A 55561-nucleotide genomic window follows, 5' to 3' on the forward strand; every position below is an offset into this window, starting at 1 on the left:
GTCGCGGAGGTTTTGGGGCGCTCGGCGCGCTTGGGGGGAGAAGGCGTCCCAAAAGTTCCTTGGGGGCCCGTTTGGGAAAACACCGGGGAGATCACCGCGGTCAGGGTGGAAATTCATAAAGGCCGTCGCCATCAGATTCGGGCGCACCTGGCCTCCATCGGCCTTCCGGTGTTATTCGACCCACTGTATGGTTCGGGGCCGGACGTGGGGTGGATCGGTCTGCATCATCGCGAGATACTCCTTCCGAAATTTCGAGCCGATTCAGGTAAGGAATTCAAGTTGATCCAGGGGAAACGATGATACCGACGGCTTTGATTCGAAAAAATGTCGCCCGAGAGCTTGCATTTTTTTTCAGCCCCATGTAAATGCCTCTCTCTTTGTGGCTGGCGTAGCTCAACGGTAGAGCAGCTGACTTGTAATCAGCAGGTTGCGGGTTCAAATCCCATCGCCAGCTCCATGAAGTCGACCAGATGGTTGATCGGAGGGGTTCCCGAGTGGCCAAAGGGAACAGACTGTAAATCTGTCAGCGTAAGCTTTCGGAGGTTCAAATCCTCCCCCCTCCACCATATTTGAAATTGCTGTAGGAGACAGGACGTTTCGAGGGCCTGTTGCTGGACTACACGAACATAAATGTGTCAGCGTCCGTGCGGGAATAGCTCAATTGGCTAGAGCATCAGCCTTCCAAGCTGAGGGTTGCGGGTTCAAGTCCCGTTTCCCGCTCCACATCGGCCTCCCTATTTGCTCCACGCAGCATACGAGCCCACATAGCTCAGTCGGTAGAGCACTTCCTTGGTAAGGAAGAGGTCACCGGTTCAAATCCGGTTGTGGGCTCCATCTCTTTTGACGACTCAGTCGGGAGCGCTTTTTGTTGCATTTTTGCGCCGTCGTTGTTCATCGGCAACATTTTCACTCAAAATTCACGTTAGGGGGATCGTATGGCCAAGGCAAAATTTGAGCGGACCAAACCGCACGTAAATGTTGGCACCATCGGCCACATTGACCACGGCAAGACGACGTTGACCGCCGCGATCACCAAGATGCTGAGCATCAAGGGCGGCGCGAACTTCGTCCCGTTCGACCAGATCGACAAGGCGCCCGAGGAAAAGGAGCGCGGAATCACCATCGCCACGGCGCACGTGGAATACGAGACCGCGAATCGGCACTACGCCCACGTGGACTGCCCTGGTCACGCCGACTACATCAAGAACATGATCACCGGCGCGGCCCAAATGGACGGCGCGATTCTGGTGGTCGCGGCCACGGACGGCCCGATGCCCCAGACCCGTGAGCACATTCTCCTGGCTCGCCAGGTCGGCGTTCCCTGTCTGGTGGTTTTCATGAACAAGGTCGACCTGGTGGACGACCCGGAACTGCTGGAGCTGGTTGAGTTGGAAGTCCGCGAACTGCTGTCCAAGTACGGTTTTCCCGGCGACGATGTTCCGGTGATCCAGGGCAGCGCCTTGAAGGCCCTGGAGGCCGATGGCGTGGACAGCCCGGACGCCAAGTGCATCTTCGACCTGATGGACGCCCTGGACAGCTACGTTCCGGAGCCGGTGCGCGACATCGATAAGCCGTTCTTGATGCCCATTGAGGACGTGTTCAGCATTTCCGGTCGCGGCACGGTTGTCACGGGCCGGGTTGAGCGCGGCGTGGTCAAGGTCGGCGAGGAAGTGGAGATCGTGGGGATCAACGAAACCCGCAAGACGGTCTGCACGGGCGTCGAGATGTTCCGCAAGCTGCTGGACCAGGGTCAGGCCGGCGACAATATCGGCGCGCTTTTGCGCGGCGTGAAACGTGAGGATGTGGAACGAGGACAGGTTTTGGCCGCTCCCAAGTCCATCACCCCGCACCGCAGGTTCGTGGCCGAGGTATACGTCTTGTCCAAGGAAGAAGGCGGGCGTCACACCCCGTTCTTTAGCGGATATCGCCCGCAGTTCTACTTCCGGACCACGGACATCACCGGCGTGGTGACCCTGGCCGAGGGCGTGGAAATGGTCATGCCCGGGGACAATGCGACCTTCAACGTGGAGCTGATCGCCCCCATCGCCATGGAACTTGGCGTGCGCTTCGCCATCCGCGAAGGCGGCCGGACCGTCGGCGCCGGCGTCATCTCCGAAATCGTCGAATAGCCCGGTTTCGGCATCCTGAACTAAAGGAAGCGTTATGCGAATCAATGTTTTGCTGGCTTGCCTCGACTGCAAGCGACGCAATTACGCCACGGAGAAAAACAAGAAAAACTCCACGGGGCGGATCGAAATGAAGAAGTTTTGTCCGTTCTGCGGAGGGCATCGGGTCCATCGGGAAACGAAGTAAGCGACGTTTTCTCTGTATCGCAGGCCAGTAGCTCTAACGGTTAGAGCACCGGACTCCAAATCCGGGGGCTGGGGGTTCGAATCCCTCCTGGCCTGCCAACTTCTTAACGGATGGGATATGGCGAAACTACAATCTGGCGACGATAAAAAGGCTCCGGCCAAACGCTTCGACATCAAGGAAAAAGCGCATCAGTTCAAGGATTTTTTTGAAAAATCCAAGCTGGAGTTGAAGAAAGTGACCTGGCCGACACGCAAGGAGACGACGGCCACCTGTATGGCCGTCGTCGTTCTTGTGGTCATCATGTCGCTCTTTCTTGGTCTCGTTGATCTGGCCCTGGCCAAAATCGTTGAAGTGATACTCTACTAGGCTCAAATTCACTCGTCCAAATCCTTCTGTTGAGCCTCACGGCGCTCACGACGGGCAACCCCCTTGATATCCATGGAAACGACAACAGCGAAACCGCAATGGTACATCGTCCACACGCATACGGGATTTGAACAGCGTGTTGAACGAACCATCAAAGAAATGATCCGGACCAGCAGAGCGCTTGGTCTGATCGAGGAAGTCGTCGTTCCGACGGAGAAGGTGGTGGAGCTTGTAAAGGGGGAGAAAAAGACCTCTACGCGCAAGTTTTACCCCGGATACATCATGGTCAAGATGGTTCTGACCGACGAGTCCTGGCATCTGGTCCAATCCCTGCCCCGGGTGACCGGTTTTTTGGGGGGAAAGAACAGACCGTTGCCCATGCCGGAGCGGGAGGCGTTGAAAATTTTGGAAATGATGGAAACGCGTCAGGAGCAGCCCCGTCCCAAATTTTCCTTTGAACGTGGCGACGAGGTGCGCGTCATCGACGGACCGTTCGCCAATTTCAACGCCGTTGTGGAAGAGGTCAACTACGATAAGGGCAAGTTGAAGGTGACGGTCTCCATTTTCGGGAGGCAGACGCCGGTGGAACTGGAATTCGTCCAGGTGAGCAAAACATAATTCCGTATTGTCGCGGATCATTGAGCAGGTATATTCATGGCCAAGAAAATCAAAGCGAAAATCAAGCTCCAGGTTCCGGCCGGAGCTGCCAACCCTTCTCCTCCCGTCGGCCCCGCGTTGGGGCAGCACGGGGTGAACATCATGGAGTTCTGCAAGAGCTTCAACGCCAAGACGCAGGACCAAAAAGGCATGATCACTCCCGTGATCATCACGGTGTACGCGGACAGAACCTTCACCTTCGTCACCAAGACCCCTCCGGCCTCGGTGTTGCTGCTGAAAGCCGCCAAGCTGGACAAGGGATCCGGTGAACCGAATAAGACCAAGGTCGGCAAGGTCTCCAAGGCCCAGGTGGAGGAGATCGCCAAGTTGAAGATGCCGGATTTGACCGCGGGGAGCCTCGATGCAGCTATGCTGACCGTCATGGGAACAGCGCGGAGCATGGGACTTGAGGTTGAAATTTAGGGGAAAGGAAGAAAGATCATGCCCATACATGGAAAAAAATATCGCAATGCCGTCCAGGATCTGGACCTGAAGAACAAGTTTCCGGTCAAGGACGGCTTGGATTTGGCCTTGAAGCTTGCTTACGCGAAGTTCGACGAAACCGTCGACGTCGCTGTCTGTCTCGGAGTTGATCCCAAGTACTCGGATCAAATGGTCCGAGGTGCGGTGACCTTGCCGCACGGCCTGGGCAAGGAAGTCCGGGTCGCCGCGTTCTGCAAAGGAGACAAGGAGGCTGAGGCCAGGGAAGCCGGAGCCGATTTCGTCGGCGGCGACGATCTGATCGAGAAAATCAAGGAAGGCTGGCTTGAATTCGATCAGGCCGTGGCCACTCCTGACATGATGGCCCAGATCGGAAAGATCGGGCGGATTCTCGGACCGCGCGGCCTGATGCCCAATGCCAAGACCGGAACCGTAACCTTCGACATCGGCAAGGCGGTCAAGGAAATGAAGGCCGGTCGCGTCGAGTTCAAGGTGGACAAGGCCGGAGTGATTCACTCTCCCTTGGGCAAGGTTTCTTTCGGTGCGGACAAGCTCGTGGACAATCTGCGCACCGTCGTCGACACTCTCACCCGTCTCAAGCCCGCCTCGGCCAAGGGCACGTATTTCCGTTCCATGGCCGTTTCCACGACCATGGGGCCCGGCATCAAGCTCGATATGCAGAGCATGCCGCGAGACTGACGTCCCGCCGCACGAATCCGTCGAGCCCGTGTTCAGCGGGCTCGATGTTTCATTTTTCGGATGGCAAATCCGGAGTCAAAGACAGCAGGTGGAGCGATCTCCTTAATTTCCTGCCGAGACCCACTTTGGCTCTTCTTTGCCGTACCATGCCGCAAAGGAGGTGAGAACACGTGAATAGAACGCAAAAAGGCGAAGTCATTGAGAAATTGCGAGGCAAGGCTTCCACGGCCAACATCGCCATCGTGACGGACTTCAAAGGTCTGAAGGTTGAGGAAGTGACGCCGTTGCGCGTCAAGCTTCGGGAATCCGGAGTGGATTATCATGTCGTCAAGAACACTCTGGCTCGCATTGCTCTGGACGGTACGCCGCACGCGGTCTTGAACGACTCGCTCAAGGATTGCTGCGCCATTGCCTTTACCGCCGGGGACCCGGTCGCCGCGGCCAAGATTCTTGTCGAATTCGAAAAAGGTGCCAAGAATTTCAGCACTCGGTTCGCGAGCCTTGAAGGCAAATTTTTGTCCTCCGCTCAGATCGACGAGTTGGCCAAGCTGCCCGGAAGGGAAGTGTTGCTGGCCAGGGCCCTGGGGACCATGAATGCGGTGCCGACCAATTTTGTCGGGTTGTTCGCCAATATTTTGCGGAACTTCCTGTACGCCTTGAACGCGATCAAGGACCAGAAAGAACAGACGCAATCAGTTTAATCTTACGAGCCAAAGCTTAAGCCATCAGGAGAATACCATCATGAGCGTTACCAAAGAACAAGTTGTTGAATTCATCTCCAACATGACCGTCCTGGAACTCGCCGAGTTCATCAAGGAACTGGAAGAGAAGTTCGGCGTCTCCGCCGCTGCTCCCGTGGCCGCCGTGGCCGCTGCTCCGGTTGCCGGTGGGGATGCCCCTGCCGCCGAGGAAAAGACAGAGTTCGACGTCGTCCTGGCCGGCGCCGGCGGCAACAAGATCAACGTGATCAAGGTCGTTCGCGCCTTGACGGGTTTGGGGCTGAAGGAAGCCAAGGCCAAGGTCGACGAAGCTCCTTCCGTGATCAAGGAAGCGGTTGCCAAGGCCGATGCCGAAGACGCGAAGAAGCAGTTGGAAGAGGCCGGCGCGACGGTCGAATTGAAGTAGTCGAGAACCGGGTATGCATTTCAGGAAGCGCGGGATTCCCGCGCTTCCTGTTTCCTTTTGTGATTATCAGTTCGTACCGAACCCGTCTTTTTCCTGCACGCCCATGGTCAATGGGGAATATGGAAAAAAACGTATCACCGCGTCAAGGTGAGTGATAGGATATTTTCCTTTCGTAATGCTCGACAACCCGCACGTCGATCCACGGCAAGATGAACGCCGAATGCCCAAAGGGCGAATGGATTCGTGATCACCGGCACGTACCGGCGAATTCGCGAAGTTGGACATCGAACCGTCATGACGTTCCGCATGTGCTCCATCGGTCGGTACTTCGCTTCGCGGCTGGGTCTTTTTTAAGAGATCGCGCGCCAGTGATCATGCACCGTGGATACACTCCGCGCTTCAGGCACATAGGGCATTAACCGTCAACATCTCCTCGGATTCCGAATCCGCCGTTCAGAATCTTTCACCTCACAATATTAGCTGGCATGATCCGATCCTCACACCTTTTATCTGATTCAGGGCGATGAATCAATATCTCCGAAGATCGAGATTGTCGTGATGACGACTGTCGATTTGTCGTCACATGCCGTTGCAATTACACGCTCATGCGCCCGGACGCGCATTTATCATAGAAACTTTTTACACGCATTACGTTGAGGGTGACGATGACACAACTTGTTAAAAAGTTTGGTAAAATCCAAAGTGTTCTCAATACTCCCCATCTTCTCGAACTCCAAATTCAATCCTATCACCACTTTCTTCAAAAGGATATCGCGACGGCCGCGAGAGCAGATGTTGGACTTGAAGGCGTTTTTCGCTCTGTTTTTCCCATTCACGACTTCAATAAGACCGCGACGCTGGAGTTCGTCAGCTACGAAATTGGTCAACCCAAATTCGACGTCGCGGAATGTCTGGCCAAAGGGTTGCACCACGAAGCCCCCGTCCGCATTCGCGTCCGGCTCGTGGTCTTTGACGTGGATGAGGAAACAGGGAACAGGTCCATCCGGGACATCAAGGAACAGGACATCTATTTCGGCACGATTCCCTTGATGACGGAAAAGGGCACCTTCATCATCAACGGAACCGAACGGGTGATCGTCAACCAGTTGCAGCGTTCTCCGGGAATTATTTTCGAGCACGACTTCGGCAAGACCCACACCAGCAGGAAGGTGCTCTATTCCTCGCGGATCATTCCCATGCGCGGATCCTGGCTGGATTTTGAATTCGACCACAAGGATATTTTTTATGTGCGCATCGACCGGCGTCGCAAGATGCCGGTGACCATCCTGCTCAAGGCCATGGGGATGACCAATGAAGACATTCTGAACTATTTTTACAAGACCGAATACTACCAACTCGAAGGCGACAAGGTCTATCGCGAGATTCAGGAATCCCTGGTCCGCAAGGAGCAACTCTACGCGGACGTGGCGGATTCTTCCGGCGAGGTTCTGGCTTCTGCCGGAACCATGGTCAAGGCTCGGATCTGGAAGAAGATCATCAAGGCCGGGATCACCAAGCTGGAGATCGACCCCGACCAACTGCCCGGTCAATTTCTGGCCCAGGACGTCGTCCATCCTCAAACCGGAGAAGTGTTGGCCCAGGTGGGCGACGAAATCACCGAAGCGTTCCTGGAGCAGTGCAAGGAAGCCAATCTGCTGCGCCTCCCGGTGCTGTACATCACCGGGGTTGAAGTTTCGGCCACGGTTCGCGAGACCATGCAGTTGGACAAGACCACGGACATCGAGTCCGCTCAGGTGGAAATTTTCCGCCGGTTGCGACCCAGTTCTCCTCCCACGGCCGAGGTTGCCGCGACCTTTTTCGACAATTTGTTCCGCAACCCGGACTATTACGACCTTTCTCCGGTGGGCCGCTATAAGCTGAATTCCAGGCTGGGCCTGGATGTGCCCCTGGACCAGCGGACCCTGACCAACGACGACATCCTCAAGGCCCTGAAGCATCTGGTGGAGTTGAAGGACTCGCATGGGCCGTCCGACGACATCGACCACCTGGGCAATCGGCGTGTCCGGCCCGTGGGCGAGCTGGTGGAGAACCAGTACCGGATCGGTTTGGTGCGCATGGAGCGGGCCATCAAGGAGCGGATGAGCCTCCAGGACGTGGCCACGCTGATGCCCCACGATCTGATCAATCCCAAGCCGGTGGTGGCCGCGATCAAGGAATTTTTCGGCACTTCCCAGCTTTCCCAGTTCATGGACCAGACCAACCCGCTTTCCGAGGTGACTCACAAGCGGCGTCTTTCCGCGTTGGGTCCCGGCGGTCTGACCCGCGACCGCGCCGGGTTCGAGGTCCGGGACGTGCATACCAGCCACTACGGGCGGATTTGTCCCATTGAAACGCCGGAAGGGCCGAATATCGGCTTGATCGTCTCCATGACCACATTTGGTCAGGTCAACGCCTTCGGCTTCATCGAAAGTCCGTACCGGATCGTCAAAAACGCTCAGGCCTCCCAAGAAGTGTTGTACATGGACGCCTCCCGCGAGGCCGGGGAGGTCATCGCCCAGGCCAACGCCGAGCTGGACCAGGACGGCCGTTTCGTCAACGAGATCGTCACGGCCCGGGTCAAGGGCGACTTCGCCCTGGTCAACCGGGACGAGGTGACCTTGATGGACATCTCTCCAAGCCAGATTGTTTCGGTTTCCGCGTCCTTGATCCCCTTTTTGGAACATGACGACGCCAACCGGGCCTTAATGGGATCGAACATGCAGCGTCAGGCTGTTCCTTTGCTGCGTTGTGAACGGCCCATCGTCGGCACGGGCATGGAGAGCATCGTGGCCCAGGATTCCGGAAGCTGCGTTCTGGCCGCCGGGGACGGCGTGGTGCGCTACGCCGACGCCGAACGGATCGTGGTTAGCTATGAGGGCGACCTGTTCCCGGAAACCGGAGGCTTGAAGGTTTATGAACTGCTCAAGTTTCACAAGTCCAACCAGAACACCTGTTTTGGGCAAAAGCCGCTGGTCATGGAAGGCCAGGCCATTACCAAAGGGCAGGTGCTTGCCGACGGCCCCGGCATTCAGCAGGGCGAACTCGCCTTGGGCAAGAACCTGCTCGTGGCTTTCATGCCCTGGTGCGGTTACAACTTCGAGGACTCCATCCTGATTTCCGAGCGGGTGGTCAAGGAAGACGTCTTCACCTCCATGCACATCGAGGAATTCGAGTTGGTGGCTCGGGATACCAAGCTGGGTCCGGAAGAGGTGACCAAGGATATTCCCAATGTCGGTGAGGAGATGCTGCGCAACCTGGACGAAAGCGGGATCATCCGTATCGGCGCGCCGGTTCAGCCCGACGACATCCTGGTGGGTAAGATCACGCCCAAGGGAGAAACCCAGCTTACGCCCGAGGAAAAATTGCTCCGGGCCATTTTCGGGGACAAGGCCCGGGACGTGAAGAATTCCTCGCTCAAAGTCCCGCCGGGCATCGAGGGCACGGTCATCGACGTAAGGGTTTTCAACCGGCGGATGGGCGACAAGGATGATCGTTCCAAGGCCATTGAAAAGGACAAGTTGATCCGGCTGGAAGCCAAGGAGCGGCAGATCATTTCCGGGCTGACCGAGGCCATGCGTGAAAAGATCTGGCGGGTGGTGGACGGAAAGCGGCTCGACCAGACCCTGATGGGCAAGCGCAAGGGCGAAGTGCTCGTGGAAGCGAACATGTTCATGACCCGCGACGTTCTGGATCAGGTGCCGTTGAAAAAACTGACCGGATTGTTCGCGGCCAAGGCCGTGAACGACCAGCTTCAGGAATTGATTCAGGACTATGAACGGCAGATCAGCTTTGTTCAGGAATCCTACAAGGTCAAAAGCGAGCGGATCACCGAGGGCGACGATTTGCCCCCGGGCGTGATCAAGATGGTCAAGGTCTACGTGGCCGTGAAGCGTAAACTGTCCGTGGGCGACAAGATGGCCGGCCGTCATGGCAACAAGGGCGTGGTTTCCTGTATTTTGCCCGAGGAAGACATGCCGTTCTTCGCCGACGGAACCCCGGTGGATATCGTCCTGAACCCGTTGGGCGTGCCCTCTCGAATGAACATCGGGCAGATCATGGAAACCCACCTGGGCTGGGGCGCGCTGGAACTGGGCAAACAGGTGGCCCGGATGGTCGAACAAGGCGACGATGTGGCCCATCTGCGCCGGGAGATCAAGGACGTCTTCGACTCGGAGGCCATCTCCTCCTTGGTCGACGAGCAGGACGACGAGGAATTCGTCACCGCCGTGCGGGAACTGCGTAACGGAATCATCACCAAGAGTCCGGTTTTTGACGGCGCCCACGAGGAAGAAATCTGGAAGTGGCTGCGCAAGGCCGGATTGCCGGATGACGGCAAGAGTGTCCTCTTTGACGGCCGCACCGGCGAGGCCTTCCACAACCGGGTGACCGTGGGCAGCATGTACATCCTGAAGCTGCACCACTTGGTGGACGAAAAAATTCACGCTCGCTCCACGGGGCCTTACTCCCTGGTCACCCAGCAGCCGCTGGGCGGCAAGGCGCAGTTCGGCGGACAGCGGCTGGGCGAGATGGAAGTCTGGGCCATGGAAGCCTACGGCGCGGCCCATGTGCTCCAGGAGTTCCTGACCGTCAAGTCCGACGACGTCACCGGTCGGGTGCACATGTACGAGAAGATCGTCAAGGGCGACAACTTTCTCGAGGCCGGTCTGCCGGAATCCTTCAATGTGTTGATCAAGGAATTGATGTCCCTGGGGTTGGACGTCACGTTGCTCCAGGAAGAGAAAAAGAAACGCCGCGGTTCCGCCTAACAGGACGTTGGAAAGCATCCCGGACGCAAAGCCTGCACTGGGATGCCCGACGGCTTACGATGGAGCGGTTTTTCTCGATTGGAGATCATCCGGTCGAGATTGAGAGCGGTTTGCCACAGAGAGTGATCCGAGGACCCAAGGGGGACACGCCATGACTTTAGACGAACTTTTTTCCATGCGGGGAAGTTCTTCAACCACGCCCAACAGCAAAACGCTCAAGGGCATTAAGATATCCATCGCCGCGCCGGAGACCATTCGTGAATGGTCCTTTGGCGAGGTCAAGAAACCGGAAACCATCAATTACCGCACCTTCAAGCCGGAGCGGGACGGTCTGTTCTGCGCCAAGATTTTCGGTCCGGTAAAGGATTACGAGTGCAATTGCGGTAAGTACAAGCGGATGAAGCACCGGGGGATCGTCTGCGAGAAGTGCGGGGTGGAGGTGATCGCCTCCAAGGTCCGCCGGGAGCGGATGGGGCACATCGAGCTGGCCTCGCCGGTGGCCCACATCTGGTTTTTGAAAAGCCTGCCCTCCAAGATCGGCACCCTTTTGGACATGACCATGGCCGATCTGGAAAAGGTGCTGTACTTCGATTCCTTCATCGTCCTGGACCCCGGGCAGACCAACTTGCTGAAATATCAGGTCATCTCCGAGGAACAGTACTATCAGGTGATCGAACACTTCGGCGAAGACGCCATCACCGTGGGCATGGGCGCGGAATCCATTCGCAAGCTGATTGAGGAGCTGGATTTGGCGGCGCTCAGGACCGAGCTGCGTGAAGAGGGCGCCAAGACCAAGTCTCAGACGAAAAAGAAGAAGGTGGCCAAGCGCCTGAAGATCATTGAGGCCTTTCTGGAATCCGGAAATCGCCCGGAGTGGATGATCATGGAAGTCATCCCGATCATCCCGCCGGAGTTGCGGCCCTTGGTGCCCCTGGACGGCGGTCGCTTCGCGACTTCGGATCTCAATGACCTTTACCGCCGGGTGATCAACCGGAACAATCGTCTGAAGCGGTTGATGGAACTGGGCGCTCCTGACATCATCATCCGCAACGAAAAGCGGATGCTCCAAGAGTCCGTGGACGCGCTGTTCGACAACGGTCGACGCGGGCGGCCGATTTCCGGAACGAATGGACGTCCGCTCAAGTCCCTGAGCGACATGATCAAGGGCAAGCAAGGCCGGTTCCGTCAGAATCTTCTGGGCAAGCGAGTGGACTATTCCGGTCGATCAGTGATCGTGGTCGGGCCGAAGCTGAAGCTGCACCAGTGCGGCCTGCCCAAGAAGATGGCCCTGGAATTGTTCAAGCCCTTCATCTACTCCCAGTTGGAGAAGCGCGGCCTGACCACGTCCATCAAAGGCGCGAAGAAGATGGTCGAACGGGAGGAAGTGGTGGTCTGGGATATCCTGGAAGACGTGGTCCGGGAGTACCCGATCATGCTCAACCGCGCCCCCACCTTGCACCGCTTGGGGATTCAGGCTTTCGAGCCTCTGCTGGTGGAAGGCAAGGCCATTCAGCTCCATCCGCTGGTCTGCACCGCGTTCAACGCGGACTTTGACGGCGACCAAATGGCCGTGCACATTCCTTTGTCCATTGAGGCCCAGATCGAATGCCGGGTGCTGATGATGTCCACGAACAATATTCTGTCCCCGGCCAACGGGGTGCCGATCATCGTTCCCAGCCAGGATATCGTGCTCGGCTTGTTCTACCTGACGGTGGATCGGTCCTTCAGCAGGGGAGAAGGCAAGGTTTTCGCCGATACGTGGGAGGTCAGCGCGGCTTATGACGCCGGGGCCATTGATCTTCATGCCCGGATCAAGGTCCGGATGGACGGGAAGCTGGTGGACACCACTCCGGGGAGAATCCTGGTTTCGGAACTGCTTCCTCCGGGAGTCCCGTTCGAACTGGTCAACCAACTCCTGAACAAGAAGAGCATCGCCCGCCTGGTGGGCGAGGCGTATCGCCGGGCCGGGATCAAGGCCACGGTCATCCTTTGCGACCGCCTCAAGGACATGGGGTACGAGTTCTCCACCCGGGCCGGTCTTTCCGTGGGTTTGAAGGACTTGACGATCCCGGAGCAAAAGGAAGTCATCCTGAACAACTCCTTTGAAGAGGTGACCCACATCGAGGCCCAGTACCGCGACGGAATCATCACCAGGACCGAGAAATACAACAAGGTCGTGGACGTCTGGACCAAGGCCACCAACGACGTGGCCAAGGAAATGATGCACAAGATGTCTCATGAGGTCCTGACCGATGAACGTTCCGGGCGGCAAGAGGAGAACATCAGCTTCAACCCGATCTTCATGATGTCCACCTCCGGCGCGCGGGGCAACCCGGACCAGATGCGTCAGCTGGCCGGGATGCGCGGCCTGATGGCCAAACCGTCCGGGGAAATTATTGAAACACCGATCACGGCCTCGTTTCGCGAGGGCCTGACCGTGCTCCAGTACTTCATTTCCACCCACGGAGCACGAAAAGGCTTGGCGGACACGGCGCTGAAGACGGCCAACTCGGGATACCTGACCCGACGGCTGGTGGACGTGGTCCAGGACGTGCAGATCTATGAAAAAGACTGCGGCACAGTGGACGGCCTGGACATCGGACACATGATCAAGGCCGGAGAGATAAAGGAGCGGCTGAGTCAACGCGTTGCCGGCCGGTTGACCATGTTCGACGTCTTTGATCCGGTCACGGATGAGGTGATGATTCCGGCGAACACCCTGATCAGCGAGCAGTACGCCCAGATGATCGAGACCTCGGGCCTGAACTCCATGACGGTGCGCTCGGTGGTCACCTGCAAGAGCCCCCACGGGGTCTGCGCGTCCTGTTACGGCCAGGATTTGGCCACGGGCCGTCTGGTCAACGTGGGCGAGGCCGTGGGAATCATCGCGGCCCAGTCCATCGGCGAGCCGGGTACGCAGCTGACCATGCGCACCTTCCACATCGGCGGCACTGCGTCCAAGGAAATCGAACAATCCTCCATCACGGCCCATTTCGTCGGTCGGGTGATCCTGTCCCGGGTCAAGACCGTGGAGAACTCCGAAGGTCACGCCCTGATCATCAACAAGAGCGGCCAGTTGAGCATCGTGGATGATCAAGGGCGGGAGCGGGAAAAGTACACTTTGCCCCTGGGCGCGAAGCTGTTCGTCCAGGACCAGCAGGAAGTGGAAAAGGGTAAGTTGCTGGTGGAGTGGGACCCCTTCAACGAGCCTTTTGTCGTGGACGTGGAAGGCTCGGTCCGGTTTACGGACATCATCGAGGGCCGGACCTTCCAGGACAAGATGGATGAAACCACTCTGCGGACCACCAAGACCATCATTGAGTACCGGACGACCAACTATCGTCCGGCCATTGCCATCCATGATGATCAGGGCAACCAGGTGATCCGTCCGGGGACCAATTCGCCGGCCATGTTCCAATTGCCGGTGGGCGCGGTGCTCATGGTCCAGGACGGCGACCAGGTCCGTCCCGGAGACATCATCGCCCGAAAGCCGCGGGAGACCTCCAAGACCCGCGACATCGTCGGTGGTCTTCCCCGGGTGGCCGAGCTGTTCGAGGTCCGCAAGCCCAAGGAACTGGGAGTGGTTTCGGAAATCGACGGGCTCGTTTCCTTCGGTCCGGACGCCAAGGGCAAGCGCAAGTTGATCGTCACCCCGGACACCGGTGAGCCGAAAGAATACCTGGTACCCAAGGGCAAGCACATCACGGTGCAGGAGGGCGACCTGGTCGAAGCCGGAGAATTGCTGACCGAAGGCTATCCCGAACTGCACGACATCCTGAAGATCAAAGGTGAGAAGCAGTTGGCCAAGTATCTCGTGGAAGAGGTCCAGGACGTGTATCGACACCAAGGGGTGCAGATCAACGACAAGCACATTGAAGTGATCGTGCGTCAGATGTTGAAAAAGGTCCAGGTCATTGAGCCGGGAGAGACGCCGTTTCTTCTTGGCGAGCAGGTGGACAAGCACCGATTCATGCAGGAGAACCTGCGTTGTCTGGAAAACGGACTGCAGCCGGCGGTGGCCGAGCCGCTGGTGTTGGGCATCACCCAGGCTTCCTTGAACACGGACTCGTTCATCTCCGCCGCGTCGTTCCAGGAAACGACCAAGGTCCTGACTGAGGCTTCCCTGCGAGGCAAGGAGGACTATCTGATGGGACTCAAGGAAAACGTGATCGTCGGGCGGCTCGTTCCGGCCGGTACGGGGTATCGTCGCTATACGGACTGCGACATCAGCGTCCCTGATCAACCGGAACGCGAGGATTCTTTTTTGGAAGGCCTGGAGCAGGACCATCTATTGGTGGACGAATACTAACCGCTATCGGGCGCATGCCCCGGGCATAATCACGGCTTGGCTTCGTGATTGTCCGCGAAAAGTGGAGACCGGCCGTCCGGTTTCCACTTTTTTATGCCCGAAATCGGGGCATGAGATCGGCCCTTGGATCGGAGTTTGAAACAAGGGTTGACAAGCAGAGCTTGAAATAATAAACATCCCCTCTTTTGACGTTCAATCTGGAGACGTATGTATGCCCACGATCAGTCAGTTGATTCGCAATGAGCGAAAGAAAATCGAAAAGCGGAAAAAGACCCCGGCCCTGCAGAGCTGTCCGCAACGGCGCGGCGTCTGCGTCCGGGTCTATACGACCACTCCGAAGAAGCCGAACTCGGCATTGCGAAAAGTGGCCAGGGTCCGGTTGACCAACGGGATCGAAGTGACTTCCTATATTCCCGGGGAAGGCCATAATCTTCAAGAGCACTCCGTGGTTATGATTCGCGGCGGTCGTGTCAAGGACCTGCCCGGCGTGCGTTACCATATCGTGCGTGGCAGCCTGGACACCTCCGGAGTACAGGATCGTCGTCAGAGCCGCTCCAAGTACGGGGCGAAGCGACCAAAATCGTAAAAGGACCAGAGAAACATGCCAAGAAAAGGACCCATTCCGAAGCGAGTCATTCTGCCTGACCCGGTGTACGGCAGTCAGTTGGTCACCAGGTTCATCAATCGGTTGATGTATGGTGGAAAGAAAAGCGTTGTCGAAGGCATCTTCTTTCAAGCCCTGGACTTCCTCTCCGAGAAAACCCAGGAGCCGGCCTTGAAGTCGTTCGAGCAGGCCGTGGACAACGTCCGTCCCCAGGTCGAGGTCAAGTCTCGGCGCGTGGGCGGCGCGACCTACCAAGTTCCGGTGGAGGTCGCTTCCGGTCGGCAAACTTCGTTGGCCATTCGCTGGCTGATCAACTACTCCCGGAATCGAGGGGAGAAGGGCATGGTTCAGCGTCTGGGCGCGGAGCTTCTGGATGCCTACAACAATCGCGGCGGAGCCGTGAAAAAGCGTGAAGACACGCATAAGATGGCCGACGCGAACAAGGCCTTCGCGCATTTTCGCTGGTAAAAGAAGGATTTACTCGTGCCAAGAACCGTACCTATAGAGCGGCAGCGCAATATCGGCATCATGGCCCATATTGACGCCGGAAAGACGACGACCACCGAACGTATCCTGTTTTATACCGGGGTTTCGCACAAGATCGGAGAGGTTCATGACGGGCAGGCGGTCATGGACTGGATGGTCCAGGAGCAGGAGCGGGGGATCACCATCACTTCCGCCGCCACGACTTGCATCTGGAAGGATCACCGGATCAACATCATTGATACGCCCGGCCACGTGGATTTCACCGTGGAAGTGGAGCGCTCCCTGCGGGTCCTGGACGGAGCCGTCGCCGTGTTTTGCGCGGTGGGCGGGGTGGAACCCCAGTCCGAAACCGTCTGGCGACAGGCCGACCGCTACAAGGTGCCGCGCTTGGCCTTCGTGAACAAGATGGACCGGACCGGCGCGGATTTTTTTCGCGTCGTGGAGATGATCAAGGAACGGCTCAAGGCAAAGCCCGTTCCCTTGCAGATTCCCATCGGAGCCGAAGAAAATTTCAAGGGAATAATTGATCTGATTCAAGGCAAGGCCTTGTTTTTTGACGACGGTTCCGTGGTCGTCAAAGAATACGCCTATGTTGATATTCCCGAGGAGTACCAGGAGGAGTTCGATTCCTGGCGTCAACTCATGCTGGAAGCCGTGGCCGAGGAAGACGAGGAACTTCTCGAGAAATACCTGGGCGGCGAAGAGCTGGAGCCCGAATCCGTGATGAATGCCGTGCGCGCGGCCACCATATCCATGAAGATTTGTCCGGTGCTGTGCGGTTCGGCTTTCAAGAATAAAGGGGTTCAGCCGTTGCTGGATTCCGTTGTGGCCTTTTTCCCGAGTCCGCTCGACGTGGCGGATATGAAAGGGACCAATCCTGATACCGGCGAAGAGATGACCAGTCCCTGCGACGACGACTTGCCGCTGAGCGCCTTGACCTTCAAGCTGGCCAATGATCCGTATGTCGGCCACTTGGCGTTTTTGCGCGTCTATTCCGGGAAGATCGAAAGCGGGATGACCGTGGTCAACATCACCAGCGGCAAAAAGGAGCGCATCGGTCGTCTGCTGAAGATGCACGCCAACAAGCGTGAGGAAATCAAGGAAGCCTACGCCGGGGACATCGTCGCCGCCGTCGGCCTGAAGCACGCCTCCACCGGAGATACGCTCTGTGCTCCGGAGCGGTTGATCATGTTGGAATCCATGGATTTCCCCGAGCCGGTCATTGAGGTGGCCATCGAGCCCAAGACCAAGGCCGACCGGGACGCCCTGAGCCAGTCCTTGGCCAAGCTGGCCAAGGAAGATCCGTCCTTCAGGGTCAAGACCAATGAAGAGACCAACCAGACCTTGATCGCCGGGATGGGCGAGCTGCATCTGGAAATCATCGTCGACCGCTTGACCCGCGAATTCGGGGTGAATGCCAACGTCGGCCAGCCCCAGGTGGCGTACCGGGAAACCATTACCGTCCCGACGAAGCAAGAAACGCGGTACGTCAAGCAAAGCGGCGGTCGCGGTCAGTACGCCCACACTGTTATCGAAGTTCAGCCCCAGGAGCCGGGTGGTGGATTTGTTTTCACTAATTCCATCGTCGGCGGCGTGATTCCCAAGGAATACATTCCAGCCGTGGAAAAAGGCATCAAGGACGCCATGAGTTCCGGGGTTTTGGCAGGTTTTCCGGTGGTGGACATCGCGGTGAAGTTGGTGTTCGGGTCTTTCCACGAGGTTGACTCCTCGGAGCAGGCCTTTTTCATCGCCGGCTCCATGTGCTTCAAAGAGGCCTGCCGAAAAAGTAAGCCGTGCCTCCTGGAACCGGTGATGTCCGTGGAAGTGCTGACGCCGGAGGATTATCTCGGCGACGTCATGGGCGACGTCAACGGTCGCAGAGGGAAGATCACCAATTTGGAGTCCCGGCACGGAACGCAGATTATTCGTGCGCACGTTCCGTTGAGTTCCATGTTCGGCTATGCGACGCAACTGCGGTCCATGACTCAGGGGCGGGCCAGTTACAGCATGCAGTTTGACCATTACGAGCGAGTTCCGGCGCAAATCGCCGAAGAAATCATTTCCAAGCGGAAGTAGGGGGATCATATGGCCAAGGCAAAATTTGAGCGGACCAAACCGCACGTTAACGTCGGCACCATCGGCCACATCGACCACGGCAAGACGACGTTGACCGCCGCGATCACCAAGATGCTGAGCATCAAGGGCGGCGCGAACTTCGTCCCGTTCGACCAGATCGACAAGGCGCCCGAGGAAAAGGAGCGCGGAATCACCATCGCCACGGCGCACGTGGAATACGAGACCGCGAATCGGCACTACGCCCACGTGGACTGCCCTGGTCACGCCGACTACATCAAGAACATGATCACCGGCGCGGCCCAGATGGACGGCGCGATTCTGGTGGTCGCGGCCACGGACGGCCCGATGCCCCAGACCCGTGAGCACATTCTCCTGGCTCGCCAGGTCGGCGTTCCCTGTCTGGTGGTTTTCATGAACAAGGTCGACCTGGTGGACGACCCGGAACTGCTGGAGCTGGTTGAGTTGGAAGTCCGCGAACTGCTGTCCAAGTACGGTTTTCCCGGCGACGATGTTCCGGTGATCCAGGGCAGCGCCTTGAAGGCCCTGGAGGCCGATGGCGTGGACAGCCCGGACGCCAAGTGCATCTTCGACCTGATGGACGCCCTGGACAGCTACGTTCCGGAGCCGGTGCGCGACATCGATAAGCCGTTCTTGATGCCCATTGAGGACGTGTTCAGCATTTCCGGTCGCGGCACGGTTGTCACGGGCCGGGTTGAGCGCGGCGTGGTCAAGGTCGGCGAGGAAGTGGAGATCGTGGGGATCAACGAAACCCGCAAGACGGTCTGCACGGGCGTCGAGATGTTCCGCAAGCTTCTGGACCAGGGTCAGGCCGGCGACAATATCGGCGCGCTTTTGCGCGGCGTGAAGCGTGAGGATGTGGAACGAGGACAGGTTTTGGCCGCTCCCAAGTCCATCACCCCGCACCGCAGGTTCGTGGCCGAGGTCTACGTTTTGTCCAAGGAAGAAGGCGGGCGCCACACCCCGTTCTTCAGCGGATATCGCCCGCAGTTCTACTTCCGGACCACGGACATCACCGGCGTGGTGACCCTGGCCGAGGGCGTGGAAATGGTCATGCCCGGGGACAATGCGACCTTCAACGTGGAGCTGATCGCCCCCATCGCCATGGAACTTGGCGTGCGCTTCGCCATCCGCGAAGGCGGCCGGACCGTCGGCGCCGGCGTCATCTCCGAAATCGTCGAATAGGGTATGACTATGAACAGCGATCGCATCAGGATTAAACTCAAGGCCTTTGACTACAGAATTTTGGACAAGGCCGTGGCCGAGATCGTCGACACGGCGCGGAATACCGGAGCCGGACTTGCCGGGCCGATTCCCATTCCGACCAATATCCATAAGTACACCGTGAACAGGTCCGTGCACGTGGATAAGAAGTCTCGGGAACAGTTCGAGGTCCGGGTTCACAAACGTCTCCTGGACATTCTGGAACCGACGCAACAAACCGTGGACGCCTTGGGAAAACTCAATCTTCCCGCCGGCGTCGACGTGGAAATCAAGTTATAACGGGGGCAAGTCATGTCGAATACACTGGGAATCCTTGGCCGAAAGCTGGGAATGAGCCGAATTTTCGGGAGCGACGGAATGGTCATCCCGGTAACGGTGATCCAGGCCGGGCCGTGCCCCATCGTCCAGGTCAAGGAACGCGCGAAGGACGGATACTCCGCTTTGCAGGTCGGCTTCGAAGAGTCCCGGCCCAATAAGTTGAACAAGCCCCTGAAGGGCCATTTGGACAAGGCCGGAAGCGGGTATTATCGGCATCTGCGTGAATTTCGTCTCGAATCCGTCGAAGGGTACGAAATCGGACAGGCTCTTGGGCTGGAGATCTTCACGCCTGGTGAAAAGGTCAAGATCACCGGCAACTCCAAGGGAAAGGGCTTTGCCGGCGTTGTGAAGCGCTGGGGGTTTCGCGGTGGATCAGCGTCTCACGGCGCAGAAAAAATCCATCGTAACGCGGGCTCCATTGGGTGCAACACCAAGCCCGGACGCGTCATCAAGGGAAAGAAAATGGCTGGTCACATGGGAGACCGAAAGACTTCATACAAAAATGTCGAGGTCGTGGCCGTCCGTGCGGGTGACAATTTGCTGCTGGTCAAAGGGCAGATCCCCGGGCCGAAAAACGGGCTTGTGATTGTCAGAAAGCAACAGGCGTAAAGAAGAAAAGGTGGATGAAATGGCTGTGGTCGATATTTTTAATCAGCAGCGACAGGTTGTGGGTGAATTGACGCTGGATCCCGAGGTTTTCGAGGTTGAAGCGCGCCCAGAGATTCTCCATTTGGTTGTACGGTCGCATTTGGCCGCGAAGCGCTCTGGAACCGTTGGCGTAAAGACCAGGTCCACTATTCGCGGCGGCGGGAAAAAGCCTTGGCGGCAAAAGGGAACGGGCAGAGCTCGGGCTGGCTCGAATCGCTCGCCTCTGTGGCGTTCCGGTGCGGTCACCCATGGCCCCACGGCCAGAGATTACTCTTTCAAGGTTAATAAAAAGGTTCAAAAGCTGGCCATGCGCATGGCGCTTTCCGCTCGCCTGGCCGACAAGAATCTGACCGTGGTGGACGGCATAGGACTTGAAGAGGTTAAAACCAAGACGTTTAATCAGTTCGTGCAACTGTTCGACATGCCGAAGGTCTTGATTGTTCTTTCGGAAGTGGATAACAAGCTTACGCTTTCGTCCCGGAACATTCCCGGGGTGTCCGTACGAACCGCCGACGGCGTCAACGTCTATGAAGTGTTGCGTCATCCGCGGCTGATGGTCTCCGCCGCTGCCATCGAATCACTTCAGAAAAGGTTGAAATAACCATGAACTACACGCAAATTTTGCTCCGACCGCATGTCTCCGAAAAGGCGACGCTGATCAAAAGCGCGGCCAACCAGGTGGTCTTTCAGGTCCATCCTTCCGCCAACAAGATTGAAGTCAAGAAAGCGGTGCAGGACGCCTTTGACGTGAAGGTCAGCAAGGTCAACATCGCACGGAAAAAGACGCTCACCCAACGCAAGGCCAATCGTCGACTCGCTCGCGATACCGGTTTCCGGAAAGCTTATGTGACCCTTGCCGAAGGCGAAAAAATCGATTTCTTTGAAGGGGTCTAACCAATGTCTATACGTAAGCTCAAACCGACTTCTCCCGGGACACGGTTTCAATCCGTATCGGAGTTCGCCGAGATCAATCGTGGCAAGCCTGAAAAGTCGTTGACCAAGGGACGCGCCAAAAAAAGCGGACGAAACAACCTTGGGCGGATTACTTCCCGCCGGAGAGGCTCCGGTCACAAGAGGCGTTTTCGGGTCATCGATTTCAAACGAGATAAATTTGATGTTCAGGCCAAAGTGGCCTTCATTGAGTACGACCCGAACCGCAGTGCCCGCATTGCCTTGCTGCATTACGCCGATGGCGAGAAGCGGTATATTTTGGCCCCTGACGGCGTCAAGGTCGGAGATACCATCGTCGCCGGAAACAAGGCGGATATTTTTCCGGGCAACGCCCTGTACTTGTCGAGAATTCCCGTGGGAACGATCATCCATAACGTGGAGATGACGCCCGGCAAGGGCGGTCAGCTTTGCCGCAGCGCCGGGACCTACGCGCAACTCGTGGCCAAGGAAGAAAAGTATGCCTTGCTGCGGCTTCCTTCCGGTGAAGTGCGTAAAATTTTGGCAACCTGTCGAGCGACCGTTGGGCAGGTCGGCAACACGGACCACGAACAGGTTTCCATTGGAAAGGCCGGACGAAATCGCTGGCTCGGCCGTCGGCCCAAGGTTCGCGGCGTGGCCATGAACCCGGTGGACCATCCTCTTGGCGGCGGTGAAGGCAAGAGTTCCGGTGGCCGGCATCCCTGTACGCCATGGGGGAAACCGACCAAGGGCTATAAGACCCGTAATCGCCGGAAGCCCTCTTCGAAGCTCATCGTCAAACGTCGCGGCCAGAAATAGGAGTCACGGATATGCCACGATCAGTAAAAAAAGGTCCTTTTGTCGACGGGCATGTGCTCAAGAAAGTGACCAAGGCCAATGAAACGAATGATCGGAAAGTGATCAAGACATGGTCACGTCGTTCGACGATTGTTCCTGAAATGGTTGGGCTGACCTTTGCCGTGCATAACGGCAAGAAGTTCATCCCCGTCTTTGTTACGGAAAACATGGTTGGTCATAAGCTTGGTGAGTTTTCACCCACCAGGACCTTTCATGCCCATGCCGGTGGCAAAAAGAGCGCTGTAAAAGGCAAAAAGTAGTTCTGGAGGCTTGTGATCATGGAAGCGAAATCTGTCGCGCGGTTCGTGCGCATCTCCTCACAGAAGGCTCGGCTGGTGGCCGCCAATGTTCGGGGAAAGAATGTCGAGGAAGCGCGGAAAATTTTGAAGTTCACTCCGAAAAAGGCCGCCGCCGTGTTGGACAAGGTATTGCATTCCGCCATTGCCAACGCGGAACAGCTCGGCGGTGTGGACGTAGATACGTTGTTCGTTAAAAACATCATTATCAATGATGGTCCTTCATGGAAACGTATTCGCCCACGGGCCATGGGACGCGCCTATCGGGTCCTGAAGCGGACAAGTCATATCACTGTCATTGTTGAGGAAGCGTAGGAGGATAAAGAATTGGGCCAGAAGACGCATCCCATTGGGTTCCGGCTTGGGTACACCAAGAATTGGCAGTCCAGGTGGTTTAGTAAAAAGGATTACGCAGCGTTCGTGCATGAAGATCGCCTGATACGTAATTTTTTGAAAAAGACCTTGTACCACGCCGGTATTTCCAAAATTGAAATTGAAAGAGCCGCCAGTAAGATCAGGCTGATCCTCTTTACCGCGCGACCCGGTATCGTAATTGGACGCAAGGGCGTTGAAATCGAGAACTTGCGGGCAACCTTGAAGAAAAAGTTCCAAAAGGATTTCGCTCTGGAAGTCATCGAAATCCGTCGACCGGAGACCGATGCTCAATTGGTCGCGGAAAACGTCGCGTTGCAGCTGGAGCGCAGGGTGGCTTTTCGTCGTGCCATGAAGCGGACCGTCGGGTTGGCGAGAAAGTTCGGCGCGGAAGGGATCAAGATCAATGTCGCCGGACGACTGGGCGGCGCTGAAATCGCCCGGAGCGAATGGAATCGTGACGGACGCGTTCCGTTGCACACCTTGCGGGCCGATATTGATTATGGGCAAGCCATTGCAAAGACCACGTACGGCGTGATCGGCGTGAAGGTTTGGATTTTTAAAGGCGAGATTCTCGATGAGGTGATTCAGTAATGTTGAGTCCCAAAAAAGTTAAATTCCGAAAGCAACAAAAGAACCGCATCAAGGGTTCGGCCCTCCGCGGCAGTTTGGTGGTTTTCGGCGACATCGGGCTGAAGGCTTTGGAGCCCGGGAAGTTGACCAACCAACAGATTGAGTCTGCTCGTATTGCCATGATGCGGCACATCAAGCGTGGCGGAAAAGTCTGGATTCGGGTTTTTCCCGACAAACCCATTACCGCCAAGCCCGCTGAAACCCGCCAGGGGAAGGGAAAAGGCGCTCCTGTCGGCTGGTGCGCGCCGGTCCGGCGAGGTCGGGTTTTGTACGAAATCAAAGGGGTCAGCCTGGAGCTTGCTTCCGAGGCCCTGCGTCGGGCTTCCTACAAGCTGCCCATCAAGACCAGTATCGTGTTGCGGGAGGCCTAAGTCATGAAATCTAAAGAACTGCGCGAACTCTCCAGCACGGAACTCAACGAAAAGCTTCTTGAATTTCGCAAGGAACTGTTCAACCTGCGCTTTCAGCATAAAACGGCTCAGTTGGAGAACACGCAGCGGCTGCCTTATGTACGAAGGACCGTGGCCCGAATACTGACGGTATTGTCTGAGCAAAACGCTGGAGCAAAATCATGAATGCTGAGTTGAAACAGAAGACCAAACGCACGGAAGTCGGTGTCGTTCTCAGCAACAAGGCTGAGAAAACCATCGTCGTCTCGGTGAACAAGCTGGAAAAACATCCTTTGTTCAAGAAGTATATCCGAAGACGAAAAAAAATGATGGCGCATGATGACCTTAATCAGTGCAATATCGGTGACACCGTCGAAATTATTGAAAGCCGACCCTTGAGCAAGCGCAAGTGCTGGCAACTCAAACAAGTACTGCAAAAGGCTGTCTAAGAGGCTATTATGATCCAGGTTCAATCTTTACTCGACGTCGCCGACAACTCTGGTGCCAAGAAGGTGTTTTGCGTCAAGGTGCTCGGCGGGAGTCACCGCAGATACGCATCCATCGGCGATATTATCGTCGTTTCCGTCAAGGAAGCCATGCCGCACTCCAAGGTCAAGAAGGGCGAAGTGATGCGTGCCGTCATCGTCCGGACCAAAAAGGAAGTCAATCGGCCGGACGGATCCTTCATCCGGTTCGACAACAACTCAGCCGTACTTCTGAACAAGCAGAACGAGCCCGTGGGGACACGTATTTTCGGCCCGGTCGCTCGGGAGTTGCGATCCAAGAATTTCATGAAAATCGTTTCCTTGGCTCCAGAAGTACTGTAGGTAAGTATCATGAAAAATCGAAAGATTCATAAAAACGACAAGGTCATGATCATGGTTGGAAAGGAAAAGGGAAAGATCGGCAAGGTCTTGAAACTTTTTCCTAAAACGGAACGTGTCCTCGTTGAGGGTGTAAATAAGGTCAAGCGGCATTCCAAGGGCAATCCCTACAAAGGGGAGGCCGGCGGGATCCAGGAAAAGGAAAATCCTTTGCACTTGTCCAATGTGACGCTGGTTTGTGATAATTGCGCCAAACCCACCAGGGTTGGGTACAAGATCATCGACACGGACAAAAAAGTGCGTTTTTGTAAAAAGTGTAACGAAATTATTGCGTAAGGTGCGTCATGTCTAGGCTGCAGGAAATATACAAGAGCAAGGTCGCCCCGGAACTGATGAAGGATTTCGGGTACTCCTCTCCGATGGAGATTCCTAAAATCCAAAGCATCAGCCTGAACATCGGCCTTGGTGAGGCTTCTCAGAACAACAAGCTGATCGAAGACGCCGTTTTGGAGCTGACCCAAATTGCCGGGCAGAAAGCCGTCGTCACCAGGGCGAAAAAGTCCATCGCGGCCTACAAGCTGCGCGAAGGAATGCCGGTCGGTTGCCGCGTCACTCTGCGTCGGGAGCGCATGTGGGACTTTTTGGATAAGTTGGTGTCCTTCTCCTTGCCTCGTGTCCGTGACTTTCGCGGCATTCCGGATCGCGGCTTCGATGGCCGAGGCAACTTCACCATGGGCATCAAGGAACATACCATATTTCCCGAGATCAACATGGATCGCGTCGACCGGGTTAAGGGTATGAACATCACCATCGTGACCACTGCTTCCACCGACAAGGAAGGCAAGGCCCTTCTGCAGTTGTTGGGCATGCCATTTAAAAAATAACGCAAGGAGGATGCTTTGGCTCGCACCGCTCTTAAAATCAAGGCCGCAAGAAAACCAAAATTTTCAACTCGCGCCTATAATCGCTGCCCCTTGTGCGGCCGGTCTCGTGCTTTTTTACGGCATTTTGGTATTTGTCGCATCTGCTTTCGCAATATGTCCCTGGCAGGAGAATTGCCCGGGGTAAGAAAATCCAGTTGGTAAACGAGGTCTGCCCATGTTGCTTAATGATCCCATAGCGGACATGCTTACGCGAATTCGGAACGCCCAAAAGGCTCTGCACAAAGATGTCCACTTCCCCGCGTCTCGGATGACGGAGTCCATTGCCGCTATCCTCAAAGATCATGGTTTTGTTTCAGATGTAGCTCGAGAGGAGCGCAATATCCGCGTCGTCCTGAAATATCTCTCTTCCAAGGGTGCTATTTCCGGATCTCGACGGCTGAGCAAGCCCGGTCTTCGAATTTACGTCGGAGCGAAGGAAATACCCGCCGTTCAGAACGGTCTCGGCATCGCCATCCTTTCCACGCCCAAAGGCGTCTTGGAAGGGCGAGCCGCAAGTGCCGAGAATGTCGGCGGTGAACTCCTCTGTGAAGTTTGGTAAGGAGAAGCGATAATGTCACGCATTGGTAAGAATCCGGTTCCGGTGCCCAAGGGCGTCGAGGTCCGTGTCCACAAGGACGTGATCGAAATCAAGGGGCCCAAGGGGGAGCTGAAAACTCCAACCCACGCCAAGATTTCGTATGAGTTGAAGGACGATGCCGTACATCTTTCTCGGGTAGACGATTCTCGGTCCGCCCGGGAACAGTTCGGTCTGCGGCGGACCCTTCTGGCGAATTCCGTTCAGGGAGTGACCGAAGGCTTTCAAAAAATTCTCGAGGTTATCGGCGTCGGGTATAAAGTCGCTGTTGATGGCTCAAAAATCACCCTGAACGTCGGTTTTTCTCATCCAGTCGAGTACAGCCTGCCGCAAGGCATGTCCGCCAAGGTCGAGGGAAATAAGCTGACCTTGCAGGGAATCGACAAAGAGCAGGTCGGCGAAGTTGCCGCGCAAATTCGTCGCTTCCGCCCGCCTGAGCCGTTCAAAGGCAAGGGAATCAAGTACGCGGATGAAGTGATTCGGCGTAAGGCTGGCAAAACAGGTAAAAAGTAGGATTAGTTCATGAAATACACTAAAAATCAAGCCAGGATGCGTCGTAGGCAGCGCATTCGGAAAAAAATTAGTGGTAATGCCCTGTGTCCTCGCTTGGTGGTCTTTCGTTCCAATGCATACATTTATGCGCAATTGGTCGATGACGCCAACGGCCATACCCTTGCTTCATCTTCATCCTTCAATCTGTCGAAGGACGGCGGCGTAAGCGGTTTCACGCGGGACGCAGCCATGCAGGTCGGGAAGGACCTGGCGAGCAAGGCCAAGGAAAAGGATATCCACCAAGCCGTATTTGATCGCGGCGGCTACATCTATCACGGGAAGATCAAGGCTCTTGCCGATGGCGCTCGTGAGGGCGGACTTAAATTTTAATGGGGACCTTCATGGAACAGACGCAGTTAGGGTTCATTGAGAAAATCGTGTATCTGAATCGCGTGGCCAAAGTGGTCAAAGGTGGTCGTCGATTCAGCTTTAGTGCTCTTGTCGTCGTCGGCAACGGCAAGGATTCCGTTGGATACGGCCTCGGCAAGGCCAACGAGGTCCCTGAGGCGATTCGCAAAGCCACGGAAAGGGCGCGGAAGACCATGCAAAAAATCAATCTTGTCGATGGAACCGTTCCGTACAAGGTTGAAGGACAATACGGCGCCGGACGCGTGGTTTTAAAGCCCGCCTCCAAGGGAACGGGAATCATAGCCGGTGGCCCGGTTCGAGCCGTCATGGAAGCCGTCGGCGTGAGCGATATTTTGACGAAAGCCATTGGGACCAACAACCCGCATAACGTGTTGAAGGCCACCGTGCAGGGCCTTGTCTCCCTCCGTTCCGCGGAACAGGTGAGCGCCTTGCGCGGACAGAACGTCAGCCTTGCCCGTTAGGGCGGTTTTCTACGATACCGTCTCCATCTTCAAGCACGTAAACGCGCGGGGAAATTCTTACGCGCGGCCCCTGGAAGGACACTATGCAATTACATGATCTCTATCCGTTTTATGAAGAGCGCAAAAACAGAAAGCGTGTCGGACGAGGGTCCGGCAGCGGCTGGGGATGCACTTCCGGCAAGGGAAACAAGGGACAGAAATCCCGCAGCGGGGGAACCAAGGCGCCCGGTTTTGAAGGCGGTCAGATGCCTCTTCAACGGCGACTCCCCAAGGGCGGATTCAAGAATCCCTTTCGAACGGAATACGCCGTCGTCAATTTGGATCGGTTGTTGGAATTCTTTCCGCAAGCCGAGCATATTTCCCTGGAAGCCATTTATGCCGCTGGATTCGGCAAGCGCGGACTGCCGATCAAGGTTCTGGCTAGAGGGGATATCTCCACCGCCGTTCAGGTAGAGGCGCATCGATTCAGTAAACAGGCCATAGAGAAGATTTCCAAAGCCGGTGGCCAAGCCGTTGCCATGGAAGGCGAACAGAGTGCAGCAAACAACCAGTAAATCCGGTGGTCTGGCGGAATTAAAACGCAAGATCCTGTTTACGTTTTTGCTCTTGGCGACATGCCGGATCGGGGTGCATATTCCCGTTCCCGGGGTCGATTCCAGGGCCATGGCGGATTTCTTCGCCAGCATGCAGGGAACACTGTTCGGAATGTTCGACATGTTCGCCGGCGGCGGGCTGAGCAATCTGTCCATTTTTGCCTTGGGCATTATGCCCTATATCTCTGCATCGATCATCATCCAGCTGTTGACGGTGGTCAGTCCGGAGTTAAAGCGCCTCAAAGAAGAGGGGGCTTCCGGGCGGAAGAAGATAACGCAGTACACCCGGTATGGAACGGTAATGATCGCCGCTGTTCAAGGCTTGGGCATCGCTATCGGGATCGAGAACATGACCAGCCCCGGCGGGGCTGCGGTGGTCATGGACCCAGGCTGGGCCTTCCGCCTGACCACGATCATCACCATGGTCTCCGGGACCGTCCTGTTGATGTGGATTGGTGAACAAATCACCGAATACGGCATCGGCAATGGAATTTCATTGATCATTTTCGCCGGTATCGTCGCCCAGTTGCCGGGGGCGATCATCAATACCTTTCGGTTGATGAGCGCGGGCCAGATTTCGTTGTTCGTCGCTCTGCTCCTGGCTTTGCTTGTCGCCGGCGTATTGATCTTCATCGTTTTCATGGAGCGAGGACAACGAAGGATACCCATCCAGTACGCCAAGCGGATGCTTGGCCGAAAAATGTACGGCGGGCAGACGACGCATTTGCCGTTGAAGATCAATACCGCTGGAGTCATTCCCCCGATCTTCGCGTCCTCCATGTTGATGTTTCCGGCAACTTTGGCTTCTTTTTCTCAGTCCGAGATTTTGAATAGAGTTTCGATGATGTTTGATCCCGCGACGATTCTTTACAATACTGTGTTTGTCGCGTTGATTATTTTCTTTTGTTATTTTTATACGGCTATTATTTTTGATCCCAAGGATATCGCCGAAAATATTCGTAAACAAGGCGGCTTCATTCCTGGTATTCGTCCCGGTTTGAAAACACGAGAATACATCGACACCGTTCTTAGTCGGATAACCCTTTGGGGGTCGTTGTACATTTCTGCCATCTGCGTTTTGCCGATGTTGCTCATTTCACAGTTTAACGTTCCTTTTTATTTTGGCGGCACAGGCGTGCTGATCGCGGTGGTCGTCGCCATGGACACCATGAGCAAGGTCGATTCGTATCTCATTACCCATCAGTACGAAGGACTGATGCAGAAAACACGGATTAAAGGCAGGCGGTAGGTGTGAAGAAGTATCTGGGCATCTATTTGAAAAATGAGAAAGAGATCAACATCCTCCGCGAGGCGAATCGGATCGTTTCCATTATTCTGGATGCATTGCAGGAAAGCGTCAGACCCGGCATCAAAACCATCGATCTTGAGGATATTGCCCTGACGTGGTGCTCACGGTTCAATGTGAAGCCGGCTTTCAAGGGGTATCGTGGTTTCCCATACGCAATATGTTGCTCGGTCAATGAACAAGTTGTTCACGGCTTTCCCTCTGATCGGATACTTCAGGAAGGCGACATCGTCAGCATCGACTTTGGAGTCATATACCAAGGATTTTATGGGGACTCCGCTCGGACGTTTCCCGTGGGCGCGATTTCAAACAGCACCCAGACGTTACTTGATGTTACTCGTGACGCACTGGATATCGGAATACAGTCGGCCGTCGTCGGTAATCAGCTCTATGACATATCTCGCGCTATTCAACGGTATGTCGAAGACCAAGGTTGTTCGGTGGTCAAGCGATTCGTGGGACACGGCATCGGTAGAAGCCTGCACGAAAAGCCTGAGATTCCAAACTTTATTCCGCAACGATATTCCGACATACCGCTGAAGACCGGCATGGTTCTGGCTATTGAGCCCATGGTCACGGCGGGCAAGGACGAGGTTGAGATCCTTTCCGATCGTTGGACGGCTGTGACTAAAGACAATAGCCTCGCGGCTCATTTTGAACATACCATCGCCTTGACTTCCAATGGTCCTGAAATATTGAGCAGGAGTTACGCGGAATATGGTCAAGGAAGAAGCCAATAAAAGAGATGGCATGAAGGTTCGAGTGGAAATGTCTTCGTACGATCTCAAATGAGGTCGGATCACTTATCGATTGAATAACCGTTGGAGTACCAAATGAAAGTCAAACCGTCCGTGAAGAAAGTTTGCGACAAGTGTCAAATCATTCGCCGCAATGGAATTTTACGGGTTATTTGCGAAAACCCCCGTCACAAGCAACGTCAAGGATAATGGAGGAACACCGTGGCACGAATCGCTGGGGTTGATTTGCCCAAGAACAAGCGAATGGATATCGCTCTGACCTACATCTACGGAATTGGTCGAGCTACTGCTTTAAAAGTCCTGGATGCGACGAGCATCGCTTGGACGAAAAAGACCGACGACTTGAGCGCGGACGAGATCAACGACATTCGTAAGGAAATTGAATCCACCTATAAAGTAGAGGGTGATCTGCGTCGTGACGTGACCAGCAACATTAAACGCCTGATGGACATTGGTTGCTACAGAGGTTTGCGGCACCGCAAAGGCTTGCCGGTACGTGGTCAGAGCACTCACGCCAACGCTCGAACGCGCAAGGGACCGAGACGGTCCATCGTCGGGAAGCGGAAAAAGTAGCCGACGATTTTAAGGGCTGTTGAACAATATTCAATCAGGAACATACAGGGACAGGAGCAAGAGAAGATATGGCAAGACCTGCTCGAAAAGCCGGCAAACGGAAAGAGAAGAAGAACATTCCAGTAGGAGTCGCTCACATCCAGGCCAGCTTTAACAACACCATCATTTCCTTTACAGACCAGAAGGGAAACGTCGTCAGTTGGGCCAGTTCCGGAATGGCCGGCTTTAAAGGATCACGTAAAAGCACCCCCTTCGCGGCGCAGTTGGCCGCGGAATCCGCCGCGCGCAAGGCGCAGGAACAAGGAATGCGTACCGTCGGCGTTCTGGTCAAGGGACCGGGGTCCGGCCGTGAAGCCGCCATGCGGGCCATTAACAAGGTCGGCTTTCAGGTGACCTATATCCGTGACATCACGCCGATTCCGCACAATGGTTGCCGTCCGCCCAAACGCAGAAGAGTCTAATTCAGGAGAGGGGAGGTAGGAGATTTTGGCCAGATATACTGAAGCAAAATGCCGATTGTGCCGCCGGGAAGGCGCAAAGCTTTTTTTAAAAGGTGATCGCTGTTTCACCGACAAATGTGCTTACGAGCGGCGTTCATACGCACCCGGAGAGCATGGCCGCGCACGCAAGAAATTCAGCGACTATGCGTTGCAGTTGCGGGAGAAGCAGAAGTTGCGCCGAACTTTCGGAGTTCTCGAGCGTCCGTTCCGAAATTATTTTTCCAAAGCCGACAAGCAGCGAGGCGTGACCGGCACCAACTTGTTGGTATTGTTGGAAACACGCTTGGACAACGTGATTTATCGCATGGGGTATGCCAACTCTCGCGACCAGGCCCGACAGCTGATCCGCCATGGTCATTTCACACTGAACGGCCATAAAGTGAACATCCCCTCCTTACGGATGCGCATTGGAGACGAGATCGTGGTCAAGGAGTCGAGTCGAAAGATTCCCGTGATTCTGGAAGCCCAGCAAGTCATCGCCCGACGCGGAACTCCCGCTTGGTTGGAAGTCGATGGTGCTCAGCACAAAGGCAAACTTGTCTCTGTTCCGACTCGCGAAGATATATCTTTTCAGATCAACGAACAGCTCATCGTTGAGCTGTATTCAAAATAATCTTTGCAGGTGCATAGAATGTTCATTCGTAAAGGCGACAAGCTCCTCAACACCCGCAATTGGACGGAATTGGTCAAGCCCGACCAGCTTGTCAAAGACAAGCGCTCCTCCAATACCTACGGCAAGTTTATCTGCGAGCCGTTGGAACGCGGATTTGGGACAACCATTGGCAACGCCCTGCGTCGCGTCCTGCTGTCGTCCATGCAGGGGGCGGCCATCGTCGCCGTACGCATAGAGGGCGTCCAGCACGAGTTTTCGACAATTCCAGGAGTTCTGGAGGATGTCACGGATATTGTGCTCAACCTGAAGCAAGTCCGATTGGCCATGACCACCGACGAGCCGCAACGTCTTCAGCTCACGGCGAACTCGAAAGGTGCCGTCACCGCCGCCGCCATCCAGGAGAATCAGCGGGTTAAGGTTTACAATACGGATCAGCTCATTGCCACGTTGACGGAGGACATCGATTTTCGCTTGGAACTGGAAGTCCGGATGGGCAAAGGATATCTCCCTGCGGAAATGCATGAAGGGGTGGACGAAGAGATCGGGTTGATCGCGTTGGACGCGAATTTTTCTCCCATACTCAAAGCCGCCTATTCCGTGGAGCAAGCGCGAGTCGGCCAGATGACCAACTATGACAAGTTGGTCATGGAAGTCTGGACCGACGGGTCGTTGCGTCCCGATGACGCCATTGCCTACTCCGCCAAGATACTTAAAGATCAACTCTCCGTGTTCATCGCCTTTGACGACAGCGAGGATGAACAGGGAACAACGGACGCCGCGGACCAAAACATCGATCCGCTTTTGTTCAAGTCCATTGAGGACCTTGAACTATCCGTAAGGGCAACCAACTGCCTGAAGAGCGCCGGGATTTCCATCTTCGGGGAATTGGTTCAAAAGACGGAAAACGAAATTTTGGAAACGCGGAATTTCGGTCGCAAGTCGCTGGAGGAAATTCGGCGCGTGGTCAATAAAATGGGCTTTGATTTTGGGACCGACGTTCCCAACTTCGAAGAGAAATATCAGGAATGGCTGAAGAAGGAAGATACTCATGAGACACAGGAAGAGCGGTAGAAAGTTCAACCGGACCCCGGCTCACCGAAAGGCCATGTTTCGGAACATGGCCAGCGCGTTGATCCAGCATGGCCGTATTCAAACCACGGAAGCCAAGGCCAAGGAACTCCGCGGCGTGGTCGAAAAACTCGTGACCAAGGCAAAACGCAATGACCTGCATTCCAGACGGCTTGTGTACAAGGTATTGGGCGATCATGCGCTGGTTAAACGCTTGTTCGACGAGGTTGCTCCCTTGTATAGGGATGTTCCCGGCGGATATACACGCGTATTGAAGCTTGGGGCTCCACGCCCGGGAGATTGCGCGCCTTTGGCTTTTATCGAATTTACGAAGCATCAGGCCGTGACTGGGCAAGCTGAACAGGGAGTAGCCCCCGCGACCACTGCTCCGCAAAGCGCGGCTCCACTGAGTCCTGCGTCCGAGGAAGCCTCTCCGGCTTCTCGGGAAAAGTCCGCTGAGTGAACCGTCGAGATGCATGATAAAGGCAGAGCAATTGCTCTGCCTTTTTTTTGATTTGGTTGATAGTTAAAAGCTATTGTTTGGATCGTGAATATGGATATGCGTCAACTGCGAGCCTTTGCCAAGGTCTATGAACGCAGGAGCTTTTCCCGGGCGGCGGAAGATATGGCTTTGTCCCAACCAACCATCAGCGCGCATGTGGCCTCGTTGGAACAGTCCATCCAGGTTTCGCTGTTTGATCGCTTGGGGCGCAGTATTTTACCGACCCAGGCCGCTGATATTCTCTATGGACACTGCGCGTCCATCTTCGCCTCCCTGGACCGAGCCGAGTCCGAAATTCGTCTACTGTCCAACGACGTATCCGGCGAGTTGAAGCTGGGAGGAAGCACTATTCCCGCAAACTACTTGTTCCCCGAATTGCTCAGCCGTTTTTTGCGAAGATATCCCAATGTGCGCATCTCGCTGGCCGAAGGCGATTCCTTGGATATCCTGGACTTGATTTCACGGGGCAAGCTTTGTGTCGGCGTGGTCGGCGCCAAGGACGAATCGTCGGAACTGGAATTTCAGGCCCTGGTGGACGACTCGCTTGTGGTCTTGGCGGCGCCAAGTTTTTTATCCGGACGTCGTCCACCCTTCAGCGTTGAATCCATTGTTAAAATGCCTTGGGTGGTGCGCCAACCCGGATCCGGTACGCGACTTGCCGTGGAGCAGGCTCTGGAAAAAGCAGGATGTCCGCCCAAGGAACTAAACGTGGTGAGCGTCGTGGACGGCACGGAAGCCTTGTTGCGTTTCGTGCGTTGCGGCATGGGAATTTCCGTCAGCTCCCGTCTGGCCGCTCGGGAATACCTTCAACGCGGAGAATTGACCGTCGTCAGTATTCCGGAACTGCACTTCGAGCGCAGTTTTTTCGTTGTCCACCATCCCTTGCGCCACCAGTTTCCGGTTGTACGGTATTTTTTGAAATTCGTCACCGAAGCAGCCGAAACGTTAGAACAACCCGAGGCGAGCCAGCATCAGGCCGAAGGGAACGTGTTCGACTTGGTGCGCCGATCCGGTGGCCACTTTGGTTCACTCCATCATCAACAAGGGTGAGATTATGATCAATCTTGATGCATGCGCTCTGGTCCGCGGCGTCAGTGCCGCCGGTTGAGCCTCTAAAATATCTCCAGGGGACCTGGAGAGCGTTTTGAAAGACCTCGCCATTCGTTCGGACGAGCGCGTACTTTCAGGAACGGCACATGCCGAGGACGCGGCGATACTGCGTTTTCCGCCGAACATGGCGCTGGTTCAGACCGTTGATTTCTTCACGCCCATTGTCAACAATCCTTATTGGTTCGGGCAAATAGCCGCGGCAAACTCCCTTTCGGACGTCTATGCCATGGGCGGGACCCCGTGGTGCGCCATGAACATCGTCTGTTTTCCGATCAAAAAGCTTTCCAAGGATATCCTTAAGGAAATTCTGCGCGGCGGATTGGACAAGATTCAAGAGGCCGGCGCGGTGTTGGCCGGCGGTCACAGCGTCGAAGATCAGGAGGTTAAATACGGTTTGGCGGTCACCGGCTTCGTCGCTCCGGAAGGCTTCGCGACCAATGGCGGTTTGCGTCCCGGCGATCAGCTGATCCTGACCAAGCCGTTGGGCTCCGGCGTTTTGGCCACGGGGCTGAAGGCCGAATTGTCCGGCGCGGAAGAGCTGGAAAAGCTTTTGTACCACTGGGCCGGGCGACTGAACCGAATTGGTGGGGAAGTCATTGCCAAGCTGGGATTAAAAGGCGCCACGGACGTGACCGGATTCGGCCTGGGCGGTCACCTGCTGGAAATGGCCAATGCCTCGGATGTGCGGATTATCCTGGAAGCCGAAAGCGTCCCGGTTCTGGATCAGGCCATGGAACTGATCGCCATGGGCATGCTCCCGGCCGGGAGTTTCGCCAACAAAACACATTGCGCCCGGCAGGTGAAAATCAAGCCCGGCGTGGACGCTCTGCGCGCGGATTTGATCTTCGACGCCCAAACTTCAGGAGGCTTGGTGTTAGGGGTTGCCGAGGAGCAAGTGGCCGAGGCCCAAAGGATGCTCCAAGAGGGTGGTGATCTGAGCGAAGTCATCGGGCGGGTCGTTCGGCATCAGCCCGGGGAGCCACGCCTGGAGATCGTGTAGTTGCTCGGCCCCGGGAGCGACGAATCAAACGCCGTTCGTTCCGCCCGGGTTCAGGGATGCGCGTCTGTCAGCCCTCCACGACAGTCCTTGCAGCGTCCGAACAGGAACACTTCGTGGTCCTCCAATTCAAACCCTTCCGGAACCATGCGGTGCAGGTCGGCGGGACATTCGTGGACTTCGAAGACGCGGGAACAGACACGGCACTGAAAAAAATGGTGGTGCGAACGATGCGCGTCTTCGTATCTTGGGATTTCACCCGGAATGCCGATTTGTAAGATTGCGCCCTGTTCCAGCATGTCTCGAACGGTTCGATAGACCGTGGCAATGCCCAGGCCTGGCGAGTAGTGTAAGGCCGCCCGGTGAATCTCGGGGATGGTCAGCGGTCCCATGGCCTTGCCAAGGGCCGATTGAATGGCTTGGCGTTGTTGCGTTTTTCGTTTCATTGTCGGCCTTTTTGCGGTCGCTTCCGCTCGGGGCGTTTTTGTCGTGGTCGCCCTCTCCTCTCTCTTTCTCCTTCACCATTAGCCCGGAAGGCTATCAATTGACTCTCAACAAAGCCTGTTGCTTGCCATTGGTTTGATGATATCGCAAGATCAATATCATCGAAAGGTAAAGAGGATAGGCTTACCGTATTGCGTACCGTAACCGGGAGGATGTGAATATGCGCAATTGGAGTTCAAGGTTGGGGATTGCTTTGATCGCGTTCTTGTTCGTGACGCTGGGCGCGGAATCGGTTCGGGCACAGCCTTTTGAGGTGTTCGTGAGCATTGCGCCGCAAAAGTACTTCGTGGAACGCGTCGGAGGACGATTCGTGAATGTGTCCGTCATGGTCCCGCCGGGAGCCAGCCCCCATGTTTACGAGCCGAATCCGGCCCAGATGCGGACCTTGGCCCAGGCCAAGATATATTTTGCCCTGGGGGTGGAATTCGAGAAAAATCTTTTGCCTAAGATAGCCGCGCTTAACCCTGAACTGCAGCTCGTGCACACGGATGCGGGCATCGATAAACTCTCCATGATCCCCCACCATCAGCACCGTGATTACGGGCACGACCAGGGAAAGAACCACGATCACGGACCCGAAGATGCTAACGGAAAGAGCCACGGCCATGATCATGGGCATGGGCATGGCCAGGGGCATGAACACGCTCACAACCATGGTCATGGCCAAGACCGCGGCAACGAGCACCAGCATCACGGCGGACTGGACACCCATATCTGGCTTTCACCGGACTTGGTCCGCATCCAGGCGCGGCACATCCTCGAGGCCTTGACGGCCCTCGACGGTGCTCATGCTCCGGTATATGAAGCCAACTTCAAGGCGTTCATGGCCGACCTGGACGCCCTGGACGCGGACATCCGCCATACCTTGGCTGGAAAGCAGGAGGCGGCGTTCATGGTTTTTCATCCCGCCTGGGGATACTTTGCCCGCCATTACGGGCTGGAGCAGATCCCGGTGGAGCTGGAGGGCAAGGAACCCAAAGCCCAGGACCTACAGCTACTGATTCAGCGGGCCAAGGCAGAGGGGATTCGCGTTGTCTTCGTCTCCCCGCAGTTCTCCACCCGTAGCGCGGAAACCATTGCCTCGGCCATCGAAGGCCAGACCATCGCCATCAACCCGTTGGCCGAAAACTGGATGGAGAACATGCGCACCGTGGCCGAAAAGTTCAAGCAAGCGATGCAGTAACGGAGTTTTCCATGTCCTCCCCAGTCGTGCATGCCCAGGGCGTGTGTTGCGCCTATGACGGACATCCCGTCCTGGAAGACGTGGAATTGCGTGTGCGCCAGGGAGACTTTTTGGCCGTGTTGGGGCCCAACGGCGGAGGCAAGACCACGCTGCTCAAAGTCTTGCTGGGCATCCTGAGGCCACACAAGGGCGTCGTCTCCGTGCTTGATGCGGCCCCTGGGAAAATGTCCCGCAAGGTGGGGTACGTTCCGCAGCACACCAATGTTCACACCCAGTTCCCCGTTACGGTTGAAGATGTGGTGCTGCTTGGTCGTCTGCCTCACCGTACCTTTTGGCGCGGTTTCGACGCTGCAGACCGGGGGGCGGCGCGCCAAGCCCTGGAGCGGGTGGGCATGTGGGATTTGCGTGGTCGGCGCATCGGCCGGCTTTCCGGCGGTCAGCGGCAACGTGTATTTATCGCCAGGGCGCTGGCCAACGCACCGGAATTGCTCTTCCTGGACGAACCCACGGCCAGCGTGGACCGGGACTTTCAGACCGCGCTCTACGATTTGCTCAAGGAATTGAACGTCTCCATGACCATCATCGTGGTCAGCCACGACCTCTCCATTCTCTCCAGTTACGCCACGTCCGTGGCCTGCGTGAACAAGACGCTGTATTACCACGACCGGGCCGAGTTCACCCAGACCATGCTTGAATCCGTCTATCACTGCCCCGTGGAGCTGGTGACCCACGGGCCGGTGCCCCACCGGGTGCTCAGGGAACATCGCTGCTCATGACGCCGGATTTTTTCCAGTACGAGTTCATGCGCAACGCCTTGACGGCCTGTTTGCTGATCAGCGTCTGTTGCGGGGTGATGGGGGCCCTGGTGGTGGTTAATCGTTTGGTTTTTCTTTCCGGCGGGATCGCCCACGCCTCCTATGGCGGGGTGGGGGCGGCAATCTATCTGGGCGCTTCGCCGTATCTCGGGGCCGCGTTGTGCGCATTGCTGGCTTCCCTGGTCATGGGCGGGGTCAGCCTGGGCGCGAAACATCGCAGCGACTCCACCATCGGCGTGATCTGGGCCGTGGGTATGGCCGCGGGGATCATCCTGGTGGACATGACCCCCGGGTACAACGTGGATTTGATGAGTTACCTGTTCGGGAGCATTCTGTTGGTGCCCGATACCAACCTGTGGCTGATGGCCGCGTTGAATTTGGTGGTGCTGGGCTGGGCGCGGCTTTTCTATCACGACCTGCTGGCCATGTCCTACGACGAGGAACACGCCCGGGTCATGGGCGTCCCGGTACGCGGCTTGTATTTCAGCCTTCTGGCCCTGGCCGCGTTGACCGTGGTCACGGTCATCCAGGCCGTGGGCCTGATCCTGGTCATCGCGCTGTTGACCATTCCGGCCGTGATGGCGGAAGGGTTCGCAAGGTCACTGGGAACCATGATGGTTTGGTCCGTGCTGCTGAGCACAGTGTTCTGCGTGAGCGGATTGCTTCTGGCCTACTACCTGAATCTGACCGCCGGCGCGGCCATCGTCATGGTGGCGGCCGGTGGGTTCTTCATATCTCGTTTTTTTGGAAAAATGAGAGGAACAACTTAAAACCATTGACACGCTCCTCAATAAAATATCCCCTCAGCCCTCAGCCCTCAGCCCTCAGCCCTCAGCCCTCAGCCCTCAGCCCTCAGCCCTCAGCCCTCAGCCCTCAGCCCTCAGCCCTCAGCCCTCACTCCACCGTCACGCTTTTGGCCAAATTGCGGGGTTGGTCCACGTCTTTGCCCAGGTAGACGGCCATTTCGTAAGCGAACAACTGCAAGGCCGGCAGGGCCAGAAAGGTGTTCAGCGGGCCGTAAACCTGAGGGATCTCCCAGGAGTGGTCCACGGTCAGATCGAATCCGGACTGGCACAAGGCGATGACCCGACCGTTGCGGGCCTGGACTTCAACCAGATTGGAAACGACCTTGGGCAGCAAGGCGTCATTCAAGGCCAGGGCAAAGGTGGGGAATTCCGGCTCGATCAGGGCGATGGGGCCGTGCTTCATTTCTCCGGCCGCATAGCCTTCGGCGTGGATGTAGGAGATTTCCTTGAGTTTCAAGGCGCCTTCCAAGGCCAGCGGGTAGGCCGGGCCCCGGCCGAGGTAGAAAAAGCTGTGCGCCGTGCTGTATTCCGGGGCCAGTTCCTGGGCCTTGCCGCGCAGGCGAGGCAGTTCGGCTTCCAAAACTTGGGGCAGGCCGAGCAGTCCGGTGATGATCGAGGTCTCCACTTCCCGAGCCAGTGTTCCCTTGCGTCGGCCCCAGTACAGGGCCAGCAGGGTCAACAGGACGAGCTGGCTGCACATGGCCTTGGTGGAGGCCACGCTGATTTCCGGCCCGGCCTGGGTGTAAATCACGCTGTCCGCCTCCCGGGCTACACTGGATCCCACCACGTTGCACAGTCCGAGCACGGGCACCCCGTGCTCCTTGGCCAGACGCATCCCGGCCAGGGTATCCGCGGTTTCTCCGGACTGACTGATGGCCAGGACGAGATCGTCCGGCATGAAAAGCGGGTTGCGATATCGGAATTCCGAGGCGATTTCCACGCGAACCGGAATTTTCGCCCACGACTCCAGCAAGTGTTGGCCCCACAGCCCGGCATGATAGGACGTGCCGCAGGCCACGATCTGGATCTGGCCCGGGACGGGTACGGCCTCCAGCTCCGGCAGGGTCACGGACAAGGCTTTGGCGTCCACGCGTCCGGCCAGGCAATTGGCGATCACCGCGGGCTGCTCGAAGATTTCCTTGAGCATGAAGTGACGGTAGCCGCCTTTTTGCGCGGCCTGAAAATCCCAGGTGATGTGGTGGACCTTCTTTTCCAGGGGTGCCAGAGTGGCGGCATCAAAGACCTGCCAGGAAAAAGGCTCCAACTCCACCAGTTCGCCGTCCTCCAGAAAGACGACGTCCCGTGTATAGCCCAGAAACGCCGGGATGTCCGAGGCCACGAAGTTTTCTCCCACGCCCACGCCCAGCAACAGCGGGCTGGATTTGCGGGCCGCCCAGATTTTGTTCGGCTCATCCAGGTTGAGAAAGGCTGCGGCATAGGTGCCTTCAACTTGAGCTAGAGCCTTGCTGAACGCCTCGCGTAGAGTGACGTCGGAGGTCCAGAGCTCGGCGATAAGCTGAACCAGCACTTCGGAGTCCGTATCCGAGAAAAACGTACGTCCTTTGTCTTTGAGCATTTTTCGAAGCGACTGGTAGTTCTCGATGATCCCGTTGTGCACCAGGGCCAGGCGGCCTCCCGGGTCGCGATGGGGATGGGCGTTGCGTTCCACGGGCAGGCCGTGGGTCGCCCAGCGGGTATGGCCCAGGGCCGTGGTGGCGTGAAACATGTCCTGGCCGTTGAGACGGGTTTCCAGCTCGCACAGCTTGCCCTCGGCCCGAATGACGTGCAACTCGTCGTGCTGCGCAAAGGTTACGCCCGCGGAATCGTAGCCGCGGTACTCCAGACGCTTCAGTCCTTCCACGATGATGGGCACGGCCGGTCTGTGCCCCGCATAACCGATGATTCCGCACATGGTTGATGGTCCTCGCGACGTTTGCTGGTGAAGGGAGACGATTCGACCCTGGGACGTTCTACCAAAACGCGTTTTGAAAGCGGTTTCTTCTTAGCCTCTGAACCATGAAAAGTCATCCGGAAACAGATACGAGGGACCGGGACTCGTCCTGATTCGTGCGGCCTCTTCGCGGTCTTGCTCCCGGCATCGGGGTCATGTAGGTATGGGCTGTTCGGCGATGTGGCTCTGACCCATGGTCGTCGGACTGGCCCCGCACAATATCGCCGCTGATCATTTCCTGCCGGTTGTTTCAGAGCTATCAGAAGTACTTTTCAGACCTCGCATAGGCGGTACATCGAAATAAGGCACTTCGTCGGAACGGAGGGAAGACCGCATGGCCGGCAATTGGGCGGAGCAGTTCCGCGTTACGACATATTCCATCTCCTGGAACCTGCTGTTGATCACGATGGGGGCTTTGATCCTCGCCTTCGGAGCCAAGGCCATCGTCGTTCCTCAGGAATTCATCAGCGGCGGCGTGACCGGGGTCGGCTTGATTCTGAGTTACGTGGTCGGAATTTTCCCGCCCGGTGTTTGGCTGCTGATCCTGAACATCCCTATTTTCATTCTCGGCTGGATCTGCGTCAGCAGGCGGTTTTTCTTCTACAGCCTGTACGGCATGCTGCTGCTCAGCCTGGGGCTTGATACCATCCCATGGACCCTGATCATTGAGGACACCCTGCTGGCCGCTCTGACGGCCGGAGCCATTATGGGAGCCGGGTCGGGCATCGCCTTGCGGTCCTTGGGATCCCTGGGCGGGCTGGACGTTATCTCGGTCTTCTTGAGCCAGCGTTTTAATCTCGGGATCGGGAAATTTTCCTTCGGCTTCAACATGGTCCTGTTTTTCGGGAGTCTGTTCTTCATCGGTCTGGAGCAGATGCTGTACTCGGTGTTTCTGGTTTTCGTCCACGCCATGGTTATGGACTACTTCCTGGGCATGTTCAACCAGCGCAAAATGGTGCTCGTGGTCTCGGAAAAGCCCGACGAACTGGCCAAGGCCATCTTGAGCACCATCAACCGGGGCTCGACCTTTCTTTACGGTCGCGGCGCCTACACCGGTAAACGCAAGAAAATTCTGTTGACCGTGGTCACCAGCTTACAGCTCAAGCGTCTGGAAGAAGTCATCTTCACCATCGATCCCAAGGCCTTCACCATCGAGGAAAATACCCTGAACGTCATCGGCCAGGGTTTTTCCCGGCGCAAGGTCTACTGAGCATGACCCTCGTGCGCGAAGATATATGAAAACAAAGCTCATGGAGGGCAATCTGTTGTCGGCCAGCCGACAGACGCACTCAGGTTTTGGTGCTATGGCTTCTTGAAAAATTCTTCCCGCATCCGTCACCCACAACAAAGGAGAGCGCCATGGCAGAGAAGCTACCCCGAAGAGCAGAGGACCTTTCCATTTGGCCGGACGCCCAAAAAATGATCGAGAAGGCCAGACGCGACAACGTGGAAACCGTCTGGGACAGGCTGGCGGAGCAGCGGCCGGCCTGCACGTTCTGTAAGCAGGGCCTGAGCTGTTCCAAATGCGTCATGGGACCGTGCCGGATCACCCCGGGCAAGGGCAAGCGGGAGCGCGGCGTGTGCGGAGCGGATGCGGACTTGACCGTGGCCCGAAACTTCGGCCGGTTCGTGGCCGCGGGAGCGGCCTCGCATTCGGACCACGGACGGGACCTGGTGGAGACGCTGTTGGCCGTCGGCCAGGGCAAAACATCGGACTACGGCATCCGCGACCCGGAAAAACTGCGTCGCATCGCGGCTGAGGTGGGCGTGACCGTTCAGGGCAAAAGCGACAAGGAGATCGCTCGGGCCCTGGCCGAAACGTTCATTGAGGACTTCGGCTTTGCCACGCCCTCGGTCTCCTTTGTCGCCCGCGCCCCTGGAAAGCGTCGGGAGTTATGGGAAAAACTGGGTATCACCCCCCGGGGGATCGACCGGGACGTGGTGGAAATGATGCACCGCACGCATATGGGCGTGGACAGCGACGCGGTGAGCCTGTGCCTGCATTCGGCCCGGGTGGCTCTTGGAGACGGCTGGGGCGGCTCCATGATCGCCACGGAGCTGTCGGACATCCTTTTCGGTACCCCTACTCCCAGGAAGGCCCAGGTCAACCTGGGCGTGCTCAAGGCGGATCAGGTCAACGTGGTGGTCCACGGCCACAGCCCCATCGTCTCGGAAATGATCCTGGCCGCGGCTCGGGATCCAGAATTGATCCGGAAGGCCAAGTCGTCCGGAGCGTCCGGGATCAACGTGGCCGGCCTGTGCTGTACGGGCAACGAAGTGCTGATGCGCCAGGGTATTCCCATGGCCGGCAACCATCTGATGACCGAACTGGCTCTGGTCACGGGCGCGGTGGACTGCATCGTCGTGGACTACCAGTGCATCATGCCTTCCCTGGTGACCATCGCCGGCTGCTACCAGACCCGGTTTATCTCCACCTCGGACAAGGCCAAATTCACCGGGGCCGAACATGTGGAGTTCAACTACGCCAACGCCCGGCAAAAGGCCGTGCAGGTGGTGGAGGCGGCCATTGAGGCGTTCACCAAGCGCGACCCCGGCCGCGTGGATATCCCCGCCGAGCCGGTGGAATTGATGACCGGCTTTTCCAACGAGGCCATCCTCGGTGCGTTGGGAGGCACTCCCGGCCCGCTCCTGGAAGCGATCAAGGCCGGACAGATCCGGGGAGCCGTGGGCATCGTGGGCTGCAACAACCCCAGGCTGAAGCACGATCACGTCCATACAGAGCTGTGCAAGGAGTTGATCAGGCGCGACATCCTGGTGCTGATCACCGGCTGCGCCACCGTGGCCATGGGCAAGGCCGGGCTGATGGTACCAGAGGCCGCGGACAGAGCCGGAGAGGGCCTGAAGGCCGTGTGCACGTCCCTGGGCATTCCGCCGGTTCTGCATGTGGGCAGTTGCGTGGACAATTCGCGGATCATTCATCTCTGCGCCATGCTGGCCGACGCCCTGGGCACGGACATCAGTGACCTGCCCGTGGCGGCCAGCGCCCCGGAATGGTACTCCGAAAAGGCCGCGGCCATCGGCCTCTACGCCGTGGCCAGCGGGATATGCACCCACCTGGGCCTGCCGCCGCATATCACCGGCAGCGAAACCGTGACCAATCTGGCTTTGAGCGGCCTGGAAGGCGTGGTCGGGGCCTGCTTCGGCGTGGAGGCCGATCCGCACAAGGCGGCGGAGGCCATTGACGCGCGGATTTCGGCCAAGCGGCAGAGCCTGGGGTTGACGCCGTAAGTTGAACCTTCTCGGGGGATGGACGCCCGTCCCCCACATCATCCCCATGGGAGCGAAGCATGAAAATCGCGGTCGCCGGCAAGGGCGGGGTGGGCAAGACCACCATCGCGGCCTGGCTGGGAGACTTTCTGGCCAGAAGCGGTCATGACGTCTATTTGGTGGACGCGGACACCGCCCTGTCCTTGGGCCAGGCCTCGGGCCTGGAGCGGGAAAGCCTGCCCAAGCCGCTGGTGTTGCGCACCGATCTGGTGGCGGAACGCATCGGCTCCGGCTTCATGCACCTGAACCCGGACGTGGGGGATTTGTCCGGTGATTTGGCCGTGGAATTGCCCGCGGAATTGGCTGATTCCGGTCGCGACGGCGCGGGGCGCAAGCGACTGCTGGTCATGGGGACCGTGACCGGCGCGGGAGGCGGTTGCGCCTGCGGAGCCAATTCCCTGCTCAAGGCCCTGCTGGCCCATTTGGTGCTGGAAGCTCGGGAATGGGTGGTCGTGGACCTGGAGGCCGGAGTGGAGCATCTGGGCCGGGGCACGGTTGCGGCCGTGGATGGACTGGTGGTGGTCAGCGAACCGTCTCGCCGCGGGCTGGACACGGCCGCGGAAATCGCCCGACTGGCCCTGGGCCTGGGGCTCAAGCGCCAAGCTCTGGTGCTCAACCGTCACCAGGAGCGGGACGAATTGCCGGACATTGCCGGGCTGCCGCCTCTGGCCGCGTCCATCTCCGTCCTGCCGAGCCTCACGGCCCGGCAACTGACCTCCGGAAGCGTTCTGGGCCTGGAAGAACGCTCATCTCTCGTCGACCCTCTGTGTCGGAACATTCTCGCCGCGTTGCGGTAGAATGTTCACGGGCGTGTAGTCCCGCGGGAGATGGTGTGCGCGGGATCGGCACTACTCCAGGGTCGTGTACTATGAATTCTCTTCGGGGATACAACGACGCACCAGCTCTGGGCAATGGGTTTGCCGGTCAAAAAGGAGGAAATATGGCCACCGACAGGCGACATGCGATGCGGGGCGGGCGTTTTCCGGGAGGGCGGAGGAGGGGGGGTAGGCCGACCGTGGCCCTGCTCACGGATTTTGGACTGGACGATCCGTACGTGGGACAGATGAAGGGCGTTTTGGCGGGCCTCGCGCCCGAGGCCTCGGTCGTGGACGTCAGTCACCAGGTCCGGCCCTTTGACGTCATGCAGGGGGCCTTTTATCTGGCGGCCAGTTGGCGGTTTTTTTCGGAAGGCAGCGTGCTGGTGGGCGTGGTGGACCCAGGGGTGGGGACCGAGCGTCGTCTGGTGATCGGAAAACGGGAAGGCCGTTTTTTCCTGGGGCCGGACAACGGCCTGCTGGCCCTGGTTTTCGGGCCTGAGCCCAAGGGGCTGGCTGGGGAGGAGCCCGGAGAGCGGGCCTGGGAACTGACCATGCCGTCCGCTTCGGGGGCGCGTTCCAATACCTTTCACGGTCGGGACATCCTGGCCCCGGCCGCGGCCCGGCTGGCCCTGGGCGTTGATCCGCGGCGACTGGGACGACCGCTGGATACGGAGACGTTGCAGCGTCCGGCCTGGGCCTTGCCGGAGCAGCGGGGCCGGGAGATCACGGCCCATGTCCTGCATGTGGACCGGTTCGGCAACTGCCTGCTCAACCTGCCCGAACGTCTTTGGCCCGAAGCAGGGATGGAGCGAGTCGAACTGCTCGCGCCCCTGCTTCAGCCGCTGGTTCCGGTGCAGACCTATGCCCAGATTCCGGCGGGCGGAGTCGGGGTGCTGGTTGGAAGCCAGGGCTATTGGGAGCTGGCGGTCAACCAGGGCAGCGCCGCCGCGGTGCTCGGACTCGCGCCCGGAAAGCGGGTCGTCTTGGACTGCACCGGCACCGCTTTTCCGCCTCACATGTCGTAAATCGTCTCATCCCGGGCCGGCGCGCGCAGGGCGCGGCGCAGCTTTTTGGCTCCGGCGGGGCTGAAGTCCATGTTTTCGAACATGTCGCCCATTTCCGCTTCGACCTGTTCAGGGTCTTCCCCGGCTTCCATTCTGGCCAAAGCCTCCTCCATGCCCTCCCCGAAATGCATGCCCGTGACGTCGCAGAGCTTGCGCATCAACTGGGCCGCCTGACGGGGATCATCCTCGTCCATGCCTTCGGCCTCCCGGGCCATCATGGCCATGGCCCGTTCCAGCTTGGCCTCGTCCAGGCCGGAAAGGTCGGGCATCCCGTCCATGCCGTCCTCACCGTCTCCGGTATCCGGACGATTTTTGGAAATGGCGAACACGGAAACCTGTCGCTCCAACTCCGGGCGTCCGCACTTGGGGCAGTCCGGCTGCTTTTCCGTGTTGATCCGCAGAGAGAAAAAGTTGTAGATGGTGTGGCAATCCTGGCAGTAAAACTCGTAGAGAGGCATTGTTTCTCCATGTATCCTGTTCAAATCCCATCGCCACCGCTGAACAGCTGCGAGCTGGGGCGTTGTTGGATCAGGCGGGAGCCTGGGGGGACGCTTTCGGTGACCCAGACGTTGCCGCCGATGACCGAGCCCTTGCCGATGGTCACTCGGCCCAGGATGGTCGCGCCGGAGTAGATGATCACGTCGTCCTCCAGGACCGGATGCCGGGGCAGGCCCTTGATGATCTGGCCGTTGGCGTCCTTGGGGAAGCTTTTCGCGCCCAGGGTCACGCCCTGGTAGAGCCGGACGTTGTCGCCGATGATGCTGGTTTCGCCGATTACCGTGCCCGTGCCGTGGTCGATGAAGAAGTGGTGGCCGATTTCCGCGCCGGGATGGATGTCGATGCCGGTCTTGGAATGGGCCATTTCGCAGATGATCCGGGGGATCATATCCACGCCCAGATGATAGAGTTCGTGGGCGATGCGGTAATGGGTCAGGGCCAGGATGCTGGGATAGCTGAAGATGATCTCTCCAGGCGTTTTGGCCGCCGGGTCCCCGGCCAGGGCGGCCTGAACATCCGTGGCCAGGAGACCGCGAATCTTGGGCAGGGTGGTGATGAACTTGGTGGCCAGATCCACGGCCAGATCCTGGCAGTCTCCGCAGTCCTCCTCCTCGTTGATCCGGCACAGGAAACAGTACCCGCGCCGGATTTGTTCCGTGACCAGTCGGTAGACCCGGTCCAGCCCGGCCCCGATGTGGTAGCTCAGGGACTCCGGGGTGACCTCGGAGTCGCCGTAGTAGCCGGGAAAGAGGACGGCCCGCAGTCGCTCCACGATTTCCGTGATCGCCGGAACCGAAGGCATGGGCTGGTCGTGGACCGGGGCGCGGCAGACGTCCTTGCAGGAGTCGGGGGCGCACAGCTGGCGGACCACGTCCCGCAACGGGGCGATGCTCAGTTCCATCATCTCTGGGGTATTCATGCAATTACTCGGCGGTTTGGAGTCAGAAAAACGGCGACAGCCGCGTCCGGCTCGTCTTCTCAGCAGGCGCAGCCCGCCGCGGTCTCGTCGTTGCCGGTGAAGGGAGACATGGCCCGCAGCCTGGACACGATGCCGGGCAGTTCGCGCAGGACCAGATCGATTTCCTCGTCCGTGGTGTACCGGCTCAGGCTGAAGCGGATGGAGCCGTGGGCAAAGGTGAAGGGCACGCCCATGGCCCGGAGCACGTGGGAGGGCTCCAGACTGCCGGAGGTGCAGGCCGAACCGGAACTGGCGCAGATGCCGTGCTGGTCCAGCATCAGCAGAATGGATTCGCCCTCAATGTACTTGAAGGCCAGGCTGGTGGTGTTGGGCAGGCGGCTTTCCGGGTCTCCGTTGCGGCGCACGTCCGGCACCGTGTCCATGATCCCCTGCTCCAGGCGGTCGCGCAGGGCCTTGACCCGTGAGTTTTCCTCGTCAATCCCGGCTGCGGCCATTTCCATGGCCTTGCCCAGGGCCACGATTCCGGCCACGTTCTCGGTTCCGGCCCGCCGCCCTTTTTCCTGGTGCCCGCCGAGCATGAAGGGCCGAAACGGCACGCCCCGGCGGACGAACAGCGCGCCCATGCCCTTGGGGCCGTGCACCTTGTGGGCGGAGAGGGCCAGGAAGTCCACGGCCAGCTTCTGCAGGTCGATGGGCAGCTTGCCCACGGTCTGAACCGCGTCGGTGTGCAGGAGGATGCCCCGGCTCTTGACGATTTCGGCGATCCGCTCCAGAGGGAAGATCACGCCGTTTTCATTGTTGGCGTGCATGATGGAGACCAGGGCCGTGTCCGGGCGCAGGCTGTCCTCCAACTCCTGCACGTCCAGCCTCCCCAGTTCGTCCACCTTCAGATGGGTGACCTCGTACCCGGCGATTTCCAGGTGGCTGGCCACGTTCAGGACTGCGGGATGCTCCACCCGGGTGGTCACAACGTGCCGCTTTTCCGGTTGGGAGCGGACAGCGGAAAAGATGGCCGTGTTGTCGCTTTCCGTGCCGCAGGAGGTGAAGATGATCTCTTCCGGGGAGCAGCCCAGCCCCTGGGCCGTGCGTTCCCGGGCCTCACTGATGAATTTGCCAACGTTGCCGCCAAAGCCGTGCATGCTGGAGGCGTTGCCGTAGGCCTCCCGCAAAAAGGGCAGCATGGCCTCCAGAACTTCCGGGGCGACCCTTGTCGTGGCGTTGTTGTCCAGGTAGATCACGGTCATGAGCGGACCTCCTCGACGATGATGTCCGGGTCCACGGCATCGCGCAACCGGCGTTGGACCAGTTCCTTGATGGTCAACTGGCTGGAGGGACAGCCCGAACAGGCTCCGCGCATGGAGACCAATACCTTGGCGCCCTCGATGTCCAGCAGCTCGATGTCGCCGCGGTCCTTTTTCAGGCTGGGCCGGATTTCCTCGTCAATAACCTTGGTCACCAGCTGCATCCGCTGGAGGTTGGTCAACTTGCGCTTGGGCGCGGCGGGCTTGGGTTTGGCCGGCTCCGTGCCCCGGGTTTCGCCCAGGATGCGCTCCAGGTCCAGGACGCATTCGCCGCACCCTCCGCCGGCCTTGGTGTAGTCGGTGATTTCCTCCACCGTGGTCAGATCGTTTTCGGTGATGGCCCGGCGGATCTGGACGTCCGTGACGCCGAAGCACTTGCAGACGATTTCGCCCTCGGGTTTGACCAGGGGCTCCAACTCGCCGCGAAAGCGCTTCAGGGCCGACTCCAGGGCTTCCTGGCCCATCACGGAACAGTGCATCTTTTCCCTGGGCAGGCCGCCTAGTTCCATGGCGATCTCTTTATTGGTGATGGCCGCGGCCTCGTCCACGGTTTTGCCCTTGAGCAGCTCCGTGAGCACGGAACTGGAGGCGATGGCGCTGGCGCAGCCGAAGGTCTGAAACGTAGCGTCGGTGATCCGTCCCGTGTCGTCGATTTTCAGAAACAGCTTCAGCGCGTCGCCGCAGGCCAGACTGCCCACCTCGCCCACCACCGTGGGGTCGTCCATCGGGCCGGCGTTTCGGGGGTTGAGAAAGTGGTCGCGCACTTTGTCGGTATAATCCCACATGGCTGGAACTCCTGGAAAGACTGTTCGTGTTTGCTGTACACCATGAACCTATGCTTTTTGGACGTTGTGTTCAATAGGCTTGTCATGGTCCTTTGATCCGGCTATATTTAGATATTCCGGGATGTAACATGCTGTTATTTCGAATTGTGAAAAAGTCTGAGTAAATCAATCGGCAATGAAGAAGTCGGTCAACCAAAGGGAGTGGTCATGAACAAGCGTTTCGTGATGGGCGTGGTGCTGGGTTTGCTGGGAGTCGCGATGCTCGTTTGCGGGCCGGTTTGGGCTGGTCAGGACGAACGTGATTCCGCCGTCGAAAAAATTCTTGGCGGTCGGGCCACGGACATCAGGAATTGGCCCTGGGTCGTGGGCGTGCTGCATGCCGGAGTGGACGACGAGTTCCGGGCCCAGTTTTGCGGCGGTACGCTGATTTCCGATCAGTGGGTGCTTACTGCGGCGCACTGCGTGGCGGACCAGAGCGGGGCGGTGAAATACAACCCCGGCGACCTGCACGTGCTCAGCGGCCGAACGGACTTGCGCGGTCAAGGAGGGGACCGGATCCCCATCGCGCGGATCGCCGTGCATCCGCGATACAACGGCAACACGAATGAATCCGACCTGGCCTTGCTCCAACTGGCCAGGGTGCCCGCGGATGGAACCATTTGGGGCGCTTTGCCGCTGATTCCACCCGGAGACCCGGCGGGTCTGACCAATCCCGGCGCTTCGGCCTGGGTCGCGGGCTGGGGAGCTTTAGGGCCGAGAGGCGGCTTTCCTTCGGTGCTCCAGGAAGCACAGCTGCCCATTGTCAGTCAAACCGCCCTGATTCTGGCCTATCCGCCGCCGCTGTTCTCTATCACCGACAACATGATCGGCGCCGGTCCCGGTGACGGTTCGAAGGACACCTGTCAGGGGGACTCCGGAGGGCCGATGATTGTCCGCAATGAGACGGGCAACGCCTACTTGGCCGGGGTGACCAGTTGGGGATTGCAGTGCGGAACCTCGGGGATCTACGGCGTCTATGTCCGGATGGCCAACTACTGCGGCTGGGTCAAGGGCGTTTCCGGTGTGGGCGATTGCGCCGGGGACGACGGAGGCGGCGGTGGATGCACCGTTGCGCCGGGCCGGGGCCTTGGCGGAGAGTGGCTGATCCTGGCGGCTTTTTTCGTGGTCTGGACGGTTGGGCGACGCTTCAGGGAAACTCGCCCCATGTCCCTCAAATCGAGGGCGAACTCGCGTTAGTCGCATTGCGAAGAGGGTTGGAAATGCAGGAAGTGGTTCGTGTGACGGTGATCCCACGACGAGAGATGGTCGTGGTGGTCAATGCCGGTTTGGAAGCGCTATGTCGGTTGCGGAAGACTCCGCAAGAGGAGGCCAAGCGTTTGCAACTGGCCGTGGAGGAGGTCTTTCTCTATGCCCTGAGCACCATCAAGACCTCCAAACACAACGCGGACATCTCCGCCCGCTTCCGGGTTCATGATGATGGATTTCAGGTGGTGATCGAGTATCCGGGGATACGTGGTCCGCTGGACCACTATCTCCGGGCCGATCACCTGCATCTGTTGCAGGTCAAGACATTCGAGGCGTTGGGGTTGTGCATCGCGCGCAAGCTGATGGACTCCCTCGAGGCCCGCTACTGGCCCCAGGAAGGCATCAATAGTTATGTTCTGTCCTTGAACGCGCCAGCCGGTAAGGGAGATACCGCACCCACCGAGTCCTGACGCTGACCCTCCTTCCTCTCTTTTCCCTTCCCAAACGCGGCGGTCACGTCTTTGAGCCCGCGGCCAGCCGTTTCTGAGCCAGCTGAAGCGCGGCGATGCGGCCCAGGGTCCAGACCATGCGCTCGTACAATCCGGTCAGTTCCAGAAACGCCGTCCGATCCCGGATGTCCATGTTCTGCTCGCCGCTCAGGTAGACGTTGCGGATGGACTGGAACACGTCCCCTTTGTCCTGGGTCAGCAAGACCAATTGCTCGGCGTCCGTTGCTTCGTCGGAGGATTCCGCTTCGCAGACGGTGTGCAGAAGAAAGTCGAGGCCCTGGAGGAAGGTGCCCTGGAAGGTCGAGCGCAGGTTTCCGGTCCACTCCCGGCAGCACAGGGAAAACTGGAGGAGCAGGCCCTCGAAGGCTTCCAGTTGTTTCTGCTTGTTTTGCAGGACCAGCAGCAGTTCGAGGCCGTTATGGGACAGGGGGCGGCTGACCAGCTCGCTGCTTTGAGCGTCGATCTCCTTGGATACGGCCAGAAAGGAAGCGTGCAGGGCCTCCAGGACTTTGCCGCGGTCGTCCCGGATCTGATCCAGGAGGATGGCTGAATATTGCGGCAGGCGGCAGGTCAGGCGGGCTTGCTCCCTGGCAAGGAGCCCGAGGTGCAGTTCCGGAGCGTCCGTGAGGTCGTCGCGCAAAAAGCGGGTTCGAGACCATTCCTCTTCCCTCGTGGCCGGCCAGACGCGCTCGATGCTCCGGGCAAAGGGCGTCAGGAGCAGGGACAGGACCACGGCCCCGCCCCAGTTAAAGAGCAGATAGACAAGGGCCGCCTGCTGTTCCAGGGGCAGGGCCAGACTGTTCACCAGGGCCCGGACCAGCGGGATGCCTGCCAGATTTTCCAGATAGAACAGCGTGACGAAGACCACTCCGGCGAAGAAGTTGAACAGGACCTGGGACATGATCAGTTGTTTGGGGGTCCCGCGGATGGCCGTGGCCAGCAGCCAGCTTATGGCCCCGGAGCCCACGTTGGTGCCGTAGATGATCATCATGGTCTGCTCCATGGAGAACAGCCCGACCTGGGTCATGGCAATGGCCAGGATGGATACCGCAGTGGAGGACTGGCAGAGCGCCGTGAGCAGGACTCCGGCCAGAAAGGCGAGCAGGTAGGAGGAATGGCCGGCCATAAGCACGCTCTCGAACCAGGGCATTTGCGCCAAGGGCTCGGCCCCGGCCCGGAGCATGATCAGTCCGTAGAAGAGCATGGCCCCGCCGAACAGGGCCTGGGACAGGGCCTCTAGACGGCGCGGGCGCTTGAAGGCGAAACTGATCCCGGCCAAGCCCAGGAGCAGCAACACCACGATCTTGATGTCCAGCACGGCCAGCAGGATCATGATTCCGATGCCGGCATTGGCCCAAAAGATGATCAGCATGCCCAGCCGGACCTGAATCATTCCGGCCCCGGCCAGGCTGCCGGCAATGAAGGACAGGGCGGACATGGACTGGGTCAGGAACCCGGCCACGAACCCCACGAGTCCGGCCCGGCCCGGCGTTCCCACCCATTTCGCGAAATGCAGCCGGAACCGGCGTCCGGCCATCTGCTTCAAGGCCGTACTGAGCAGATGCAGGCCGACGAAAAAGACGCCGATGCCCCCGATGAGGTTTCCGATCCCTTCCATTGTCGGCCTCGTGGTCAGATAGGGTTTAGTAGAACCCGACTCCCCGAATATTGTGCGCGGTCATGGCCATCATGATTTCCCGGATGGCCCGGTCCACTTCCCGGCCGATCAGGTCCAACTGGGCCAGCTTGGTCAGCCGGGGCATGACCTGGGGCAGTTCCTGGTCCGAAAACAGGGTCTCGACCATGCCGCAGGAGTGGACGAGTCCGACGAGCACCGCGTCGCGGTACTCCGGGATGTCTCCGCCAAAAAGCAGGTCCCGCAATCGGGCCCGGACTTCCTTGACCTCGCGGTCGTCCAGCAGCGGGTAGCGGCGTTGCGGAAAGACCCAGAGAACTTTGCGGTCCTCGATCTTGAGCACGCCTTTTTCCACCAGGCCTTGGACGACGCGGTCGCGCAGGTTGTCGATCTTCCAGGCGATCTCATTCAGCCAGAAGGCAGCGGGCTGGTCGGCTTCTCCGGTTTGAATGCGTTGGAGAACGTCGTCCAGCAAGGGGTCTCCGGTGGTATCGGGCGTGGGATCCGGGGCGACCACGAACAGGGCGTGCAGGTCCGTGTCGATGCGGTTCATCACGGCCAGTTCCATCAACAACGCCCCGGCCAGAGCGGTGCGCAGGGCCTGTTCCGGTACGGAGGAGAGAAAGGAACCTTTCTTATCGTCCAGGCTCAGCAGCAGGATTTCTTCGGCAAATGTCAGCATTGGAGGTCTCCTTGCGCAAAAGTGGAAAACGCGCATCAGGGGCTTGAAACGAGGTTGACGCAGCGTACTTGAGGTGCTTCCGTACAGTCACAAGGGCTTTCAGCGCAAGTCCTTTTTGTAAGTCGCCCAAAAGCCCTGGGAACAGAGCGGTGCAAAAATTTCTCCGGGGGGGATTTGCGCTAGAGCGTCTCCATGGGTAAGAAGCGCGACCGGTATCCACACATTCCATAAAAAGGGCAACACAACATGACCAACGCCATCATTTTTACGTATTTGTTCGCGGTTCTGCTCATCGGAGTCCTGGCCGGGCGGGGCATTTCGAACCTTTCCCAGTATGCCGTGGCCGGAAAATCCTTCGGCTCGATGGTGATTTTCGCCACCTTGTCCGCCTCGTTTATCGGCGGCGGGTTTTCCATGGGCAACGCGGAGAAGGTGTTTTTGTTCGGCGTCGTGAACATCGTGGCCCTGTGGGGCTTCAGCCTGAAGGAAATCCTGGTGGCCGCCTTCATCGCCCCGCGGATGGGCCGCTATCCGGACGCCATTTCCGTGGGCGACATCATGGAGGTCCATTACGGCAAGGCGGCCAAGGTGTTTTCCGGGCTGTTCGGCTTCATTCTCTGCGCCGGAATCCTGGGGGCCCAGATCGGGGCCATCGGCTACGTGACCAATCTTTTTCTGGGCATTGAGCGGATCTGGGGCATTTTGCTGGGCTGCGGCATCGTGATCACCTACGCCACCGTGGGCGGGATGCGGGCCGTGGTCTGGACGGACATCGTCCAGTTCGTGATCCTGGCCGTGGGGCTGCCCCTGACCCTGTATTTCGGCGTGCAGTATGCCGGCGGGTGGGGCCTGGTCCTGGACAGCGTGCCCGCAAACCACCTGACCCTGCCCGCCGAGCCCCTGGCGCTGGTGGCCCTGGCGTCGCTCTTCCTGACCTTTGTGTTCGGCGAAACCCTGGTTCCGCCGTATCTGCAACGGCTGCTCATCGGCCGAAGCACCCGGGACGTGGCCAAGGGCACCTTGTACAGCGGGTTGTTTTCCATTCCGTTCTTCGCGGTCACCGGGCTGATCGGCCTCGTGGCCCTGGTCCTCGATCCCACGATCAACCCGAATCTGGCCTTGCCCTTCGTCATTCAGCAGGCCCTTTCCCCGCTGTTGCAGGGGATCGTCATCGCCGCGGTGATCGCCATCATTATGTCCTCGGCGGACTCCTTCCTCAACGCCGCGGCCATCTGCTGCATCAACGACGTCATCAAACCCCTGCGCAAGATCCCCATCCCCGAGAATCGCGAAGTCGCCCTGGCCCGGGCCCTCACCTTGATCGTGGGGATTCTGGCCGTGATTTTCGCCGTGTCCATTGAAAGCGTTCTGGACATCCTGATCTACTCCTACAACTTCTGGGCCCCGATCATTCTCGTGCCCCTGGTCATGGCCGTGACCGGGCGAAAGGTCAGCCAAACCCGCTTTCTGAGCGGCGCCGCGGGCGGCATCCTGGCCTTGCTGATCTGGAACTACGCTCTGGGCGCTCCCTGGGGCATCCATGGCCTGGTGGTGGGCGTGCTGGCCAACTTGACGGTTTTCGTCCTGGTGGACCGGAACGGACGGGAAGGGGTATGAGGCGGCAATTGAAGCCAAAAACTGGAGAGTGAATAATGGACGTACAATCTGTTTATCCCGAAAAACGGCTCAGCTTTCCCGAAGCAGAAGCCAAGCTGACCTGGTTGACCCTGCTTTTGGACGCCTATTCCATCGTGGATCAAGGCGTGGACCTGGAGCTTGCCGGACAGGCCAAGGCCGAGGGCCGTAAATTGGCCTGCCGCAAGGGCTGCGCCAACTGTTGCCGGATTCATGCCGCGGTCCCGGTCTATCCATTGGAAATGGCCGGCATGGCCTGGTACTGTACCGAGGAAACGACGAGCGAGACCCGGGAGACCCTGGTCAGGCAGTTGGAGGATTTTCAGGAAGGAGGCCCGTGTCCGTTTCTGGTCGCCGATGCCTGCGCCGTCCACGCCCTGCGTCCCATGGCCTGCCGACAGTTCAACGTGTTCGATACGCCCTGCGCCGAGGACGAGGACCCGTTCTACAATCGCCGCCAGGACGTGCTCACCCCTTCGGAAGCCTTCAAGAACAAGGCGTTCTGGGTAACGCTGCCGTTTTACGGCATTGTGGACGAAAAGGACAAGGACATCGCGATCAAGGAAAACCACATCCATCGCCAGGTCCGGGTGCTTCAGCAGTGCAACTGGAAGGAGCTGGCCAAGAAAATGCGCTGGTTCGATGAGCAGCGGCGGGGATAGATGAACCGC

General features: G+C 58.0%; 64 protein-coding genes and 5 tRNA genes (1 of these 69 cut by a window edge). 61 read left to right on the plus strand and 8 right to left on the minus strand.

Features of this window, described 5'->3' with window-relative positions:
• The 50 genes from AC559A_RS05060 to selD all read left to right on the plus strand — a co-directional run.
• Window positions 1–300: the end of a pseudouridine synthase gene (locus AC559A_RS05060; RefSeq protein WP_498816607.1), read on the plus strand. 780 nt of this gene lie to the left of the window's left edge; the window shows 300 of its 1080 coding nt (coding positions 781–1080); the start codon falls outside the window, past its left edge; it ends in the stop codon at window positions 298–300.
• Between the two features lie 82 nt (window positions 301–382).
• Window positions 383–457: transfer RNA gene (locus AC559A_RS05065), tRNA-Thr, on the plus strand.
• A 23-nt stretch (window positions 458–480) separates the two neighbouring features.
• Window positions 481–566: transfer RNA gene (locus AC559A_RS05070), tRNA-Tyr, on the plus strand.
• Window positions 567–646: 80 nt separating this feature from the next.
• Window positions 647–723 (plus strand) — tRNA-Gly (locus tag AC559A_RS05075).
• Window positions 724–758: 35 nt separating this feature from the next.
• Window positions 759–834 (plus strand) — tRNA-Thr (locus AC559A_RS05080).
• A 101-nt stretch (window positions 835–935) separates the two neighbouring features.
• On the plus strand, window positions 936–2129 hold the full coding sequence (tuf, locus tag AC559A_RS05085; RefSeq protein ID WP_028573509.1) for an elongation factor Tu: 1194 nt from the start codon (window positions 936–938) through the stop codon (window positions 2127–2129).
• 34 nt (window positions 2130–2163) lie between these two features.
• Entirely contained in the window at window positions 2164–2313 is a 150-nt protein-coding gene (rpmG, locus tag AC559A_RS05090) for a 50S ribosomal protein L33 (protein WP_028573510.1), read from the plus strand.
• Between the two features lie 21 nt (window positions 2314–2334).
• Window positions 2335–2411: transfer RNA gene (locus AC559A_RS05095), tRNA-Trp, on the plus strand.
• A gap of 19 nt (window positions 2412–2430) precedes the next feature.
• A complete protein-coding gene (secE, locus tag AC559A_RS05100; protein ID WP_498816609.1) occupies window positions 2431–2679 on the plus strand; it encodes a preprotein translocase subunit SecE in 249 nt (82 codons plus the stop codon).
• Between the two features lie 72 nt (window positions 2680–2751).
• Window positions 2752–3297, plus strand: a complete 546-nt coding sequence (nusG, locus tag AC559A_RS05105; protein WP_028573512.1) for a transcription termination/antitermination protein NusG — start codon at window positions 2752–2754, stop codon at window positions 3295–3297.
• A 36-nt stretch (window positions 3298–3333) separates the two neighbouring features.
• A complete protein-coding gene (gene rplK, locus AC559A_RS05110) occupies window positions 3334–3759 on the plus strand; it encodes a 50S ribosomal protein L11 (RefSeq protein WP_028573513.1) in 426 nt (141 codons plus the stop codon).
• An 18-nt stretch (window positions 3760–3777) separates the two neighbouring features.
• Window positions 3778–4476 carry a 50S ribosomal protein L1 gene (gene rplA, locus AC559A_RS05115; protein WP_028573514.1) on the plus strand — a complete coding sequence of 233 codons (699 nt, stop codon included), beginning with the start codon at window positions 3778–3780 and terminating at the stop codon, window positions 4474–4476.
• A gap of 170 nt (window positions 4477–4646) precedes the next feature.
• Entirely contained in the window at window positions 4647–5177 is a 531-nt protein-coding gene (gene rplJ / locus AC559A_RS05120) for a 50S ribosomal protein L10 (RefSeq protein ID WP_028573515.1), read from the plus strand.
• Window positions 5178–5217: 40 nt separating this feature from the next.
• The gene (gene rplL / locus AC559A_RS05125) at window positions 5218–5601 is read left to right on the plus strand and encodes a 50S ribosomal protein L7/L12 (protein WP_028573516.1); all 384 of its coding nucleotides are present in this window, start codon (window positions 5218–5220) and stop codon (window positions 5599–5601) included.
• Between the two features lie 665 nt (window positions 5602–6266).
• Window positions 6267–10367 (plus strand): DNA-directed RNA polymerase subunit beta, encoded by a 4101-nt coding sequence (rpoB, locus tag AC559A_RS05130; protein WP_498816611.1) that lies wholly within the window; start codon window positions 6267–6269, stop codon window positions 10365–10367.
• Window positions 10368–10518: 151 nt separating this feature from the next.
• Window positions 10519–14676: a DNA-directed RNA polymerase subunit beta' gene (rpoC, locus tag AC559A_RS05135; protein WP_028573518.1), complete on the plus strand. Its 4158-nt coding sequence runs from the start codon at window positions 10519–10521 to the stop codon at window positions 14674–14676.
• A gap of 211 nt (window positions 14677–14887) precedes the next feature.
• Window positions 14888–15262 (plus strand): 30S ribosomal protein S12, encoded by a 375-nt coding sequence (gene rpsL, locus AC559A_RS05140; RefSeq protein WP_028573519.1) that lies wholly within the window; start codon window positions 14888–14890, stop codon window positions 15260–15262.
• Window positions 15263–15277: 15 nt separating this feature from the next.
• On the plus strand, window positions 15278–15748 hold the full coding sequence (gene rpsG, locus AC559A_RS05145) for a 30S ribosomal protein S7 (RefSeq protein WP_028573520.1): 471 nt from the start codon (window positions 15278–15280) through the stop codon (window positions 15746–15748).
• Between the two features lie 15 nt (window positions 15749–15763).
• A complete protein-coding gene (gene fusA, locus AC559A_RS05150; RefSeq protein ID WP_498816614.1) occupies window positions 15764–17842 on the plus strand; it encodes an elongation factor G in 2079 nt (692 codons plus the stop codon).
• 9 nt (window positions 17843–17851) lie between these two features.
• A complete protein-coding gene (gene tuf, locus AC559A_RS05155; RefSeq protein WP_028573509.1) occupies window positions 17852–19045 on the plus strand; it encodes an elongation factor Tu in 1194 nt (397 codons plus the stop codon).
• A 3-nt stretch (window positions 19046–19048) separates the two neighbouring features.
• Window positions 19049–19363, plus strand: coding sequence for a 30S ribosomal protein S10 (gene rpsJ / locus AC559A_RS05160; protein ID WP_031388529.1), 315 nt, complete (start codon window positions 19049–19051; stop codon window positions 19361–19363).
• 12 nt (window positions 19364–19375) lie between these two features.
• Window positions 19376–20011: a 50S ribosomal protein L3 gene (gene rplC / locus AC559A_RS05165; protein WP_028570869.1), complete on the plus strand. Its 636-nt coding sequence runs from the start codon at window positions 19376–19378 to the stop codon at window positions 20009–20011.
• A gap of 19 nt (window positions 20012–20030) precedes the next feature.
• Window positions 20031–20651: a 50S ribosomal protein L4 gene (gene rplD / locus AC559A_RS05170; protein ID WP_028570870.1), complete on the plus strand. Its 621-nt coding sequence runs from the start codon at window positions 20031–20033 to the stop codon at window positions 20649–20651.
• A 2-nt stretch (window positions 20652–20653) separates the two neighbouring features.
• Complete coding sequence (gene rplW / locus AC559A_RS05175) at window positions 20654–20944, plus strand: 50S ribosomal protein L23 (protein WP_028570871.1); 291 nt, start codon at window positions 20654–20656, stop codon at window positions 20942–20944.
• A gap of 3 nt (window positions 20945–20947) precedes the next feature.
• Entirely contained in the window at window positions 20948–21778 is an 831-nt protein-coding gene (gene rplB / locus AC559A_RS05180; RefSeq protein ID WP_498816615.1) for a 50S ribosomal protein L2, read from the plus strand.
• 11 nt (window positions 21779–21789) lie between these two features.
• Entirely contained in the window at window positions 21790–22077 is a 288-nt protein-coding gene (gene rpsS, locus AC559A_RS05185; protein WP_028570873.1) for a 30S ribosomal protein S19, read from the plus strand.
• Between the two features lie 18 nt (window positions 22078–22095).
• Entirely contained in the window at window positions 22096–22428 is a 333-nt protein-coding gene (gene rplV, locus AC559A_RS05190) for a 50S ribosomal protein L22 (RefSeq protein WP_028570874.1), read from the plus strand.
• A gap of 12 nt (window positions 22429–22440) precedes the next feature.
• Window positions 22441–23079: a 30S ribosomal protein S3 gene (rpsC, locus tag AC559A_RS05195; RefSeq protein ID WP_028570875.1), complete on the plus strand. Its 639-nt coding sequence runs from the start codon at window positions 22441–22443 to the stop codon at window positions 23077–23079.
• Window positions 23079–23489 carry a 50S ribosomal protein L16 gene (gene rplP, locus AC559A_RS05200; protein ID WP_028570876.1) on the plus strand — a complete coding sequence of 137 codons (411 nt, stop codon included), beginning with the start codon at window positions 23079–23081 and terminating at the stop codon, window positions 23487–23489. Before rpsC ends, rplP begins: the two co-directional genes overlap by 1 nt.
• Before the next feature lie 3 nt (window positions 23490–23492).
• Window positions 23493–23693, plus strand: coding sequence for a 50S ribosomal protein L29 (rpmC, locus tag AC559A_RS05205; RefSeq protein ID WP_028570877.1), 201 nt, complete (start codon window positions 23493–23495; stop codon window positions 23691–23693).
• Window positions 23690–23956: a 30S ribosomal protein S17 gene (gene rpsQ / locus AC559A_RS05210; RefSeq protein WP_035261131.1), complete on the plus strand. Its 267-nt coding sequence runs from the start codon at window positions 23690–23692 to the stop codon at window positions 23954–23956. Before rpmC ends, rpsQ begins: the two co-directional genes overlap by 4 nt.
• A gap of 9 nt (window positions 23957–23965) precedes the next feature.
• Window positions 23966–24334: a 50S ribosomal protein L14 gene (rplN, locus tag AC559A_RS05215; RefSeq protein ID WP_028570879.1), complete on the plus strand. Its 369-nt coding sequence runs from the start codon at window positions 23966–23968 to the stop codon at window positions 24332–24334.
• A 9-nt stretch (window positions 24335–24343) separates the two neighbouring features.
• The gene (gene rplX / locus AC559A_RS05220; protein WP_028570880.1) at window positions 24344–24667 is read left to right on the plus strand and encodes a 50S ribosomal protein L24; all 324 of its coding nucleotides are present in this window, start codon (window positions 24344–24346) and stop codon (window positions 24665–24667) included.
• An 8-nt stretch (window positions 24668–24675) separates the two neighbouring features.
• Window positions 24676–25215 carry a 50S ribosomal protein L5 gene (gene rplE, locus AC559A_RS05225; protein WP_028570881.1) on the plus strand — a complete coding sequence of 180 codons (540 nt, stop codon included), beginning with the start codon at window positions 24676–24678 and terminating at the stop codon, window positions 25213–25215.
• Window positions 25216–25230: 15 nt separating this feature from the next.
• The gene (locus AC559A_RS05230) at window positions 25231–25416 is read left to right on the plus strand and encodes a type Z 30S ribosomal protein S14 (protein WP_084031769.1); all 186 of its coding nucleotides are present in this window, start codon (window positions 25231–25233) and stop codon (window positions 25414–25416) included.
• A gap of 16 nt (window positions 25417–25432) precedes the next feature.
• Window positions 25433–25813 carry a 30S ribosomal protein S8 gene (rpsH, locus tag AC559A_RS05235; protein ID WP_084032166.1) on the plus strand — a complete coding sequence of 127 codons (381 nt, stop codon included), beginning with the start codon at window positions 25433–25435 and terminating at the stop codon, window positions 25811–25813.
• A gap of 12 nt (window positions 25814–25825) precedes the next feature.
• Window positions 25826–26362, plus strand: coding sequence for a 50S ribosomal protein L6 (gene rplF / locus AC559A_RS05240; protein WP_028570883.1), 537 nt, complete (start codon window positions 25826–25828; stop codon window positions 26360–26362).
• A gap of 9 nt (window positions 26363–26371) precedes the next feature.
• The gene (gene rplR / locus AC559A_RS05245; protein ID WP_028570884.1) at window positions 26372–26731 is read left to right on the plus strand and encodes a 50S ribosomal protein L18; all 360 of its coding nucleotides are present in this window, start codon (window positions 26372–26374) and stop codon (window positions 26729–26731) included.
• Window positions 26732–26742: 11 nt separating this feature from the next.
• The gene (gene rpsE, locus AC559A_RS05250) at window positions 26743–27231 is read left to right on the plus strand and encodes a 30S ribosomal protein S5 (RefSeq protein ID WP_028570885.1); all 489 of its coding nucleotides are present in this window, start codon (window positions 26743–26745) and stop codon (window positions 27229–27231) included.
• Between the two features lie 83 nt (window positions 27232–27314).
• Entirely contained in the window at window positions 27315–27785 is a 471-nt protein-coding gene (gene rplO, locus AC559A_RS05255; RefSeq protein ID WP_028570886.1) for a 50S ribosomal protein L15, read from the plus strand.
• A complete protein-coding gene (secY, locus tag AC559A_RS05260; RefSeq protein WP_028570887.1) occupies window positions 27766–29073 on the plus strand; it encodes a preprotein translocase subunit SecY in 1308 nt (435 codons plus the stop codon). The genes rplO and secY overlap by 20 nt, the downstream gene beginning before the upstream one ends.
• Window positions 29074–29075: 2 nt before the next feature.
• Window positions 29076–29870: a type I methionyl aminopeptidase gene (map, locus tag AC559A_RS05265; RefSeq protein ID WP_028570888.1), complete on the plus strand. Its 795-nt coding sequence runs from the start codon at window positions 29076–29078 to the stop codon at window positions 29868–29870.
• A gap of 93 nt (window positions 29871–29963) precedes the next feature.
• Window positions 29964–30077, plus strand: coding sequence for a 50S ribosomal protein L36 (gene rpmJ, locus AC559A_RS05270; RefSeq protein ID WP_084031770.1), 114 nt, complete (start codon window positions 29964–29966; stop codon window positions 30075–30077).
• A gap of 12 nt (window positions 30078–30089) precedes the next feature.
• A complete protein-coding gene (gene rpsM, locus AC559A_RS05275) occupies window positions 30090–30461 on the plus strand; it encodes a 30S ribosomal protein S13 (protein WP_031388509.1) in 372 nt (123 codons plus the stop codon).
• A 68-nt stretch (window positions 30462–30529) separates the two neighbouring features.
• The gene (rpsK, locus tag AC559A_RS05280) at window positions 30530–30922 is read left to right on the plus strand and encodes a 30S ribosomal protein S11 (protein ID WP_028570890.1); all 393 of its coding nucleotides are present in this window, start codon (window positions 30530–30532) and stop codon (window positions 30920–30922) included.
• Between the two features lie 25 nt (window positions 30923–30947).
• Window positions 30948–31574: a 30S ribosomal protein S4 gene (gene rpsD / locus AC559A_RS05285; protein WP_028570891.1), complete on the plus strand. Its 627-nt coding sequence runs from the start codon at window positions 30948–30950 to the stop codon at window positions 31572–31574.
• Between the two features lie 18 nt (window positions 31575–31592).
• Complete coding sequence (locus AC559A_RS05290) at window positions 31593–32645, plus strand: DNA-directed RNA polymerase subunit alpha (protein WP_498816619.1); 1053 nt, start codon at window positions 31593–31595, stop codon at window positions 32643–32645.
• Window positions 32623–33105 (plus strand): 50S ribosomal protein L17, encoded by a 483-nt coding sequence (rplQ, locus tag AC559A_RS05295; protein ID WP_051434234.1) that lies wholly within the window; start codon window positions 32623–32625, stop codon window positions 33103–33105. The genes AC559A_RS05290 and rplQ overlap by 23 nt, the downstream gene beginning before the upstream one ends.
• Window positions 33106–33195: 90 nt before the next feature.
• Window positions 33196–34194, plus strand: a complete 999-nt coding sequence (locus AC559A_RS05300) for a selenium metabolism-associated LysR family transcriptional regulator (RefSeq protein WP_498816620.1) — start codon at window positions 33196–33198, stop codon at window positions 34192–34194.
• Window positions 34195–34198: 4 nt separating this feature from the next.
• Complete coding sequence (gene selD, locus AC559A_RS05305; protein WP_498816622.1) at window positions 34199–35254, plus strand: selenide, water dikinase SelD; 1056 nt, start codon at window positions 34199–34201, stop codon at window positions 35252–35254.
• Window positions 35255–35304: 50 nt separating this feature from the next.
• Here selD and AC559A_RS05310 read toward each other — a convergent pair whose 3' ends face one another.
• On the minus strand, window positions 35305–35697 hold the full coding sequence (locus tag AC559A_RS05310) for a Fur family transcriptional regulator (RefSeq protein WP_498816624.1): 393 nt from the start codon (window positions 35695–35697) through the stop codon (window positions 35305–35307).
• 218 nt (window positions 35698–35915) lie between these two features.
• Here AC559A_RS05310 and AC559A_RS05315 point away from each other — a divergent pair, with 218 nt between their 5' ends.
• From AC559A_RS05315 to AC559A_RS05325, 3 genes are read left to right on the plus strand one after another with little or no spacing between them, the layout of a single operon-like run.
• Entirely contained in the window at window positions 35916–36938 is a 1023-nt protein-coding gene (locus AC559A_RS05315) for a metal ABC transporter solute-binding protein, Zn/Mn family (RefSeq protein ID WP_498816626.1), read from the plus strand.
• A gap of 11 nt (window positions 36939–36949) precedes the next feature.
• Window positions 36950–37714 carry a metal ABC transporter ATP-binding protein gene (locus AC559A_RS05320; RefSeq protein ID WP_028570895.1) on the plus strand — a complete coding sequence of 255 codons (765 nt, stop codon included), beginning with the start codon at window positions 36950–36952 and terminating at the stop codon, window positions 37712–37714.
• Entirely contained in the window at window positions 37711–38523 is an 813-nt protein-coding gene (locus AC559A_RS05325; RefSeq protein ID WP_035261137.1) for a metal ABC transporter permease, read from the plus strand. Before AC559A_RS05320 ends, AC559A_RS05325 begins: the two co-directional genes overlap by 4 nt.
• Before the next feature lie 124 nt (window positions 38524–38647).
• Here AC559A_RS05325 and glmS read toward each other — a convergent pair whose 3' ends face one another.
• Window positions 38648–40471 (minus strand): glutamine--fructose-6-phosphate transaminase (isomerizing), encoded by a 1824-nt coding sequence (glmS, locus tag AC559A_RS05330; protein ID WP_498816629.1) that lies wholly within the window; start codon window positions 40469–40471, stop codon window positions 38648–38650.
• A gap of 373 nt (window positions 40472–40844) precedes the next feature.
• Between glmS and AC559A_RS05335 the strand changes: the two genes are divergently transcribed.
• The 4 genes from AC559A_RS05335 to AC559A_RS05350 all read left to right on the plus strand — a co-directional run bounded on the left by AC559A_RS05335 (window position 40845) and on the right by AC559A_RS05350 (window position 45641).
• A complete protein-coding gene (locus tag AC559A_RS05335) occupies window positions 40845–41720 on the plus strand; it encodes a YitT family protein (RefSeq protein WP_028570916.1) in 876 nt (291 codons plus the stop codon).
• 149 nt (window positions 41721–41869) lie between these two features.
• Entirely contained in the window at window positions 41870–43759 is a 1890-nt protein-coding gene (cooS, locus tag AC559A_RS05340) for an anaerobic carbon-monoxide dehydrogenase catalytic subunit (protein WP_498816631.1), read from the plus strand.
• Between the two features lie 59 nt (window positions 43760–43818).
• Window positions 43819–44595, plus strand: a complete 777-nt coding sequence (locus AC559A_RS05345; RefSeq protein ID WP_498816633.1) for an ATP-binding protein — start codon at window positions 43819–43821, stop codon at window positions 44593–44595.
• A 143-nt stretch (window positions 44596–44738) separates the two neighbouring features.
• Window positions 44739–45641 (plus strand): SAM hydrolase/SAM-dependent halogenase family protein, encoded by a 903-nt coding sequence (locus AC559A_RS05350; RefSeq protein ID WP_498816634.1) that lies wholly within the window; start codon window positions 44739–44741, stop codon window positions 45639–45641.
• Here the strand turns inward: AC559A_RS05350 and AC559A_RS05355 are convergent.
• Genes AC559A_RS05355 through nifU form a run of 4 tightly spaced genes read right to left on the minus strand, consistent with a single transcriptional unit; the run spans window position 45629 to window position 49183 of the window.
• Window positions 45629–46138, minus strand: coding sequence for an FmdB family zinc ribbon protein (locus tag AC559A_RS05355; RefSeq protein WP_498816636.1), 510 nt, complete (start codon window positions 46136–46138; stop codon window positions 45629–45631). The genes AC559A_RS05350 and AC559A_RS05355 overlap by 13 nt on opposite strands.
• Before the next feature lie 20 nt (window positions 46139–46158).
• Window positions 46159–47097: a serine O-acetyltransferase EpsC gene (gene epsC, locus AC559A_RS05360; RefSeq protein ID WP_498816638.1), complete on the minus strand. Its 939-nt coding sequence runs from the start codon at window positions 47095–47097 to the stop codon at window positions 46159–46161.
• A gap of 59 nt (window positions 47098–47156) precedes the next feature.
• Window positions 47157–48341, minus strand: a complete 1185-nt coding sequence (nifS, locus tag AC559A_RS05365) for a cysteine desulfurase NifS (RefSeq protein WP_028570920.1) — start codon at window positions 48339–48341, stop codon at window positions 47157–47159.
• Entirely contained in the window at window positions 48338–49183 is an 846-nt protein-coding gene (nifU, locus tag AC559A_RS05370) for a Fe-S cluster assembly protein NifU (protein ID WP_498816640.1), read from the minus strand. Before nifU ends, nifS begins: the two co-directional genes overlap by 4 nt.
• Window positions 49184–49390: 207 nt before the next feature.
• Here nifU and AC559A_RS05375 point away from each other — a divergent pair, with 207 nt between their 5' ends.
• Together AC559A_RS05375 and AC559A_RS05380 are read left to right on the plus strand one after the other, a co-directional pair.
• Window positions 49391–50419, plus strand: coding sequence for a serine protease (locus tag AC559A_RS05375; protein ID WP_051434242.1), 1029 nt, complete (start codon window positions 49391–49393; stop codon window positions 50417–50419).
• 23 nt (window positions 50420–50442) lie between these two features.
• Window positions 50443–50898: an ATP-binding protein gene (locus AC559A_RS05380; RefSeq protein WP_498816642.1), complete on the plus strand. Its 456-nt coding sequence runs from the start codon at window positions 50443–50445 to the stop codon at window positions 50896–50898.
• 43 nt (window positions 50899–50941) lie between these two features.
• Here the strand turns inward: AC559A_RS05380 and AC559A_RS05385 are convergent, their stop codons facing one another.
• Together AC559A_RS05385 and AC559A_RS05390 are read right to left on the minus strand one after the other, a co-directional pair.
• On the minus strand, window positions 50942–52555 hold the full coding sequence (locus AC559A_RS05385) for a Na/Pi cotransporter family protein (RefSeq protein WP_498816644.1): 1614 nt from the start codon (window positions 52553–52555) through the stop codon (window positions 50942–50944).
• A 25-nt stretch (window positions 52556–52580) separates the two neighbouring features.
• Window positions 52581–53255, minus strand: coding sequence for a GOLPH3/VPS74 family protein (locus AC559A_RS05390; RefSeq protein WP_498816646.1), 675 nt, complete (start codon window positions 53253–53255; stop codon window positions 52581–52583).
• 246 nt (window positions 53256–53501) lie between these two features.
• Here AC559A_RS05390 and AC559A_RS05395 point away from each other — a divergent pair, with 246 nt between their 5' ends.
• A complete protein-coding gene (locus tag AC559A_RS05395; protein ID WP_498816647.1) occupies window positions 53502–54872 on the plus strand; it encodes a sodium:solute symporter family protein in 1371 nt (456 codons plus the stop codon).
• Between the two features lie 35 nt (window positions 54873–54907).
• Window positions 54908–55552 carry a YkgJ family cysteine cluster protein gene (locus tag AC559A_RS05400; protein ID WP_498816649.1) on the plus strand — a complete coding sequence of 215 codons (645 nt, stop codon included), beginning with the start codon at window positions 54908–54910 and terminating at the stop codon, window positions 55550–55552.
• Window positions 55553–55561: the final 9 nt, after the last annotated feature.

The organism is Desulfonatronum zhilinae, assembly GCF_900182865.1.
Lineage (GTDB): Bacteria > Desulfobacterota > Desulfovibrionia > Desulfovibrionales > Desulfonatronaceae > Desulfonatronum > Desulfonatronum lacustre.

Coding starts and splice junctions, on each gene's coding strand:
- AC559A_RS05395 (WP_498816647.1), top strand. CDS start 53,502: ATGACCAACGCCATCATTTTTACGTATTTGTTCGCGGTTCTGCTCATC.
- AC559A_RS05290 (WP_498816619.1), top strand. CDS start 31,593: ATGTTCATTCGTAAAGGCGACAAGCTCCTCAACACCCGCAATTGGACG.
- rpmJ (WP_084031770.1), top strand. CDS start 29,964: ATGAAAGTCAAACCGTCCGTGAAGAAAGTTTGCGACAAGTGTCAAATC.
- rpoB (WP_498816611.1), top strand. CDS start 6,267: ATGACACAACTTGTTAAAAAGTTTGGTAAAATCCAAAGTGTTCTCAAT.
- tuf (WP_028573509.1), top strand. CDS start 17,852: ATGGCCAAGGCAAAATTTGAGCGGACCAAACCGCACGTTAACGTCGGC.
- rpmG (WP_028573510.1), top strand. CDS start 2,164: ATGCGAATCAATGTTTTGCTGGCTTGCCTCGACTGCAAGCGACGCAAT.
- rpsQ (WP_035261131.1), top strand. CDS start 23,690: ATGAATGCTGAGTTGAAACAGAAGACCAAACGCACGGAAGTCGGTGTC.
- glmS (WP_498816629.1), bottom strand. CDS start 40,471: ATGTGCGGAATCATCGGTTATGCGGGGCACAGACCGGCCGTGCCCATC.
- rplQ (WP_051434234.1), top strand. CDS start 32,623: ATGAGACACAGGAAGAGCGGTAGAAAGTTCAACCGGACCCCGGCTCAC.
- rplA (WP_028573514.1), top strand. CDS start 3,778: ATGCCCATACATGGAAAAAAATATCGCAATGCCGTCCAGGATCTGGAC.
- rpsG (WP_028573520.1), top strand. CDS start 15,278: ATGCCAAGAAAAGGACCCATTCCGAAGCGAGTCATTCTGCCTGACCCG.
- rplV (WP_028570874.1), top strand. CDS start 22,096: ATGGAAGCGAAATCTGTCGCGCGGTTCGTGCGCATCTCCTCACAGAAG.
- rpsJ (WP_031388529.1), top strand. CDS start 19,049: ATGACTATGAACAGCGATCGCATCAGGATTAAACTCAAGGCCTTTGAC.
- rplD (WP_028570870.1), top strand. CDS start 20,031: ATGGCTGTGGTCGATATTTTTAATCAGCAGCGACAGGTTGTGGGTGAA.
- AC559A_RS05310 (WP_498816624.1), bottom strand. CDS start 35,697: ATGAAACGAAAAACGCAACAACGCCAAGCCATTCAATCGGCCCTTGGC.
- rplO (WP_028570886.1), top strand. CDS start 27,315: ATGCAATTACATGATCTCTATCCGTTTTATGAAGAGCGCAAAAACAGA.
- nifU (WP_498816640.1), bottom strand. CDS start 49,183: ATGTGGGATTATACCGACAAAGTGCGCGACCACTTTCTCAACCCCCGA.
- AC559A_RS05350 (WP_498816634.1), top strand. CDS start 44,739: ATGGCCACCGACAGGCGACATGCGATGCGGGGCGGGCGTTTTCCGGGA.
- AC559A_RS05390 (WP_498816646.1), bottom strand. CDS start 53,255: ATGCTGACATTTGCCGAAGAAATCCTGCTGCTGAGCCTGGACGATAAG.
- rpoC (WP_028573518.1), top strand. CDS start 10,519: ATGACTTTAGACGAACTTTTTTCCATGCGGGGAAGTTCTTCAACCACG.
- rplF (WP_028570883.1), top strand. CDS start 25,826: ATGTCACGCATTGGTAAGAATCCGGTTCCGGTGCCCAAGGGCGTCGAG.
- AC559A_RS05315 (WP_498816626.1), top strand. CDS start 35,916: ATGCGCAATTGGAGTTCAAGGTTGGGGATTGCTTTGATCGCGTTCTTG.
- AC559A_RS05375 (WP_051434242.1), top strand. CDS start 49,391: ATGAACAAGCGTTTCGTGATGGGCGTGGTGCTGGGTTTGCTGGGAGTC.
- rplX (WP_028570880.1), top strand. CDS start 24,344: ATGAAAAATCGAAAGATTCATAAAAACGACAAGGTCATGATCATGGTT.
- AC559A_RS05385 (WP_498816644.1), bottom strand. CDS start 52,555: ATGGAAGGGATCGGAAACCTCATCGGGGGCATCGGCGTCTTTTTCGTC.
- rplN (WP_028570879.1), top strand. CDS start 23,966: ATGATCCAGGTTCAATCTTTACTCGACGTCGCCGACAACTCTGGTGCC.
- AC559A_RS05355 (WP_498816636.1), bottom strand. CDS start 46,138: ATGCCTCTCTACGAGTTTTACTGCCAGGATTGCCACACCATCTACAAC.
- AC559A_RS05400 (WP_498816649.1), top strand. CDS start 54,908: ATGGACGTACAATCTGTTTATCCCGAAAAACGGCTCAGCTTTCCCGAA.
- AC559A_RS05335 (WP_028570916.1), top strand. CDS start 40,845: ATGGCCGGCAATTGGGCGGAGCAGTTCCGCGTTACGACATATTCCATC.
- rplP (WP_028570876.1), top strand. CDS start 23,079: ATGTTGAGTCCCAAAAAAGTTAAATTCCGAAAGCAACAAAAGAACCGC.
- rplW (WP_028570871.1), top strand. CDS start 20,654: ATGAACTACACGCAAATTTTGCTCCGACCGCATGTCTCCGAAAAGGCG.
- rpmC (WP_028570877.1), top strand. CDS start 23,493: ATGAAATCTAAAGAACTGCGCGAACTCTCCAGCACGGAACTCAACGAA.
- nifS (WP_028570920.1), bottom strand. CDS start 48,341: ATGACCGTGATCTACCTGGACAACAACGCCACGACAAGGGTCGCCCCG.
- AC559A_RS05345 (WP_498816633.1), top strand. CDS start 43,819: ATGAAAATCGCGGTCGCCGGCAAGGGCGGGGTGGGCAAGACCACCATC.
- AC559A_RS05300 (WP_498816620.1), top strand. CDS start 33,196: ATGGATATGCGTCAACTGCGAGCCTTTGCCAAGGTCTATGAACGCAGG.
- rplR (WP_028570884.1), top strand. CDS start 26,372: ATGAAATACACTAAAAATCAAGCCAGGATGCGTCGTAGGCAGCGCATT.
- rplE (WP_028570881.1), top strand. CDS start 24,676: ATGTCTAGGCTGCAGGAAATATACAAGAGCAAGGTCGCCCCGGAACTG.
- AC559A_RS05380 (WP_498816642.1), top strand. CDS start 50,443: ATGCAGGAAGTGGTTCGTGTGACGGTGATCCCACGACGAGAGATGGTC.
- nusG (WP_028573512.1), top strand. CDS start 2,752: ATGGAAACGACAACAGCGAAACCGCAATGGTACATCGTCCACACGCAT.
- epsC (WP_498816638.1), bottom strand. CDS start 47,097: ATGAATACCCCAGAGATGATGGAACTGAGCATCGCCCCGTTGCGGGAC.
- rpsK (WP_028570890.1), top strand. CDS start 30,530: ATGGCAAGACCTGCTCGAAAAGCCGGCAAACGGAAAGAGAAGAAGAAC.
- rpsS (WP_028570873.1), top strand. CDS start 21,790: ATGCCACGATCAGTAAAAAAAGGTCCTTTTGTCGACGGGCATGTGCTC.
- secE (WP_498816609.1), top strand. CDS start 2,431: ATGGCGAAACTACAATCTGGCGACGATAAAAAGGCTCCGGCCAAACGC.
- rpsL (WP_028573519.1), top strand. CDS start 14,888: ATGCCCACGATCAGTCAGTTGATTCGCAATGAGCGAAAGAAAATCGAA.
- AC559A_RS05320 (WP_028570895.1), top strand. CDS start 36,950: ATGTCCTCCCCAGTCGTGCATGCCCAGGGCGTGTGTTGCGCCTATGAC.
- rplC (WP_028570869.1), top strand. CDS start 19,376: ATGTCGAATACACTGGGAATCCTTGGCCGAAAGCTGGGAATGAGCCGA.
- rpsE (WP_028570885.1), top strand. CDS start 26,743: ATGGAACAGACGCAGTTAGGGTTCATTGAGAAAATCGTGTATCTGAAT.
- AC559A_RS05325 (WP_035261137.1), top strand. CDS start 37,711: ATGACGCCGGATTTTTTCCAGTACGAGTTCATGCGCAACGCCTTGACG.
- tuf (WP_028573509.1), top strand. CDS start 936: ATGGCCAAGGCAAAATTTGAGCGGACCAAACCGCACGTAAATGTTGGC.
- rplL (WP_028573516.1), top strand. CDS start 5,218: ATGAGCGTTACCAAAGAACAAGTTGTTGAATTCATCTCCAACATGACC.
- cooS (WP_498816631.1), top strand. CDS start 41,870: ATGGCAGAGAAGCTACCCCGAAGAGCAGAGGACCTTTCCATTTGGCCG.
- rplK (WP_028573513.1), top strand. CDS start 3,334: ATGGCCAAGAAAATCAAAGCGAAAATCAAGCTCCAGGTTCCGGCCGGA.
- rplB (WP_498816615.1), top strand. CDS start 20,948: ATGTCTATACGTAAGCTCAAACCGACTTCTCCCGGGACACGGTTTCAA.